Source organism: Pandoraea cepalis (assembly GCF_902459665.1).
In the GTDB taxonomy this organism is placed as follows: domain Bacteria; phylum Pseudomonadota; class Gammaproteobacteria; order Burkholderiales; family Burkholderiaceae; genus Pandoraea; species Pandoraea cepalis.
Map to the genome: position 1 here is coordinate 54,808 of NZ_CABPSL010000002.1, position 55,855 is coordinate 110,662.

The 55,855-nt window shown below is 64.0% G+C and carries 53 protein-coding genes and 1 tRNA gene (2 of these 54 running past the window's edge); 28 read left to right on the forward strand and 26 right to left on the reverse strand.

All coding sequences use genetic code 11. The features are described 5' to 3' along the window. Both PCE31106_RS04690 and PCE31106_RS04695 read left to right on the forward strand, forming a co-directional pair. Window positions 1-1,196, forward strand: partial view of a M20 family metallopeptidase gene (locus PCE31106_RS04690; RefSeq protein ID WP_150562556.1) — the 3' portion only. 73 nt of this gene lie to the left of the window's left edge; 1,196 of the gene's 1,269 nt are visible here — the last part of the coding sequence; its start codon lies off the left edge, out of view; its stop codon occupies window positions 1,194-1,196. After that, complete coding sequence (locus PCE31106_RS04695) at window positions 1,193-1,837, forward strand: trimeric intracellular cation channel family protein (protein ID WP_017232534.1); 645 nt, start codon at window positions 1,193-1,195, stop codon at window positions 1,835-1,837. The genes PCE31106_RS04690 and PCE31106_RS04695 overlap by 4 nt, the downstream gene beginning before the upstream one ends. Before the next feature lie 90 nt (window positions 1,838-1,927). Here PCE31106_RS04695 and PCE31106_RS04700 read toward each other — a convergent pair whose 3' ends face one another. From PCE31106_RS04700 to PCE31106_RS04710, 3 genes are all read right to left on the reverse strand, one after another. Further along, a complete protein-coding gene (locus tag PCE31106_RS04700; protein ID WP_017232535.1) occupies window positions 1,928-2,674 on the reverse strand; it encodes a FadR/GntR family transcriptional regulator in 747 nt (248 codons plus the stop codon). 237 nt (window positions 2,675-2,911) lie between these two features. Next, window positions 2,912-4,087 (reverse strand): porin, encoded by a 1,176-nt coding sequence (locus PCE31106_RS04705; protein WP_254440915.1) that lies wholly within the window; start codon window positions 4,085-4,087, stop codon window positions 2,912-2,914. A 66-nt stretch (window positions 4,088-4,153) separates the two neighbouring features. Then, window positions 4,154-5,437, reverse strand: a complete 1,284-nt coding sequence (locus tag PCE31106_RS04710) for a glucarate dehydratase family protein (RefSeq protein ID WP_150562558.1) — start codon at window positions 5,435-5,437, stop codon at window positions 4,154-4,156. A gap of 311 nt (window positions 5,438-5,748) precedes the next feature. On the opposite strand from PCE31106_RS04710, the gene PCE31106_RS04715 reads away from it, so the two are divergent. The 7 genes from PCE31106_RS04715 (at window position 5,749) to PCE31106_RS04745 (ending at window position 12,206) form a co-directional block, all read left to right on the forward strand. After that, a complete protein-coding gene (locus PCE31106_RS04715; protein WP_017232538.1) occupies window positions 5,749-6,924 on the forward strand; it encodes an ABC transporter substrate-binding protein in 1,176 nt (391 codons plus the stop codon). A 21-nt stretch (window positions 6,925-6,945) separates the two neighbouring features. Continuing rightward, entirely contained in the window at window positions 6,946-8,028 is a 1,083-nt protein-coding gene (locus PCE31106_RS04720) for an ABC transporter ATP-binding protein (RefSeq protein ID WP_017232539.1), read from the forward strand. Further along, a complete protein-coding gene (locus PCE31106_RS04725) occupies window positions 8,025-8,909 on the forward strand; it encodes an ABC transporter permease (RefSeq protein ID WP_150562559.1) in 885 nt (294 codons plus the stop codon). The genes PCE31106_RS04720 and PCE31106_RS04725 overlap by 4 nt, the downstream gene beginning before the upstream one ends. A gap of 110 nt (window positions 8,910-9,019) precedes the next feature. After that, a complete protein-coding gene (locus PCE31106_RS04730) occupies window positions 9,020-9,862 on the forward strand; it encodes an ABC transporter permease (RefSeq protein ID WP_254440928.1) in 843 nt (280 codons plus the stop codon). 216 nt (window positions 9,863-10,078) lie between these two features. Further along, entirely contained in the window at window positions 10,079-10,471 is a 393-nt protein-coding gene (locus PCE31106_RS04735; protein WP_017232542.1) for a COG4315 family predicted lipoprotein, read from the forward strand. A gap of 176 nt (window positions 10,472-10,647) precedes the next feature. Then, a complete protein-coding gene (locus PCE31106_RS04740; RefSeq protein WP_150562561.1) occupies window positions 10,648-11,211 on the forward strand; it encodes an RNA polymerase sigma factor in 564 nt (187 codons plus the stop codon). Further along, window positions 11,211-12,206 (forward strand): anti-sigma factor, encoded by a 996-nt coding sequence (locus PCE31106_RS04745; protein ID WP_174974961.1) that lies wholly within the window; start codon window positions 11,211-11,213, stop codon window positions 12,204-12,206. Before PCE31106_RS04740 ends, PCE31106_RS04745 begins: the two co-directional genes overlap by 1 nt. 102 nt (window positions 12,207-12,308) lie before the next feature. Here the strand turns inward: PCE31106_RS04745 and PCE31106_RS04750 are convergent, their stop codons facing one another. Further along, window positions 12,309-13,883, reverse strand: a complete 1,575-nt coding sequence (locus PCE31106_RS04750) for an aldehyde dehydrogenase (NADP(+)) (protein WP_150562562.1) — start codon at window positions 13,881-13,883, stop codon at window positions 12,309-12,311. An 11-nt stretch (window positions 13,884-13,894) separates the two neighbouring features. Then, window positions 13,895-14,806, reverse strand: coding sequence for a 5-dehydro-4-deoxyglucarate dehydratase (gene kdgD / locus PCE31106_RS04755; protein ID WP_017232956.1), 912 nt, complete (start codon window positions 14,804-14,806; stop codon window positions 13,895-13,897). Window positions 14,807-15,192: 386 nt separating this feature from the next. Between kdgD and garD the strand changes: the two genes are divergently transcribed. Then, window positions 15,193-16,800: a galactarate dehydratase gene (garD, locus tag PCE31106_RS04760; protein ID WP_150562726.1), complete on the forward strand. Its 1,608-nt coding sequence runs from the start codon at window positions 15,193-15,195 to the stop codon at window positions 16,798-16,800. Window positions 16,801-16,814: 14 nt separating this feature from the next. Here the strand turns inward: garD and PCE31106_RS04765 are convergent, their stop codons facing one another. After that, entirely contained in the window at window positions 16,815-17,291 is a 477-nt protein-coding gene (locus PCE31106_RS04765) for a nitrate reductase associated protein (RefSeq protein ID WP_017232958.1), read from the reverse strand. Window positions 17,292-17,843: 552 nt separating this feature from the next. On the opposite strand from PCE31106_RS04765, the gene PCE31106_RS04770 reads away from it, so the two are divergent. The 3 genes from PCE31106_RS04770 to PCE31106_RS04780 all read left to right on the forward strand — a co-directional run bounded on the left by PCE31106_RS04770 (window position 17,844) and on the right by PCE31106_RS04780 (window position 20,050). Further along, entirely contained in the window at window positions 17,844-18,077 is a 234-nt protein-coding gene (locus PCE31106_RS04770; RefSeq protein WP_157211399.1) for a hypothetical protein, read from the forward strand. After that, entirely contained in the window at window positions 18,074-19,054 is a 981-nt protein-coding gene (locus PCE31106_RS04775) for a hypothetical protein (protein WP_150562563.1), read from the forward strand. Before PCE31106_RS04770 ends, PCE31106_RS04775 begins: the two co-directional genes overlap by 4 nt. A 102-nt stretch (window positions 19,055-19,156) precedes the next feature. Then, entirely contained in the window at window positions 19,157-20,050 is an 894-nt protein-coding gene (locus tag PCE31106_RS04780; protein WP_150562564.1) for a DMT family transporter, read from the forward strand. Between the two features lie 47 nt (window positions 20,051-20,097). Here PCE31106_RS04780 and PCE31106_RS04785 read toward each other — a convergent pair whose 3' ends face one another. From PCE31106_RS04785 to PCE31106_RS04800, 4 genes are all read right to left on the reverse strand, one after another. Beyond that, complete coding sequence (locus tag PCE31106_RS04785; protein WP_150562565.1) at window positions 20,098-20,925, reverse strand: DUF4088 family protein; 828 nt, start codon at window positions 20,923-20,925, stop codon at window positions 20,098-20,100. A 432-nt stretch (window positions 20,926-21,357) separates the two neighbouring features. Beyond that, window positions 21,358-22,341 (reverse strand): L-histidine N(alpha)-methyltransferase, encoded by a 984-nt coding sequence (gene egtD / locus PCE31106_RS04790; RefSeq protein ID WP_150562566.1) that lies wholly within the window; start codon window positions 22,339-22,341, stop codon window positions 21,358-21,360. Then, window positions 22,341-23,564, reverse strand: a complete 1,224-nt coding sequence (gene egtB / locus PCE31106_RS04795; protein ID WP_150562567.1) for an ergothioneine biosynthesis protein EgtB — start codon at window positions 23,562-23,564, stop codon at window positions 22,341-22,343. The genes egtD and egtB overlap by 1 nt, the downstream gene beginning before the upstream one ends. 86 nt (window positions 23,565-23,650) lie before the next feature. Then, window positions 23,651-23,854, reverse strand: coding sequence for a hypothetical protein (locus PCE31106_RS04800; protein ID WP_017232965.1), 204 nt, complete (start codon window positions 23,852-23,854; stop codon window positions 23,651-23,653). A 90-nt stretch (window positions 23,855-23,944) separates the two neighbouring features. Here PCE31106_RS04800 and PCE31106_RS04805 point away from each other — a divergent pair. Further along, window positions 23,945-24,029: transfer RNA gene (locus PCE31106_RS04805), tRNA-Leu, on the forward strand. A 268-nt stretch (window positions 24,030-24,297) separates the two neighbouring features. On the opposite strand, the gene PCE31106_RS04810 is transcribed toward PCE31106_RS04805, so the two are convergent. Continuing rightward, window positions 24,298-24,909, reverse strand: a complete 612-nt coding sequence (locus PCE31106_RS04810; RefSeq protein WP_150562568.1) for a DUF2239 family protein — start codon at window positions 24,907-24,909, stop codon at window positions 24,298-24,300. Window positions 24,910-25,205: 296 nt separating this feature from the next. On the opposite strand from PCE31106_RS04810, the gene PCE31106_RS04815 reads away from it, so the two are divergent. Continuing rightward, on the forward strand, window positions 25,206-26,072 hold the full coding sequence (locus PCE31106_RS04815; RefSeq protein ID WP_026131768.1) for a crotonase/enoyl-CoA hydratase family protein: 867 nt from the start codon (window positions 25,206-25,208) through the stop codon (window positions 26,070-26,072). A gap of 40 nt (window positions 26,073-26,112) precedes the next feature. On the opposite strand, the gene pdeR is transcribed toward PCE31106_RS04815, so the two are convergent. Beyond that, a complete protein-coding gene (pdeR, locus tag PCE31106_RS04820; RefSeq protein WP_150562569.1) occupies window positions 26,113-28,116 on the reverse strand; it encodes a cyclic di-GMP phosphodiesterase in 2,004 nt (667 codons plus the stop codon). A gap of 513 nt (window positions 28,117-28,629) precedes the next feature. On the opposite strand from pdeR, the gene katG reads away from it, so the two are divergent. Further along, the gene (gene katG / locus PCE31106_RS04825) at window positions 28,630-30,804 is read left to right on the forward strand and encodes a catalase/peroxidase HPI (protein ID WP_150562570.1); all 2,175 of its coding nucleotides are present in this window, start codon (window positions 28,630-28,632) and stop codon (window positions 30,802-30,804) included. Between the two features lie 48 nt (window positions 30,805-30,852). On the opposite strand, the gene PCE31106_RS04830 is transcribed toward katG, so the two are convergent. Further along, window positions 30,853-32,037: a chromate transporter gene (locus PCE31106_RS04830; protein ID WP_150562571.1), complete on the reverse strand. Its 1,185-nt coding sequence runs from the start codon at window positions 32,035-32,037 to the stop codon at window positions 30,853-30,855. Continuing rightward, window positions 32,034-33,014: a chromate resistance protein ChrB domain-containing protein gene (locus tag PCE31106_RS04835; protein ID WP_150562572.1), complete on the reverse strand. Its 981-nt coding sequence runs from the start codon at window positions 33,012-33,014 to the stop codon at window positions 32,034-32,036. Before PCE31106_RS04835 ends, PCE31106_RS04830 begins: the two co-directional genes overlap by 4 nt. A 130-nt stretch (window positions 33,015-33,144) precedes the next feature. Between PCE31106_RS04835 and PCE31106_RS04840 the strand changes: the two genes are divergently transcribed. Both PCE31106_RS04840 and PCE31106_RS04845 read left to right on the forward strand, forming a co-directional pair. After that, window positions 33,145-34,206, forward strand: a complete 1,062-nt coding sequence (locus PCE31106_RS04840; RefSeq protein ID WP_026131770.1) for a DMT family transporter — start codon at window positions 33,145-33,147, stop codon at window positions 34,204-34,206. 120 nt (window positions 34,207-34,326) lie between these two features. Beyond that, on the forward strand, window positions 34,327-35,100 hold the full coding sequence (locus tag PCE31106_RS04845) for a hypothetical protein (protein WP_150562727.1): 774 nt from the start codon (window positions 34,327-34,329) through the stop codon (window positions 35,098-35,100). 35 nt (window positions 35,101-35,135) lie between these two features. On the opposite strand, the gene PCE31106_RS04850 is transcribed toward PCE31106_RS04845, so the two are convergent. The 6 genes from PCE31106_RS04850 to PCE31106_RS04875 form a co-directional block, all read right to left on the reverse strand. Further along, the gene (locus PCE31106_RS04850) at window positions 35,136-35,528 is read right to left on the reverse strand and encodes a hypothetical protein (protein WP_150562573.1); all 393 of its coding nucleotides are present in this window, start codon (window positions 35,526-35,528) and stop codon (window positions 35,136-35,138) included. A gap of 72 nt (window positions 35,529-35,600) precedes the next feature. Further along, complete coding sequence (locus PCE31106_RS04855) at window positions 35,601-36,269, reverse strand: RraA family protein (protein WP_150562574.1); 669 nt, start codon at window positions 36,267-36,269, stop codon at window positions 35,601-35,603. Then, on the reverse strand, window positions 36,266-37,306 hold the full coding sequence (locus PCE31106_RS04860) for an amidohydrolase family protein (protein ID WP_150562575.1): 1,041 nt from the start codon (window positions 37,304-37,306) through the stop codon (window positions 36,266-36,268). Before PCE31106_RS04860 ends, PCE31106_RS04855 begins: the two co-directional genes overlap by 4 nt. 30 nt (window positions 37,307-37,336) lie before the next feature. Next, a complete protein-coding gene (locus PCE31106_RS04865; RefSeq protein ID WP_017232981.1) occupies window positions 37,337-38,659 on the reverse strand; it encodes an MFS transporter in 1,323 nt (440 codons plus the stop codon). Window positions 38,660-38,829: 170 nt separating this feature from the next. Next, window positions 38,830-39,750, reverse strand: coding sequence for a LysR family transcriptional regulator (locus tag PCE31106_RS04870; RefSeq protein WP_150562576.1), 921 nt, complete (start codon window positions 39,748-39,750; stop codon window positions 38,830-38,832). A gap of 58 nt (window positions 39,751-39,808) precedes the next feature. Further along, window positions 39,809-40,792 (reverse strand): LacI family DNA-binding transcriptional regulator, encoded by a 984-nt coding sequence (locus PCE31106_RS04875; RefSeq protein WP_367649255.1) that lies wholly within the window; start codon window positions 40,790-40,792, stop codon window positions 39,809-39,811. A 177-nt stretch (window positions 40,793-40,969) separates the two neighbouring features. On the opposite strand from PCE31106_RS04875, the gene PCE31106_RS04880 reads away from it, so the two are divergent. From PCE31106_RS04880 to PCE31106_RS04895, 4 genes are all read left to right on the forward strand, one after another. Continuing rightward, window positions 40,970-42,436: an MFS transporter gene (locus PCE31106_RS04880; RefSeq protein ID WP_437343789.1), complete on the forward strand. Its 1,467-nt coding sequence runs from the start codon at window positions 40,970-40,972 to the stop codon at window positions 42,434-42,436. Window positions 42,437-42,538: 102 nt separating this feature from the next. Continuing rightward, window positions 42,539-43,558 carry an SMP-30/gluconolactonase/LRE family protein gene (locus PCE31106_RS04885; protein ID WP_437343795.1) on the forward strand — a complete coding sequence of 340 codons (1,020 nt, stop codon included), beginning with the start codon at window positions 42,539-42,541 and terminating at the stop codon, window positions 43,556-43,558. A 46-nt stretch (window positions 43,559-43,604) separates the two neighbouring features. Continuing rightward, window positions 43,605-44,954: a glucarate dehydratase gene (gene gudD / locus PCE31106_RS04890; protein ID WP_150562579.1), complete on the forward strand. Its 1,350-nt coding sequence runs from the start codon at window positions 43,605-43,607 to the stop codon at window positions 44,952-44,954. Window positions 44,955-45,027: 73 nt separating this feature from the next. Further along, window positions 45,028-46,515, forward strand: coding sequence for a SulP family inorganic anion transporter (locus tag PCE31106_RS04895; protein WP_150562580.1), 1,488 nt, complete (start codon window positions 45,028-45,030; stop codon window positions 46,513-46,515). Between the two features lie 30 nt (window positions 46,516-46,545). Here the strand turns inward: PCE31106_RS04895 and PCE31106_RS24460 are convergent, their stop codons facing one another. The 5 genes from PCE31106_RS24460 to PCE31106_RS04920 form a co-directional block, all read right to left on the reverse strand. Next, window positions 46,546-47,013 carry a c-type cytochrome gene (locus PCE31106_RS24460; protein ID WP_302476043.1) on the reverse strand — a complete coding sequence of 156 codons (468 nt, stop codon included), beginning with the start codon at window positions 47,011-47,013 and terminating at the stop codon, window positions 46,546-46,548. A 159-nt stretch (window positions 47,014-47,172) separates the two neighbouring features. After that, on the reverse strand, window positions 47,173-47,970 hold the full coding sequence (locus PCE31106_RS04905; protein WP_017232989.1) for a transporter substrate-binding domain-containing protein: 798 nt from the start codon (window positions 47,968-47,970) through the stop codon (window positions 47,173-47,175). A gap of 43 nt (window positions 47,971-48,013) precedes the next feature. After that, a complete protein-coding gene (locus tag PCE31106_RS04910) occupies window positions 48,014-48,742 on the reverse strand; it encodes an amino acid ABC transporter ATP-binding protein (RefSeq protein ID WP_150562581.1) in 729 nt (242 codons plus the stop codon). Beyond that, window positions 48,726-49,379, reverse strand: coding sequence for an amino acid ABC transporter permease (locus PCE31106_RS04915; RefSeq protein ID WP_017232991.1), 654 nt, complete (start codon window positions 49,377-49,379; stop codon window positions 48,726-48,728). The genes PCE31106_RS04910 and PCE31106_RS04915 overlap by 17 nt, the downstream gene beginning before the upstream one ends. After that, window positions 49,376-50,191, reverse strand: coding sequence for an amino acid ABC transporter permease (locus PCE31106_RS04920; protein ID WP_150562582.1), 816 nt, complete (start codon window positions 50,189-50,191; stop codon window positions 49,376-49,378). Before PCE31106_RS04920 ends, PCE31106_RS04915 begins: the two co-directional genes overlap by 4 nt. A 425-nt stretch (window positions 50,192-50,616) precedes the next feature. Between PCE31106_RS04920 and PCE31106_RS04925 the strand changes: the two genes are divergently transcribed. From PCE31106_RS04925 to ubiA, 6 genes are all read left to right on the forward strand, one after another. Next, window positions 50,617-51,078 carry an Lrp/AsnC family transcriptional regulator gene (locus tag PCE31106_RS04925; protein WP_017235837.1) on the forward strand — a complete coding sequence of 154 codons (462 nt, stop codon included), beginning with the start codon at window positions 50,617-50,619 and terminating at the stop codon, window positions 51,076-51,078. Window positions 51,079-51,267: 189 nt separating this feature from the next. Continuing rightward, window positions 51,268-51,891 (forward strand): iron transporter, encoded by a 624-nt coding sequence (locus PCE31106_RS04930; protein WP_017235836.1) that lies wholly within the window; start codon window positions 51,268-51,270, stop codon window positions 51,889-51,891. Window positions 51,892-51,991: 100 nt separating this feature from the next. Next, window positions 51,992-52,315, forward strand: coding sequence for a cupredoxin domain-containing protein (locus PCE31106_RS04935; protein ID WP_051060359.1), 324 nt, complete (start codon window positions 51,992-51,994; stop codon window positions 52,313-52,315). 58 nt (window positions 52,316-52,373) lie between these two features. Next, window positions 52,374-53,210, forward strand: coding sequence for an FTR1 family iron permease (locus PCE31106_RS04940; protein ID WP_150562583.1), 837 nt, complete (start codon window positions 52,374-52,376; stop codon window positions 53,208-53,210). 196 nt (window positions 53,211-53,406) lie between these two features. Next, window positions 53,407-54,750 (forward strand): 4Fe-4S binding protein, encoded by a 1,344-nt coding sequence (locus tag PCE31106_RS04945; protein WP_150562730.1) that lies wholly within the window; start codon window positions 53,407-53,409, stop codon window positions 54,748-54,750. A 76-nt stretch (window positions 54,751-54,826) separates the two neighbouring features. Next, window positions 54,827-55,699: a 4-hydroxybenzoate octaprenyltransferase gene (gene ubiA / locus PCE31106_RS04950; RefSeq protein WP_017235832.1), complete on the forward strand. Its 873-nt coding sequence runs from the start codon at window positions 54,827-54,829 to the stop codon at window positions 55,697-55,699. A 113-nt stretch (window positions 55,700-55,812) separates the two neighbouring features. Here the strand turns inward: ubiA and proC are convergent, their stop codons facing one another. Continuing rightward, window positions 55,813-55,855, reverse strand: partial view of a pyrroline-5-carboxylate reductase gene (gene proC, locus PCE31106_RS04955; RefSeq protein WP_017235831.1) — the end only. Its footprint extends 770 nt past the window's final position; the window shows 43 of its 813 coding nt (coding positions 771-813); its start codon lies beyond the right edge, outside the window — the gene reads right to left on this strand; its stop codon occupies window positions 55,813-55,815.

Below are 55,855 nucleotides of genomic sequence, written 5' to 3' on the forward strand. Positions count from 1 at the left end.
ACCTTCACCAGCATCCGGAACTGTCGATGCAGGAAGTCCGCACCGCACGGATCGTGGCGGACTACGTCGAGAAGCTCGGCTATGAAGTCGCGCGCAACGTGGGCGTGACCGGAGTGGTGGCCGTGCTGCGCAACGGCGCCGGGCCGACGGTGATGCTGCGTGCCGACATGGACGCGTTGCCGATGGCCGAAGCCACCGGACTGCCCTATGCCAGCACGGTGAGCGCGAAGGATGAAGACGGCGTCGAGGTCGGTGTCGCACACTCGTGCGGTCACGATATGCACGTGACCTGGCTGATGGGCGTCGCGCGACTGATGGCCGAACATCGCGACGCCTGGCACGGCACCCTGATGGCCGTTTTCCAGCCCGGAGAAGAAGTCGCCCGCGGCGCGCGCAGCATGATGGACGATGGGATGACGCAGCGCTTTCCGAAGCCCGACGTGATTCTCGGCCAGCACGTGATGGTCGGCGCGGCGGGCACGGTGGGCTATCGAAGCGGCACGATTCTCTCCGCCGGCGACAGCCTCAAGGTCAAGCTGTTCGGCCGTGGCTCGCATGGGTCGCAGCCCCAGACGTCGATCGATCCGGTCATCATGGCGGCGTCCACGACGCTGCGCCTGCAGACGATCGTGTCGCGCGAAATTTCGCCACGCGACAGTGCGGTGTTGACCGTCGGCGCCCTGCAGGCGGGAACGAAAGAAAACATCATCCCCGACGACGCCACGCTCAAGCTCAATGTGCGCACATTCGACGAAGATGTGCGCGAGTACATGCTCGGTGCGATCCGTCGTATCTGCTGTGCGGAGTGCGCCGCCTCGAACGCCCCGCACGATCCGGAGTTCACAACGCTGTCGAGCTACCCGCTTACGGTCAACGATGCCGCGACCCACGCGCGCCTGCTTGCCGCCTTCGAAGCCCATTTCGGCGAGCGCGTTTATGAAACGCAGCCCGCAGCGGCCAGCGAGGACTTCAGCGTGTTCGGCCGTGAATGGAAGGTGCCGTATGCCTTCTGGTTCGTCGGCGGCACCGATCCCGAGGTGTTCCGGCGCGCCGTGGCGGCGAAGCGGATCAACGAGATTCCGAGCAATCATTCGCCGAAATTCGCACCAGTGATCGAGCCAACGCTGCGCACCGGGTTGGAGGCCATGCTGTGCGCCGCCGGCGTGTGGCTCGCCCAACACGACGCAGCGGCATGAATTCCCACACGGTCTATCTCGTTCTCGACCTGATCGGCACCTTCGCCTTCGCGCTCAGCGGCGCGGTCGCGGCGCGTCAACGGCGACTCGACCTCTTCGGCATTGCGGCGGTTTCGTTCATGGTGGCTTGCGGCGGCGGCATCATCCGCGATGTCTGTATCGGCGCGATTCCGCCCACCGGACTCTCGAACTGGCGCTATCTAGCGGTGTCGTTGCTGGCATCCGTCGTGGTAATTGCCGCCTACGCGCCGGTTCGCCGGATGCACCAGCCAGTGCTCTTCTTCGACGCGATCGGGCTCGGCCTGTTTGCGGTCTCGGGCGCGCAGAAGGCACTGGCCTTCACTCACAGCGCCGAACTGGCGATTCTGCTGGGGATCGTGAGCGCGGTCGGTGGCGGCGTCATGCGCGACGTGCTGCTATCGCGCGTGCCATCCATTCTGGACCGGGAAATTTATGCCTCGGCGGCGCTTGTCGGCGCGGGCGTGCAAGTCGGTTTCTTCTATGCGGGATGGACGGACTGGTGGACGCCGTGGTTTGCCACGTTTGCCTGCGTCGCACTGCGTCTCGCGTCACTTCGTTTCGGCTGGGGGCTGCCGGTATTCGGCAAGCCGCGCGTGATCGACGGCCCCGACGGAAAGTAGCGGGGCTACCGGCAGGCAGGACCGCGAAACACAACCGGCCGTCGAACGTCGACTGTCAAAGGCGCCGTGCCCGCGTGCCGGGCTGCGGCATTACGCTTGCGGACCGGCCGATTCCTGCGCGCGACGCAGACGCTCGCGGCTGTTGGTGAGGTGCGTGCGCATGGCCGCGCGCGCCGCTTCCGGATCGTGTCGCGCAATGGCGTTGTAGATGTCTTCGTGCTCGCGATTCACGCGATTGAGATACGACACCTGGTCGTCGTCGGCGAGCTCGGCGGAATTCACGCGCGTACGTGGAATGATCGTGTTGCCGAGCTGCTCGAGAATGTCGTGGAAATAGCGGTTGCCGGTAGCGTTGGCCACTTGCAGATGGAACGCGACGTCGGCCGTCACCGCATTGCCCGTGCGTTGGCGCACGTGCATCTCGAAGTCGTCCAGCGCCTGACGCATCAGCTTGAGCTGTGTGTCGGTACGGCGATTCGCCGCCAGCCCGGCCGCTTCCGTTTCCAGTGAAATTCGCAGCTCCAGAATCGCCATCACGTCGAGCATTGTGAGGATGCGGTTGGTGTCGACCTGCAATGAATTCTCGCGCGGCGCTTCGAGCACGAAGGTGCCGATGCCGTGGCGCGTTTCCACCAGTTGCGCGGCTTGCAGTCGCGAGATCGCTTCGCGGACCACGGTGCGGCTCACGCCCAGGCTTTCCATGATGGCCGACTCGGTCGGCAGCTTGTCGCCCGGGCGGAACGTCCCGCTGCGGATCTGCTCGGACAAGGCGCTCACCACCTCTTCCGTGAGGCTGCGAGACTTGCGGCGAGGACGTGCGGGCAACGGGCTGGTCATGGACATGGCGTTGGTTGGAGTAATGGGTGACGACAGAACGCCCCCAGTTTACCTTATCGTCGGTCGCATACATACGACAACCGATAAGAATCGACCGCCAACGCCACCCCCTAATCGGTATCAGGCATTGGCGGCCGAAAGTACCACCTCGTGCGACTTCTCGCGACCACTCATGACTGCCTGGGCCGGCACGCGCACGGCGCCAGCCCGGACAGCTTTCCTACGGACGAACCCGCGTCAGAAATCGACGCGGATCCCCAGCATGCCGACCACCTGCGAACTCGTCGCCGACGGCGTGCTGTTCTGCGAGTCGCCAACCGCCGGGCCGGCATTGATGATGCTCGCCGCATTGGCCGAGAGCGACTTGCCGTTGGCGTGCTGCCAGGCTTCGAGCGCGTACAGCGAGGTGCGCTTCGAGAGCGAATACACTTGCGCAAGCGAGACCTGATGATAGGTGGCGGCATCGGTGATGCCGTTCGCCTTCGAGGCCGCCGTGTAGCTGTACGCCGCCGCCAGACGCCACTGCGGCGACACGACCCACGACGCATGCACGCCCGCGGTATTGAAGATGGCGGTGTCATGGAAGAGCGACGCCGCGCCCGGCTTGTACTGCACGTTGCTGTAAGTCGCGCCCAGCGTCACGCTGCCGATCGTGTAAATACCGGCCACGGCGATGTGTTGCAGCACATCGGCAGTGACATAGCCCTGGTTGAGGGAGGACGTGCCCGGCGTGCCGGTCGACGCACCATTCCACGTCGCCCCGCTGCCGCCCACGTTGTTCAGGCGCAGGTAGCCGGCGGCCAGCGAGAGCGGGCCACCGTCGTAGCGCAGCGCGCCGGAGTAAGTGTTGCCCTTGCTGAACGCACCGGCCTGTCCGCCAAAGCCGTATTGCAGGCTGGCCGTCACGCCCCACATCACCGGCGACGTGTAGGTCACCGAGTTGTTGATGCGGATGGTGGTGTCGAGACCGTCGATATCGCCCGGGTGTGCGCCGGTCGCGCCCGTCACGTAGGTCGTCGGGCCGATGGTGCCGACCATCAGGTAGTACGGCGTGTACTGACGGCCGAGGGTAACCGTGCCGAGCCGATCGTTCTTCAGGCCGACGAAGGCTTGACGATTGAACATCGAACCGGACGCGCCGAGTGTGCCATTGTTGAGGTCGAACCCGTTTTCCAACTGAAACAAGGCCTTGGTGCCACCGCCCAGATCCTCGGTGCCGCGCAGGCCCCAGCGACTCCCCGCCAGATTGCCGCTGCGCAGATAGGTGTTCGACTTGCCGTTCTGGTTGCTGCTGTACGTCATGGCATCGTCGACGATGCCATACAGCGTTACGCTCGACTGCGCAAACGCCGGGACGGCGCCAGCGGCGAGCCCGGCCAATACAAGCCCGGCAAACAATTTCGAATGTCTCACGACTTCTCCTTTTGTGGTGTGTTTTCTTGGACTTCGCTTGAAACGTTGTTGCATGCTCACGGGGGACTAAAAGCGGGGGGCTCTGCCGCTCCAGTCGGGTTGGTATTTGCGCATCTGGATGGCGTCGTTGCGAGTGCGCACGCCGCAACGCAGAAACTGCTCGTGCAACTTGGCCAACTGGTCCTGATCGATCTCGAGACCCAGCCCAGGGGCCCGCGTCACGGCGACTGCGCCATTGCGAATGGCGATCTTGCCGCCGCGCACGACTTCCTCATCCGGCGCTTGCCACGGGTAATGCGTATCGCAGGCGTACGACAGGCGCGGCACGCTGGCGGCCAGATGCGTCATGGCCATCAAGCTGATGCCGAGGTGGGAGTTGGAATGCATCGACAGTCCGAGATCGAACGTCTCGCACATGCGCGCGAGCAGTTGGGTGTCGCGCAATCCGCCCCAGTAGTGATGGTCGGAAAGGATGATCTGCGCACCATTCAGTCGCACGTTCTCGCGGAACTGCCGCAGGTCGGTCACGACCATGTTCGTGGCGAGCGGCATGCCCGTGGCGCGATGCAGTTCCGCCATGCCTTCCAGCGTGGGCGTCGGATCTTCGTAGTACTCGAGATCGCCGGCGAGTTCGCGGCCCATTGCGATCGCAGTGGCGAGCGACCAGTTGCCATTCGGATCGATGCGCAACGGCTTGTCCGGAAAGGCGCGCTTGAGCGCCTTGATGCACTTCACCTCTTCCGACGGTTCGAGCACCCCGGCCTTGAGCTTGATGCTGCCGAAGCCGTGGGCGTCGATCATCGTGCGTGCCTGGGCAACGAGTTGTTCGGCGTTGAGCGTTTCCCCCCAAGGGTCGAGCGGATAACCGGTCGCCGGCATGTCGATGTGCTGCGCGTACTTGAAGAACAGATACGCGCTGTAAGGCACCTCGGGGCGGACTGCGCCGCCGAGCAGTTCGACCAGCGGAATACCCAGATGACGCGCCTGCAGATCGAGGAAAGGCACCTCGAACGCGGCGTAGATCTTCTCGGCGTCCTTGCGCGGATCGGTGCCCGGCGCGAGTTCGTATTCCACGCGCTCACCGCGCACGCCCTGACGCACTACCGCCGCGACGCGCGCGCGCAAGCCGTTGGTGTCGAACGGATCCATGCCGATCAGGTGCGCTCGGGTGCTGTCAAGCAACGCCAGGACCGGCGCGTCGCCGTACGTTTCGCCGAGGCCCACGTGACCGTTATCGGTCTCGATCTCGATGATCGAACGCAGCGCATACGGCTCGTGAATGCCGGCCGCGTTAAGCAACGGTGGGTCGCGAAAAGCGATGGGGGTGATCGTGATGCGGTGAATTTTCACAGCGACTCATCCTCCGGCTCCAGGAGGAGCAGGGCAAGGGACGGAAACGCAAATTGCGTTTTGTGGACTACTTTTACGTCATCGTATGACTGGCCGTAATTTAGGTGACGGATGGGACGTCTCTCTATCGGTGAAATCCCTGATGTGTATCGAAATATCCCACTAAAATCCCCGGAATTTCGACAAATAATCAATCGAATAGGAATCTCTTAGGGAAATCTCTGAGATGTTCTGACGTGTCTCCTGATTGCAAATTCACCTTTCAAGTCATATGATGACTTACGAGAAATTCAACACGAAGAGGAGACAGCATGACCTTCAGCCGCAGAGGATTCTGGCAACGCACGCTTGGCGCACTGGCATGTGCGACCGTATTGGGAAGCATCGCGAGTACCGCAACCGCTGCGCCGGTCGCGCTGAACATTGTCGACGTGGCGGGTAACCTCGCCCTCACGCAGAAGGGCTTCGAGGCCTTCCGCGACAAGTACCCGGATCTTGTTTCCAAGATCACGTTTACCAACGCGCCCGCTCCACAACTGCCCGGCAAGATCAAGGCCATGCAAGCGGCGGGGCGTTCCGACATCGACATCGTGCTCACCGGTACCGATGCGCTTGCCGCCGGTATTCAGCAAAACCTCTGGCAGCGTCTGCTGCCTGACGACAGCGCCAAGCTGCCGGGCGTACTCGACAAGTACTCGCCTAACGTGCGCGCGATGCAGGAACTCTCAAAGGGCTACGGTATTACCGTGACGTATAGCCCGGGAGGACCACTCATTGAATACAACCCGGCCAAGGTCAGTCATCCGCCGAAGACAGCCGCCGAGCTGCTCTCGTGGTGCAAGGCCAATCCGGGAAAGCTGATTTATGCACGTCCGGCCAACTCGGGCCCGGGCCGCGCATTCCTCATGGGGTTGCCGTATCTGCTGGGCGACAAGGACCCGCACGATCCGATCAAGGGCTGGGACAAGACGTGGGCGTTCCTGAAGGAACTCGACTCGTGCATTCCCTATTACCCGGGCGGCACGTCGGCGGTGATGAAGGAACTGGGTGAGGGCAGTCGCGACATGACCGTGACCATGACGGGTTGGGACATCAACCCGCGCGCCTTGGGCATCGTGCCGGCAAGCTTCAAGGTGCAGGCCTTCGACAAGTTCACGTGGGTCAATGATGCGCATTACATCGTCGTGCCCAAGGGCGTTGCCAAAGAGAAGATGGAAGTCATTCTCAAGCTGATCAACTTCATGCTCGAGCCTGCGCAACAGGCGCTCGCCTACGACGACGGCTACTTCTACCCGGGCCCCGCCGTGAAGGATGTGCCGTTGTCCGCCGCGCCGGCGAAGAGCCAGGAAGTGATTGCGAAGTATGGCCGTGCGGAATACGCGAAGCTCATCGCCGACTTCCCGCATGCCGTGCCGCTCGATGCGACCGCAATGGTCGCCGCATTCCAGAAATGGGATGCCGAGATCGGCGCGCGCAAATCGAAGTGACCGGAGTGATCGGAGTCGTCCATGAAGCACAACTTTCAACACCTGCGCCTCGACAACGTTGCGCGCGCTTTCACCAACGCGGAAGGTCAGTCCGTGGCCGCCTTGAACGGCCTGGACCTGACCATCGAGCGCGGCGAATTCATCGCGCTGCTGGGGCCGTCGGGATGCGGTAAATCCACCGCGCTCAACTGTATTGCCGGACTGACGCCGCTGACCGGCGGCGCCATCTGGCTGGACGACGAGCGTATTGACGTGCTGCCAAGCGAGAAGCGCGGCTTCGGCATGGTCTTTCAGAACTACGCGCTGTTTCCGCACATGAGCGTGCTCGATAACGTGGGCTTCGGCCTGCGCATGCGCGGCATGCCGCGTGCGGAGATCGAGAAGCGGGCCCGTGCGGCCTTGCAACTCGTGCAGCTCGTGGGGCACGAGCGCAAGCTGCCGGGCCAGCTCTCCGGCGGGCAGCAGCAGCGCGTGGCCATCGCTCGCGCCATCGTGATCGAGCCGCCCGTCGTGCTGATGGACGAGCCGCTCTCGAACCTCGATGCGAAGTTGCGCATCGAGATGCGCGCCGAGATTCGCCGCATTCACGGCGAACTCGACCGCGCCACGATCTACGTGACGCACGATCAGGACGAAGCGCTCTCGATGGCCGATCGCATCGTGGTGATGAAGGAAGGCGTCGTGCAGCAGATCGGTGTGCCGCGCGATGTTTATTGCCGTCCGCGCAATCTGCATGTGGCGCGCTTCATGGGCTATCGCAACGTGTTCGACGTGTCGATCACGTCGGCGCAGGGCGATCGCGCCCGTGTGTCGAGCGGTGGTGCGTCGTTCGACGGCGTGCTCATGGAGTCGCCCGGCAGCGAGGGCAAGGTCAGCGTGGCGATTCGTCCCGACGATTTCGAGCGTGCACAGGCCGCCAATGACAACGCGTTCGATACGGTCGTGGAGACCGTCGAATACGGTGGCCGAGATTCGTTGTTGCGGGTGGCGTCGCCCTTTGGTCCGTTGTATGCGCGCCTGCCCGGCGACTATGCCGTGGGTGAGCGCGTGCCACTTTGCGTGCCGGTCGAGCGCACGCTCGTCTACGCCGGAGAGCGCGCATGAGTGCCGCCGCGTCCTCCCCGTCGCTCACGCCGGCCGCGCGCTTCGACGGCCGTGGCTGGCTCGTGGCCCCGGCGCTCGTGTGCCTGCTCGCGATGTTCGTGTACCCGTTCGCCTACGGCCTGTTCCTGTCCTTCCAGCCGATGGAGGGCGGCGTCTTCGCGAACTACGTGAAGTTCTTCACCGACCCGACGCTGTGGCCGACGGTGCTCATCACGCTTAAGCTCGCCGTGCCGGCCACGTTGATCAACGTCGGCGCGTCGATTCCGGCGGCGTTCGCGCTGCGCAAGAGCACGCGTGCGTCGAAGTTCGTGACGATGCTGCTCGTTGTGCCCGTCACGCTCGGCACGGTGCTGATCGCCGACGGCATGCTGACGTACTATGGACCGAACGGCTGGTTCCCGCAGGCATTGCATGCGCTGCATCTCTACAGCGACGAAGTCCGCCTGACGCACAACTATTGGGGCGTGTTGATCTCGCTGGTGATTTCCGGTTTCCCGTTCGCGTTCCTGCTGATTCTGTCGTACGTAACGGGTATCGATCCGACGCTCGCGCGTGCGGCCGGCACGCTTGGCGCCGGGCCGTGGCAACAGTTCCGGCTGATCTATTTGCCGCTGCTGGTGCCGGGATTGACGATGGCGGCGTGCCTGTCGTTCGTGCAGGCGTTCTCGGTGTTCCCGTCGGCGGTGCTGCTCGGAGTGCCGGCCGGGGCCACACGCGTGGTGTCGATCGCAGCGTATGAAGCCGCGTTCGAGAGCTACGACTACTCGCTGGCGTCGTGCGTGGCGATCGTGATGGGCTTCGTGCAGTTGCTGATCGTGGCAGGGATGCTCGGCGCGCGCCGGGCCTTCTATAGCGGTCCGACCACGGGAGGCAAGGGATGAGCGCCACCAACAAGCATTTGGCCGGAACCCTGGCCGCGCAAAACGGAGATTTCATGACCACGCCTTCGCCCGTGAGTTCGCTGGCGGCTGCCCCCACGACCCGACGCAAGATGCGCCGTGAAGGACCGGGCTCGCGTCTGTGGCGTGTGCTGGTGTGGGGCGCGATGATCTTCTTCCTCGTGAACGTGGGGTTGATGATCGCCACCGTCACGATGAACTCGCTGGCCACCCGCTGGTTTGGCACGCCGCTGCCGCAAGGCTTCACGCTGCATTGGTACGCACAGGCATGGCGCGATTTCCAGCTTGCCGATGTGTTGTGGGTCACCATGGAGGTCGTGGGTGCGGTCGTGCTGCTGTCGATTGCGCTGGGCGTGCCTGCGGCGTATGCGCTGGCGCGTGCGCAGTTCCCCGGCAAGAAGCTCGCGATGCTGGTGTTCCTGCTGCCGTTGATGGTGCCGCCGGTCACCTACGGCATCCCGATGGCGACGGTGCTCTACAAAGTCGGGCTGGGGGGCACGCTCGCGGGGGTGATTCTCGCGAACCTCGTGCCGTCGCTGCCGTTCGTGATTCTCGTGATGACGCCGTTCATCGAGCAGATCGATCCGAATCTCGAAGCCGCCGCGCGCATCTTCGGGGCCGACACGCTGAAGTATTTCCGCTACGTGTTGCTGCCGCTGCTGGTGCCGGGGATTCTCGCGGCCGGGTTGCTGGTGCTCGTACGCACCATCGGCATGTTCGAGCTGACGTTCTTCACGGCGGGTCCCGACACGCAGACGCTCGTCGTCGCGCTGTACTACGCGGTGTTCTCGACCGGTGTGCGGGCGCCGCAGTCGATCGACGCCATGGCCATGATCTACATGGCGATCACGCTGTTGTGGGTGCTCATCGCGCTGCAATTCGTGAGTCCGACGCAGCTCGTGAGCCGCGTCAAGGAAGCGCCGAAGGGCGAGTAGGTCGCAGGGGTGCCGCCGTCGCCTTGGGAGGGTCCGGGGGGATGTGCGGCACTTGCCGCTTCCGCTGCCATGGCATTGCCGTCCCCCGCTGTTCTCTCCTTCGCTCCGCGCTGCATTGCGGCGCACAAAAAAATCGCTGACATCGGACGGAATAAAGCGTCGCGACCGGACGTTCTGAGAGTGTCGTCCCCGACATTTCATTCAGGAGCCAATGTCATGAACCAACGTCAATCGATGTCCTCCGTTCTCACCGCACTCGTGGCGGCCGCCGGCCTGTTCGCCGCTGCCGCTGCCCATGCCGAAGCCCCGCTCAAGGCGATGGGCGGCATGATGGTCGATAGCCAGAACCGTACCGTCTACACGTTCGACAAAGATGTGGCCGGCAGCGGCAAGAGCACCTGTAACGGCCCGTGCGCCGATGCCTGGCCGCCCGTGATGGCCGCGCCCGGAGCGAAGGCCGAGGGCGATTACACCGTCGTGACGCGCGACGACGGCACGATGCAATGGGCTTACAAGGGCAAGCCGATGTATCGCTTCTCGAAGGACACCGCCCAGGGCGACATGAAGGGCAACGGCTTCAAGGACGTGTGGCACGTGGTCAAGCCCTGAGCGGGAGCGCACGCAGATCCGACGGGGAGTGCAGGGTGTTGGCGGTCTGGCCGGCCACGCGACGTAGTGCAAAGTCGCGGCGGCTCAGTATAATTTCGCGGCAAGCGTCGGCGGTCGTCGCCGGCGCTGCTTCGGACTGGCTTGACGCCAGGCACCCTCCGCCAGGACATTTGCCGATGACCGGTCAGGATTTGCCCAGCTTGCTCCCTGGCTTGCTGCCGCGCCTCTGGGCGTTCGCCCTGCGCATTACGGGCGATCGCCACGATGCCGAGGATCTCGTGCAACGTGCCTGCCTGCACGCGCTTGAGCGCGTGCATCAGTGGCAGCCGGGCACCTCGGCGTTGAGCTGGATGTACCGCATCGTGCACACCACGTGGATCAACGAGATCCGTGCGCGTCGTGTCCGCTCGCGCGGCAGCCTGGCCTGGGACGATGCCGACGTCGAGGCGATTCCCGATCTTCAGGCGTCCACGCCCGAAGACCTGGCCAGTTACCACCAGGTGTTCGGCGCCGTCGACCGTCTGCCCGAAGCGCAGCGGCTCGTGGTGCTGCTCGTCGCCGTCGAAGGGCTGAGCTACCAGGAGGCCGCGCTGGTGCTCGACGTGCCCATCGGTACGGTCATGAGCCGCTTGTCTCGCGCACGCCGAACCGTCGGCGACCAGTTCCGTCCATCCAGGGGGCAACCCCGCCGTGCCGACAACGTCGGCCCTGACGCCGGCGCACGTGAGGAGGATGCGTGATGAACGAAGACGATATCCGCCTGCTCGCGTACGTCGACGACACACTTCCCGCTGCCGAGCGGGCCGAGGTCGAAGCGGCCATCGGCGCGTCGCCCGAATTGGCCGACGCGGTCGAGGCGTTGCGCGCGTCGCGCCTGCCGTATCGGGAGACGTTCGCCGCACAAGTGATCCCGCCCGTGCCTGCCAGCCTGAGCGCCCATCTCGATGCATTGCTGCGTGCGCATGCGCAGCGGCAGACGCCGACGCCGCAAGACGGTGCCGATGCCACGAAGCCGTTGAGCTCGGCGTCGCCCGTCGCGTCCGTATCCGTCGATGCATCCCTTGGTCCGCCCGCGGCGAACGATGCGCCCGCCGCCCGCCGCGTGCGCGCGGGGTGGCTGCTCGCTGCATTTGCCGCTGGCGTAGCGGTCACCGCCATCACCTTGCCGTGGTTGCCGGGCGCGCTGAACCGCTTGGGCGCGGGGGGCGGGGGACTCATGACGGCTTCGGTAACGGCGCCGCCGAAGTCGCCGCAAGGCACGACGTGGGTGCGCGCGGCCGCCGAATACCAGCAGCTCTATGTGCGCGACACGATCGCGTCCGTACGGGTGGACGATGGCGACATCGCACGCACCGTCAGCGATATTCGGCACGACGACAAGCTCGATATCAGCGTTCCCGACCTGCGTGCACAGGGGCTGACGTTCAAGGGCGTGCAACGCCTGCGCTGGCAGGATCGAACGCTGGTGCAGATGGTGTACCTGCCGGAGACGGGCGACCCCGTCGCCCTGTGCGTGGTGCGCGACCCGCGTCCGGATCAGGACGTGGCGGAGCAGAAGATCGACCGGATGGGCGTGGTGACGTGGCGCAAGGGACAGATCGGCTACGCGCTGATCGGTGCGCCGGGTTCGATCAATCTGAAGGCGGTGGCGAAGGGGCTGGCGCAGGGACAGGTCACGCCACTGTATGGTCTGGTGACGCCGCCGGCGCTTGCGCGAGGGGATGTGGCGTCGTAGCCGCGACCGCTGCCCTGTATCCAAGACAAAACGCCCTCGGATCGAAATCCGAAGGCGTTTGTCGTTGCGGCAATGTCGTTCGCTACGTGTTGAGCCTGCGTGTCATGCCTGCGACATCTCACCGTCGCGAAGTCGCCACAGGCCGAGCGGATTGGCTTCCTGCAGGGCTTCGGGCAACAGCGTGTCGGGCAGATCCTGATAGCAGACCGGACGCAGGAACCGATCGATGGCCGTGGCGCCCACCGACGTGAACATGGCGTTCGACGTCGCCGGGAACGGACCGCCGTGGACCATCGCATGACACACCTCGACGCCGGTCGGGAAGCCGTTGGCGAGAATGCGTCCGGCGCGACGCTCCAGACTCGGCAGCAAGCGGCGCGCTGCCTCGGTATCGCCGGCGTCGAGTTGCAGCGTCGCTGTGAGCTGTCCTTCCAGACGCTCGGTGATCGCGATCATCTCTTCGACGGTATCGCAGGCAATCACGACCGATGCCGGGCCGAAGACTTCCTCATGCAGTGCCGGCGTAGCGAGGAATTCGGCGGCACTCGTGCGGAAGAGCGCGGCCTGGCCCTGGCATGCCCCCCCCGCCTGACCGCGCGCGAGCAGCGTCACGTTCGGTTCGTCGACCAGTCGCGTCACACCCTTGTCGTACGCCTGATGAATGCCCGGCGTCAGCATCGTGCCGGCGGCTTTCGCACCGAGCGCTTCAGTAGCCGTGCGGCAGAAGCGCTCGAGCGCGTCGCCCGCGATGCCCAGCACCATCCCCGGGTTGGTGCAGAACTGACCGACGCCCATCGTGAGCGAGTCGACGAAACCCTTGGCGATCGCTTCGCCGCGCGCGTTCAGCGCCTCAGGCAGCAAATACACCGGATTGATACTGCTCATTTCGGCATAGACCGGAATCGGTACGGCACGCGACTGCGCAATGCGCTGCAGCGCGAGGCCGCCGGTGCGCGAACCGGTAAAGCCCACGGCGGCAATCGCCGGATGCGCGACGAGCGCCTCGCCCACGGCGCGTTCGCCCACGAGCAGCGATAACACCCCTTCCGGCAGGCCAAGTGCCTGCACCGCTGAGCGGATGGCGCGCGCCACGAGTTCCGACGTTCCCAGGTGTGCCGAATGTGCCTTGACGATCACCGGGCAACCCGCGGCAAACGCTGATGCCGTGTCGCCGCCCGCCACCGAAAACGCCAGCGGGAAGTTGCTCGCGCCGAACACGGCCACGGGACCGAGACCGATCTTGGCCAGACGCAAGTCGCTGCGCGGCAGCGGCTCGCGCGCCGGCTGCGCCGGGTCGACGGTGGCGTCGAGGAAGTGGCCGTCACGCACCACGCGGGCGAACATGCGCAGTTGGCCAACAGTGCGCCCACGCTCGCCTTGCAGGCGGGCGGCAGGCAGTCCGGTCTCGGCGTGAGCACGCTCGATGAGCGCGTCGCCCAGATCGAGAATGGCCTGTGCGACGGCCTCCAGGAACTCGGCCCGCTTGGCGAGCGGCAACGCGCGGAACGGGTCGAACGCGGCGCGAGCCAGCGCGCAAGCGCGTTCGACGTCTTGCGCGTTGCCCGCGCCGAACGCCGGCGTCAGCCGCTCGCCGCGCGACGGGTCGAACGCTTCGAGCGTTCCCGCGCTGCCCCGCACGTCGGCGTGGCCGATCAACATCTCACCGGTAATTTGCATGCGTGGGCTCCTTAGCCTTCAACCTTCTTGATCAGCGCGTCGAGCATCTCGAGTTCGTTCGGCAGCAGGTCGGTCAGCGGCGCGCGCACCGGGCCGGCATCGCGACCGACGAGCTTCGCGCCCGCCTTGACGATACTCACGGCGTAGCCCGCGCGGCGGTTGCGGATTTCCAGGTACGGCAGGAAGAACGTGTCGAGCAGGCGGCCGATCGTGGCCTCATCGTTCTCGCACACGGCGTGATAGAACGCCATGGCCGTCTTCGGAATGAAGTTGAAGACCGCCGACGAGTACACCGGCACGCCCAGCGCGCGGTAGGCGGCGGCATAGACTTCGGCCGTCGGCAGGCCACCCAGATAGGAGAAGCGGTCGCCCATGCGGCGACGGATCTGCACCATGCGTTCGATATCGCCCACGCCGTCCTTGAAGCCGATCAGGTTCGGGCACGTCTCGGCGAGACGCTCGAGTTGGTCGGCGCCGAGCTTCGAATTGGCACGGTTGTAGACGATCACGCCGATGTTGACCGAACGGCAGACCTGTTCGACGTGAGCGGCGATCCCGTCCAGGCTCGCTTCGGTCAGGTAGTGGGGCATGAGCAGCACGCCCTTGGCGCCAAGACGCTCGGCTTCCTGAGCGTATTCGATAGCCAGACGCGTCGGGCCGCCGGCGCCTGCCAGAATCGGCACTTTGCCTGCGCAGGTGTCGACGGCCGTCTTGATCACGGCGCTGTAATCGCGCGGGGTAAGCGAGAAGAATTCGCCTGTGCCGCCCGCCGCGAAGAGCGCCGTCGCACCGAACGGCGCCAGCCACTCAAGTCGGGCCGCGTAACCACGCGCATTGAAGTCGCCGTTCGCGTCGAAGTCGGTGACGGGGAAAGACAACAAGCCGTCGGAGACGATCTGCTTGAGTTCTTGAGGTGCGGTCATGTCAAGAGTTCCTGTCGGCCACGGGGCCGGTTTCGATAAGGAAGAAAGAAGCTCAACCAGCGCTCGGCGCTGAGTTATATGTCATCGTATAACATGTAACGAAATCGAACAAGAGGCTGTTGGAAAGAATGGCAGTGGGATTAACCCGTACAAAGCATGGAAGGGGGATTTCCCCGATTTATCCGGCAGACTTGAGGGGTACGCACAGCGCAAATCTAGATGTATGATGACACATGAGTGGCTGCATGCGCGACGACGTCGAAATTCGACGCCGTTATGCGCGCTGGCCGAGAGAGTCTCTAGCGTCGATGGTGTATCGCATGTGTGAACCCGTGCAGGCGCCGCATCTCATCGGAAAACAGGAAGGAGTGAGCAACATGGCATCAATGACGGACGCGGGGCGCACGGACGCCGCGGGTGAAGCCGGGTCTGGGACGAAGGACGTGCCGCGCTATATCCGGATGCAACCGGACGACAATGTCGCCATTGTCGTGAACGACGGCGGTTTGCCCGCCGGTCGCCGGTTTGCCGACGGGCTCACGCTCGTGGACGCCGTGCCCCAGGGGCATAAGGTCGCGCTGAGCGATCTGGCCGAAGGCGCGCCGGTGATTCGCTACGGTGTGGTGATCGGCTATGCGGCGCGCGCGCTGCCCGCGGGCAGCTGGGTCAACGAGCGCAATCTGGTCATGCCCGAGGCACCTTCGCTGGATCGCCTGCCGATCAGCACGCGGGTGCCCGCGTCACTGCCGCCGCTCGAGGGCTTCACGTTCCAGGGCTATCGCAACGCCGACGGCTCGGTCGGTACCCGCAACATTCTGGCGATCACGACCACGGTGCAGTGCGTGGCCGGCGTGGTCGAATTTGCCGTCAAGCGGATCAAGGAGACGTTGCTGCCTCAGTATCCGAACGTCGACGACGTTGTCGGGCTGGAACACACCTACGGCTGCGGCGTGGCCATCGATGCGCCGGACGCCGACGTGCCGATCCGCACGCTGCGCAACATCTCCACGAACCCGAATTTCGGCGGCGAAGTGATGGTCGTGAGTCTCGGTTGCGAGAAGCTTCAGCCCGAGCGCCTCTTGCCGGCGGGCAGTATTCCGATCGGCAGCGCCAATGCGGATGGCAAGCCCGATACCGTCTGTCTGCAAGACGACGCGCACGTTGGCTTCCTGTCGATGATCGATTCGATCCTGGCAACGGCGCGCACCCATCTGGAGCGGCTCAATGCGCGCCAGCGCGAGACGGTGCCGGCGTCGGAGCTGGTGGTGGGCGTGCAGTGCGGCGGCAGCGACGCGTTCTCCGGGGTGACGGCGAACCCGGCGGTGGGCTTCGCCACGGATTTGCTCGTGCGAGCGGGCGCGACGGTCATGTTTTCCGAAGTCACCGAGGTGCGCGACGGGATCGATCAACTCACCTCACGCGCGGCGACCCCGGAAGTGGCCGACGCGATGATTCGCGAGATGGCCTGGTACGACGCCTATCTCGAGCGCGGCCGTGTCGACCGCAGCGCCAACACCACGCCGGGTAACAAGCGCGGCGGGTTGTCGAACATCGTGGAAAAGGCGATGGGGTCGATCGTGAAGTCCGGCACGGGGCCGATTCACGGCGTGATCGCGCCGGGGGCCAAGCTCGATCGCTCGCGCCAGCGCGGGCTGATTTACGCCGCCACGCCAGCGAGCGATTTCATCTGCGGCACGCTGCAACTCGCGGCGGGAATCAACATGCACGTCTTCACGACCGGACGCGGCACGCCTTACGGGCTGGCCGAGGTGCCCGTCGTCAAGGTGGCGACGCGCTCCGATCTGGCCCGTCGATGGCATGACCTGATGGATGTCGACGCCGGGCGCATCGCCACGGGCGAAGCCACCATCGAAGACGTCGGCTGGCAGCTCTTTCACCTGATGCTCGCCGTGGCGAGCGGCGAGAAGACCTGGGCGGAACGCTGGGGCCTGCACAACGCGCTCGTCCTCTTCAACCCGGCGCCCGTGACCTGACCCGGGGGCGCACTTCAGAGATCGGCTGGCGTTTGCGCCAGCCCGAACTCGAGCATGGCCGGGACAAAGCAATGATTGAGCGTGTCGCGCCGCGAGAGCTTCGCGAGCACATAGCGACGGAACGGCGTGAGCGTGGCCCAGTCGCCCACCGCGGGCGGCAGCAGATCGGCCAGTTCGCACTGCTTGAGCAGTCCCGGCGGCAACGCGTTCGTATCCTGCCAGGCGGTCGGCGCAGGGTCGACGCTGCGCGCTACCGCTTGCCCGAGATACTGGCTCGCCATCTCGTCGAGACGCGCGGCAAAGTCCTCGTCGCCGGGCCTGCATGAGGCCAGCGCCTCGCGCGCAGCTTCGGGCAAGCGTTGCCAGTCGGCCAACGATAGATGTTGACCGTTGCGATCCAGATTGAAGCGAATCGCCATCGTGATGAATGTCAGGTTCTCGCAGGCTTCGATCTCGAAAACGAAGATCGGCAGACGCTGATAAAGATGCATGAGAGTCACTCCCCGGGGCGCAGCATCGAAAACAATCATGGTACTTCAAGAGGGCGCACTCTCGTGCGCTGCGCTGTGTCGCCCGCGTCGCTACGAGGAAGGCGTGCCGGCGGAACGTCGTATTCCGACATCAATCCCCTAGGTTCTTGGGAAAAGTCTTGAATTTGAGTGTTTGAGCGACGTTGTCCGCATTTGCCGTTCACGATGGCGACCGACGTCGAATCGTCGTCATCCCTCGGGGCGCGGACGGTCGTTCACGCCGCCCCCGCGGGGAGGCCGGAGGGCTATGGAGCGACGTGGTTTGCGCACTTCTAGAGCCTCCGTTCTTTTTCGTATCCCTAAGGGATTCCTATGGTAGATGTTTGGCCCGCAGGCGCCTGCGTTCATGCCCGGCATGGCATGCGCGGCTTGCGCGGCAGTCTTGCACGAGGCGCGGGCGTCCGCGCCATCCGATTTTTGAAAGGAGCCGACATGCCGTCCAATGCGCCGCCGTCACCGTTTCCTTTTCTTCCCGTCGTCCTGGAGTCGCCCGTCGGGGCGCAAGGTCGCGCGATGTCTTCGCCCGACGGGACCGCCTGCATGCCTGAGCCGGCGTCACGTCGGCTGGCGCGCGGCGCGCCGGACACGCCGCGTGGCAAAGGGCGAACCCCGCCTCGCCGTCGTTTGGGCGCCGTGCAGAACGTGCCGGGCCTGTCGCTGGGCGATGGGGGCGCGACGCTCCGCGTGGAGGTCGTCAGGCGTATCGATCCCGCGGGGGTGGCGCTGCTGGGGGCGATCGTCCGATGAGTGCCCCGATCGCGTCACCGGTCGCCACGCCTCTGCCCGCCGCGCCGGTCGCGTTGGCGGCGTACGACACGGCGGTATGGGTCATCGCGTCGCCGCATGCGCGATGGACGGTCGAGGCGCAGGCCGTCGTCGTGTCGTCGCACGAGGTGTCGTGCACGTTGCACGGCGCGCTTGCCGAAACCGCGATGTGGCTGGATCGTATGCGGCACGGTGTGCTGCTCGCCGAGGCGCCGTTGCCGGGCACCTGGCTCGCGATGCTGGTCGACGAAGCGCTGGTGCAGGTGTTGCCCGCCACGCAGGGCAGTATCGTGCCGGCGTTCGGGCGCATTTGCGACGATTGGGTGCGCGGCATTTTCGCCGCGCCATTCTGGACCCGCTTCCTGGCAGGCGAATCGAGCGACGTCCAGGTGCTGGCGTTTCTCGCGCAGCACTACCATCGCGCGGCGGGGGCGGATGTGCACAATCGCATGGCGGTCGAGCGCTGCACCGACGCGGCGCTGCGACCGATGCTGTTGCGCCAGTATCGCGAGCAGCGCGGACAGGCGACGATGCTTGCCGCCGGCCTCCTTCGCTGTGGCCCGGCGGCCCGCACCTTCCTCGACAGCGGTGCGTTCGATGCGACGCACGCGCTCATCGACTTCATCATTGGCGCGGCGGGCGACATGCCCGTCTACGTGGGGTGTTGCGCGCTCAGTCAGGCGCCGGCAGCAGTGCGTGCGGCCAGCGAGATCGAGGCGCAGTTCGACGCGCTCGCGCAGCGGTATCCGTCGGCTGCCGAAGGGTTCGCGGCCGTCGGAGCGCACGCGCGGCAAGACGCGAGTGTCTGCGGCGGGACCTCGTTGCTCGCGCAATGGGTGGAGGAGGCGGGCGAGCCCGATGCGGCGTCGCGCTTGCGCATGCTGCGCGGGGCGCACGGTGTGGCGGCGGCCTATCGGGTCATGTTCGACACGTTGCATCGTCTGGACGACGATATCTGAGGTCGGCGCGCGGGCCATGCCCCCGAATGGGGCATGCGACTCGTATAATGGCGTCCGAACGGCGGGGGGCGGTGGTGCCTGCGAGCCGTCTGCCCCCTGACCATGACAACCCAACTCGCCTACCTTGCCGCGCTCGGTGCCGCCCTTTGCTGGGCCTTCAGCGGCATGATCGCCATTACGCCCGTGCGCCGGGCCGGTTCCTTCCCATTCAATTACGCCCGCATGCTGCTCGTCTTCGCGATGCTGCTCATCGCGGTGGCGGTGCAGCGTGGCTGGCCGTCGCTTACGCTGGAACAGTGGCTGCGACTCACGGCGTCGGGGCTGATCGGCATTCTCGTGGGCGACACGATTCTCTATACGTCGCTCGGCCGTCTCGGGCCCCGCCGCAACTCCATCATCTTCGCGACGAACGCCCCGATGACCGCCGTGCTCGGCTATGTTTGGCTCGGCGAGGCACTGGGCTGGCGTGCGGTGATCGGGGTGGCGCTGGTCACGACGGGCGTGGCACTCGCCGTCGCGTTCGGTGGCCGGCGCGAGGATGCTCATCACTGGGAGTCCGTGCGTGGCGATGTGCGCGTGGGCGTCGCCATCGGCCTGGTGGCGGCGCTGTGTCACTCCGTGGGAACGCTCATCGCCAAACCGGTCATGGCCGCCGGCGTCGATCCGGTGAGCGCGTCGGCGGTGCGTGTGGGGGTGTCGGCGCTCGGACTGACGATACTCGCCGCGCGGCGCGGGCGTGACCTCTTCTCGGCCTTCACGCCGGGCACGCTCGCGCTCACGGCGGCGTCGGGCTTCGTCGGCGTGGCCGTCGGCATGACGCTGCTGCTCTACGGCATGGGGCACGGCAACACCGGCGTCATTGCGACGCTCTCGGCGACCACGCCCGTCGTGGTGTTGCCGCTGATGTGGATTCGCACCCGGCAGCGTCCGGCGGCAGGCGCCTGGTGGGGGGCGTTGATCGCGAGCGCGGGCGTCGCGTTGATCTTCAACCGGTGAGCGGAGACGGGCGGCAACACGGGGGCCGCTCAGGTGCCGCCTCGCGCTCAGCGCGTGAGGGGCGGTTGCAGGGGGTCGGAATGCTGACGCGATGCGTCGGTCGTCATGCCGGACGGCGGTGCTTGCGGCGCAACGGCCGGGCGAGGCAGGTCCGGCGTCAACAAACGCCGCAGCCAGGCCGCAAGCCGCTCGAAGATGCCTGGATCGTCGTTGAACAACTCGGGGCGCAGGACTCGCAGGTAGTCGAGAATCTGTTCGGCCTCCTGAGCACCAACCGACCCGTAGATCACTGCCAGATCGAGGAGTGCACGCAGTTCGCCGAGTCGCTCGCGCGCTTGCAGTGAGCGGGCCGTTTCCACGCTGCGCTTGGCGTCGAACACGCGCTCGCGCAGCACGGAGGCGGCGCGCCACGCGGGCGTCTGCAACGACGCTTCCAAGGCGCGGAGGTCTTGGGCAGAGCTGACGATCTGTCCCGCGAGCGATTCCACGATGCGTTCCTCGCCCTTCGCTTCGCGCACGATACCTTCGGCCCAGCGGCTCGCCTGACGCGACATGTCCTCGCGCGTCCATTCGGGGCGAGAGACGAAATAAAAACCGTGTTGACGCGCCTGGTTCAGGATGATCGAGACGACGTCCGGGAACTGCTTGTCGAACGTGCGCTTGGCCCACGCGTAATGCCCCCCGGCGAGCAATTGTGCGACGGCGGCTTCGGTGAGCGGAACGGTGCTGTCGAGCAGGCGGGCGCGCAGGAAGTCGTCGAAGGGCGGTGGCGTGAAGTGACGGTCGACGGCGGCGGAGATGCGCACGAACGCGTCGAAGTCTTTCTTCAGATCCGCCAGCGCGATGTCGGAGAGGGTTAGCGAAATGCGGCTCATCGTGACCGACCCCAAGGCGCCGTCGCGACGACGCAAAGCCGACGCGCGAGCGAGTGCGCGTTAGCCAGTCGAGTGTCTGTGCCAGTGCCGCGAGCCGCAGGTGTTACTGCCGAAGCTCGTGCCACGTGCATCCCCATTGCGCGTGAAGTCATGTGCAGCGATACGTGTCAACGGTGCGCCGCGGTCATGGCCGCGCGCTGTGAAGATGGCCCTTGAGGGGACACAGGCGGACGTCCCGGCGTGTCGGATCCCATGGCGTTTATGGCGGCAATGCTAGCCTAATCCTGGCCAGCGATCCCCGCGTCTCCACCGTCTCCCCAGGAAATTCACATTTCGCATGGCGGACAGCAGGCGTCTGCATGCATCAACGGCATGGTGACGTCAAAACTTTAGCGATAAGGGCCGGATTTTTTGCGCGGCGTCGTGCGCGGGTCAGCTTCCCGCCGCGGGGCGCAGCAGATAGACGGCGAAGCGCGCGCGGGCATCGAGCCAGACGCGCTCGACATCCCACCCCGCGGAGCTCGCCAGGGCGCGGAACTCCGTCTGACCGTACTTGTACGAGTTCTCGGTGTGAATGGACTCGCCTGTCATGAAGTCGAAGCGATGGCCCAGCACGCTCGCGCGGAAAGGGCGCTGGGCGACGAGATGCATTTCGATCCGACTGGCGGCGGCGTTGAAGCGGGCTTCGTGACGGAACGCGTCGAGCGGCAGGTCGCCGTCGAGTTCGCGGTTGATGCGCGTGAGCACGTTCAGATTGAACTGCGCGGTGACGCCGCGCGCGTCGTCGTAGGCGGGCAGCAGCACGGCGGCGTCCTTGCAGGCATCCACGCCGACGACCATCCGGCGGCGCGGGCCGAGCATCTTGCCGACGTGGGCAAGAAAGGCGGCGGCCTGTCCGGGCGCGAAATTGCCGATCGTCGAGCCGGGAAAGAAGCCCAGGCGCGGCCCTTGCGTGGTCTGCAACTGCGGCGGCAGGCGAAACGGCCGGGTGAAGTCGGCGCGCACCGGCAACATGGGGATGCCCGGGCAGCGGCGGGCCAGCGTGGCGACGGCGTCGTCGAGGAAGTCGTCGGCGATGTCGACGGGCACATAGGCGCGCGGTGTGACCAGCGCGTCGAGCAGCAGCGGCGTCTTGCGACTCGAGCCGCTGCCGAACTCGACGACGACGGCGTCCGGGCCAATGACGTCGGCAATCGCGGCGGCGCATTCGCCGAGCAGCACCGTTTCGGTGCGTGTCTGGTAATACTCGTCGAGGCCGGTGATCGCTTCGAATAGTTCGCTGCCGAGCCGGTCGTAAAGCCAGATGCTGGGCAGCGACTTGGGCGTGTGGCCGAGACCGGCGAGCACGTCCGCCGCGAACGCATTTTCCGGCAGCGACGGACAAACGAACGGCGTGGCTTGGGGGGCTTGCGACATCAACGATCCTCCGCGAGCCTCAGGCCGCAGAACTGCCAGCGCTGATGCGGGTAAAAGAAGTTGCGATACGTGGCGCGCGCATGTCCCGGCGGCGTGGCGAGCGAGCCGCCGCGCAGCACGAATTGTCCGCACATGAATTTGCCGTTGTATTCGCCGACGGCCCCCGCCGCCGGTCGGAATCCCGGATAGGCGACGTAAGGGCTGGCCGTCCATTGCCATACCGGGCCGAAGCGTTGCGCCATGGCGGGTTGCGAAGCGGGCGACACGGTTGCCGCGACCTCCCACTCGTGTTCGGTCGGCAGACGCTTGCCGGCCCATCGCGCGAAGGCGTCGGCTTCGAAATAGCTTACGTGCCGCACGGGCGCGTCGTCGTCGATCGGTTGCATGCCGGCGAGCGTCATCGACTGCCATTCGCCGTTGTGCAACTCCCAGTACAGCGGATGTCCCCACCCTTCGCGTTGCACCGTCGCCCAACCGTCGGACAACCAGAGTCCCGCCCTGCGATAGCCGCCGTCGTCGATAAACGCGCGCCACTCCCCGTTCGTCACCACGCGCGAGGCGATCGCGAAGGGGCGGAGCAAGATGTCGTGGGCAGGGGTTTCGCAGTCGAACGCAAAGGGTCCGCTCGATTCGCTCTCGTGCCCGACGCGATGCTGGCCGCCGCTGTGGGCAATCCATTGCAGCGGCCCGGCGATGTCGCCGGCGCAGGCCGGTTGGCGATGCGCGGGACGCAACGGATTTTGCGCGAACAGATGCAGCAAGTCGGTGTGCATCAGCTCCTGGTGCTGTTCCTCGTGATGCAGGCCGAGGGTGACGAGCGCGTGAACGTCGGGCGGGAGATCGGCATGCAGCAGGCGCTCGTGCATGGCGGCGTCGACATGGCGCCGATAGCGCAGCACGTCATCGAGCGTGGGGCGAGAGAGCAAGCCGCGTTGCGGGCGCGGATGGCGCGGGCCGGCGGCTTCGTAATATGAATTGAAGAGATAGGCGAAGCGCGGATCGTAGGGGCGGTAGCGGCTGCCCGACGGGGCGCCGGACTCGCTCAGCAAGAAGGTTTCGAAGAACCATGTGGTGTGCGCGAGATGCCACTTGATGGGGCTGGCGTCGGGCATCGACTGCACGGTGGCGTCGGCGTCGGAGAGGTCTTGCGCAAAGGCGACCGAGGCGGCGCGCACGGCATCGTAGCGCGCCACGGCTTGCGACGTACAACAGGGGAGGGCCATGGGGACACGCCGTGTTGTGAAACGTGCTGCCTATTGTAGACCCGTTGCTTGCCCCTCGTGTGTCACCGGGCATCGCGTCGGCGAGGTCACGACTGCCCGTTGCCGGTGGGGCCGTGGAGTTCGTGTTCGAGACGCACGACTTCCTGCGCGACGAGTGCGATGGCGTTGCGAATTTCCATGAGCGCGGTGTAGAGCGCTTGCGCGTTCTGGGGAGATTGCAGGGCGAGGTCGCGGGCGGCGGCTTCGATGGCGTCCAGCGACAGGGCGATGCGGTCGAGATTCTCCAGCATGGGCGATCTCCGATGGCGCGCGCAGCGCGTGCGTAGCCCTATGATACCCAACTGACGTATCTCGGTGGGGATGTTAGAATGCGTGCCCTTGCCGGGGTGATGAAATTGGTAAACATAGCGGACTTAAAATCCGCCGCCTTCGGGCTTACCGGTTCAAGTCCGGTCCCCGGCACCAGTCATGCATCCGTTTCGCTGAAAGCGCAGACCGCGTTGGACGTTTCCGCAATCGTCCGGGGTCTGCCACAGGCGGGCGCCCCTCGAAGTCACTCCCATTGTCTTTTGCCGTGGCCTACCGTCGCGGCACGACACCCAGCTCCTCGTTTCCGGCCCATCGTTCCCGTCACCCGCCGCGTGACGAGGTCGCGGTCACGCGTAAGCGCTGCGATGGCGCCGGCATTCAGCGGCGTGAATTTCATCCGTGCCATCTCTGTGACCAGCGTCGCTCACGATTCGTCGCCAAAGCCCAGCGCAAACGCATGATGGCGCACGTCGGCCGGCCAGCCGGCGACCCGTTCGCCAAAACGCACACGATCGTCTGCAAACAGCGCTCGCGCCGCTTCCTCGAAGCCGGGTAGATCGCCGGCTAACGCCGACATGAAATGATAGGCGCGTTCGTGCGAGGCGCGGCGATCGTCACGTTGGGCGTGAGCGCGGCGCGCGTCTTCAACCAGCTTTCGGAGGGCGACCGATGCACCGCCCGGCTGCGCCGCGAGCCAATCCCAATGGCGTGGCAACAGCGTGACCTCACGCGCGACGACGCCGAGCTTCGGACGTCCTCGGCCGCGTGTTTCGCTCTGCGGCGCCGCGCCGTCGGTGTCGTTGCCGTAGGGCGCATCGGATACCGCCTGCGTGAAGCGCGCGGTGATTTCGTCGTCGGTCCCGCGTGTGTCGATGTCGATCGCGCGCCCCGTCGTGTTGTCGAAAATCAGCACCGGCGTCCGGGGCGCCTTTTCCACGGCACGCTTTACCGAAAGCGCGACGGCAGCGAGCGAGCCGGAGGCAATGCACCGTTGACCCGCGAAGGCGATGTGGGAGGGAAGCGTCGAAGGTGTCATGGTATCTAGCCGGATAGTGAGAAGCGCAATTTATACCCGGATAAAAATAATGTCAATATTATCCGGGTATAAATATAACGGCGACCGTCCGGAGGGTGTCCAGAGGCTGACCGTTGTCCATCCGAGCCTGCGCAACGCGGGCTGACTTTTTTAGGTATCGAAAATTTAAAGAATCCGCATTTCTGATAGTTGTGCGCGCGCAAGAATAGCGGTGCCGTGCGGCCACTTCGGCAACGTTTCCGAATGGCTTGTCGCGACGGCATTCAACCGCAAACCACAGCTACACAGGAAAAAACATGCAACTCCAAAACCACCCGTCATGCAGGCCTTTCTACGAAGCCGGGGACATGTCGCAAATGGCCGCATTTTATGAGGAAGGCCGAAACATCATGTGGATGATGCTCCGTGCCGCCCCCCGCCCGTGTTTCAATCAGGGGCTTCTCACTGAGATCATGCACCTTGCCCGTACGGCGCGGGAATCCGGGCTGCGCATCGATTTTTGGGTCACGGGATCGCTGGTGCCCGAGCTTTTCAACGTTGGCGGAGATCTTAGCTTCTTTGTCGATGCGATCCGCTCCGGCAAGCGTGACATGCTGATGGCGTATGCGCGGTCGTGCATCGATTGCATCTGGGAGATGTACAACGGCTACGGCACCGGCGCGATCTCGATCGCGATGGTCGAAGGCAGCGCGCTTGGCGGCGGACTCGAGGCGGCGCTCGCGCATCACTTCGTGCTTGCGCAGAAAGGCGTGAAGCTCGGTTTTCCGGAGATCGCGTTCAATCTGTTCCCCGGCATGGGCGGATATTCGCTCGTCGCACGCCGAGCCGGCATGCGCGTGGCGGAGGAACTGATCAGTACCGGAGAGTCGCATGTGGCCGAGTGGTTCACGGAAAAGGGGCTTGTCGACCAGCTATTCGAGCCCGGCGACGCGTTCCTCGCGACACGCACGTTTATCGACGTGATCCGGCCTAAGCTGAATGGGATTCGCGCGCTGATCCGAGCGCGTCAACGCGTGCTGCCCCTGGATCGCTCGGAGCTGATGGACATTACCGAGGACTGGGTTCGGTCGACGTTTACGATCGAGACGAAGGATCTCGCCTATATGGAGCGACTGGTGATGATGCAGAACCGCCGCGTTTCCAAGCTCCGCACGGTATCTTGAGGCACAACGGCGGTAAAGTGATGTAGCGAATCGAGAAGGCTCAGGCGATAAGCCTGAGCTTTCTTTTTTCGATGATCCAAGCCTCGAGATCGTGTGCTGGCATCGGCTTCGCGTAGAGGTAGCCTTGCGCACGTTCGATCCCGGCCTGCCGCAGGAATGCCGCCTGGGCGTCGGTCTCGACCCCTTCCGCCACCACCGAAAACCCCAGCGCCTTGGCCAACGTGAATACTGACGACACGAGCGCCTGGGCATTCGTGTCGCTGTCGACGCTGGTCACGAAACTGCGGTCGAGCTTGATCACATCGAATGGCAGGCGCGCGAGCTGCGCAAGTGACGAATAGCCGGTGCCGAAATCGTCGAGATAAATCCGTGCGCCGAGCTTTCGGAACTGCTCCATCAGACTGAGCACCCGGTCCTCGTCCTCGATGAAGCAGCTCTCGGTCAACTCGACGTCGAGCAGGCCTGGCTTCAGACCGACGCTGTCGCAGATCTCGCCGAAGTGATTTGCGACATTCAGGTCGCTCAATTGACGCGCGGACACATTGATCGATACGCGCATGTTCAGGCCCTTCGCTTGCCACTGAACGGCCTGTTTCGCTGCCGCTTCCATCACCCAGCGTCCGAGTGATCCGATCAGGCCGAATTCCTCGGCATGGCGAATGAATTCGACAGGCCCCACCAGTCCGCGCTCCGGCGATTGCCAGCGGATCAATGCCTCGACACTTTGTATGTCGCCCGTCGCGATGTCGACGAGCGGCTGATAGTGCAATACGAACTGCTTTTCCTCGAGCGCCTTGCGAAGATTGGTATCGAGCCACATGGCCTTCGCGACCTTCTGGTTCATTTCCTGCGTGAACACCCGATACGTCCGCTTTCCGGCTTCCTTCGCAACGTACATTGCCGTATCGGCGTTGCGGATGAGGGTTTCCATGGTGTCGCCATGTTGCGGATGCAGCGTGATGCCGATCGAGCAACTGGTATAGACCTCCATCACGTCCAGGCGAACCGACGTCTCGAACCGGTCGATGATCGTCTTCGCGGTGTCTTCGAGCATGGCGAGCGTTGCGTGCTCGAACAGCACCAGGAATTCGTCGCCACCGAGACGCGCGAGCGTCGCACATTCGGGCAGGCAGTTCCTGACGATCGCGGACACTTGGGTCAGTAGACGGTCGCCGGTCACATGTCCATAGTGATCGTTGACGTGCTTGAAGTTGTCGAGATCGAGAAACAGGATGCCGACCTGCCGTGGGGTGTCATCCGGGCCGCCAGCTAGCGCGGCGCGGATCATCTCGGTGACGGCATGGCGGTTCGGCAGCCCGGTCAGCACGTCGGTATTCGCAAGCTCGGTCAGGCGCTGCTGTGCGTTGCGCTCCTCGGTGATATCGACGCCCGAGCAAATCAGGAACCGCTCGTCGAGCCCGCTGCCGCTCTGCACGAACTTATTGCGAAACTGATACAGGCGCGGGCCGTTGACCGTATTGATGAAGCGCTCGACAGCGAATGGCTTGTCGTTTTCGAAGAAACCCGTGATGTTCGTGCTCGACTTCTTGCCTTGCTCTTCGGTCATGAACAGATCGAAGGCGCTCCTGCCAATGACGTCTTCCTCGCGTTTGCCCAGTACTTCTTCGGCGAGCCGATTGAAGCGCTGCAGGATGCCGTGCCGGTTGAGGACCACGACGAGCGAATTGACTTCGGAGACGACCTGCTCGGCAAAGGCAAGACCGTGCGCGAGGTCGCGCGCGACGGAGCGAGTATCCGAGTAAGCGGAGGCGGTGCCGGCCCAGGTGGTCGCATCGAGCTTTTTGCCAACCATGTGCAGGCGAAGCGGATGGCCAAACAGGGCGATCTCGAGTTCGAAGGACGAGGTGACGCCAGTCAGGCTGCGAATCGTGGCGGCCTGCGCGGCATCGAGCGCGATGCCGATGTTCGTCAAGCCGCGAACCGCGGAAAGCTCGAGCGCGTTGCTGTCGATGCCCAGGCGCCAGTATGGGCTCTGTGTGCCGAGGTGGACTTCGAGGACTTCACTGTCGTTTTCGTCATGCATGGACGAGACCCGCCTTTAAACCGCATAAGTTAGACGGCGCTCCATGACGGATGCCCATCGACGCGCCTCGCCATACGTTGCGCCATTCGCGGCAAAGCGCGATGCGCATCTGTTCTCGCCGGCTGGCGTCCCGGCTTGCGCCGACCGGGCGGTCGCATGGGGTGCATTGAACGATTACGTGTCGGTCATCTTATCAAAAGATGACTATGGGTTTCAATGTTCATACTGAACAAGTGACGTTCGCGTGCGGTCGGTGCGCTTCCCCCCTCATCGTCGGCAATAAACGGACATTATCGAACCCGAACGGCAAGCTGGTGGAAGTCGTATTTCAAACGCGCGTCAGCGAGTACTGCTTTGCTTTACCCATTGTCACGGCCCCACGTGGTGCATGACGCCTTCCCGCAGCCCCCGGAACCGCTGCCGCGCTGACCTTCGCCGAATCTGGTACTTTTTGGTATCTGCGCCCGGATGCAGATCCGATCGTCTGATTTCATGCAACGTATGGAGCGAGAAATGGAAAGCAAAAGCGCGAGTGCTTCTGGCAAGTGCCCTGTGATGCATGGCAGCGCCACGTCGGCGGGGATGTCCAGCATGGATTGGTGGCCCAAGGCGCTGAACCTTGACATCCTGCATCAGCACGACAGCAAGACCAACCCGATGGGGGCGTCGTTTCACTATCGGGACGCCGTCAAGACGCTCGACGTCGATGCGCTCAAAAAAGATCTCATGGCCCTGATGACCGACAGTCAGGACTGGTGGCCGGCGGACTGGGGGCACTACGGCGGCCTGATGATCCGCATGGCCTGGCACTCGGCGGGCACCTATCGCATCGCCGACGGGCGAGGCGGCGGCGGCACCGGCAACCAGCGATTCGCGCCGCTCAATTCCTGGCCGGACAATGCCAATCTCGACAAAGCCCGCCGTTTGCTGTGGCCGATCAAGAAGAAGTACGGCAACAAGCTGAGTTGGGCGGACCTGATCATTCTCGCCGGCACGCTGGCTTACGAATCGATGGGGTTGAAGACCTTCGGCTTCGGCTTCGGACGTGAAGATATCTGGCATCCGGAAAAGGATATCTACTGGGGATCCGAAAAGGCGTGGCTCGCGCCCACCGACAACCCGAACAGCCGCTACTCCGGCGAACGTGATCTGGAAAACCCGCTGGCGGCAGTCATGATGGGGTTGATCTATGTGAACCCGGAGGGCGTCGATGGCAAGCCCGATCCGCTGAAGACCGCCCGTGACGTGCGCGAGACCTTCGCGCGCATGGCGATGAACGACGAGGAAACGGTCGCCCTGACCGCTGGGGGCCACACCGTTGGCAAGACGCATGGCAATGGCAACGCCGCCAATCTCGGCCCGGCGCCTGAAGGTGCGGATGTCGACGCGCAGGGGCTGGGCTGGATCAACGCGGTCAGCCGTGGTGTGGGGCGCGACACGGTCACCAGTGGCATCGAAGGGGCCTGGACCACGCACCCGACGACGTGGGACGGCGGCTATTTCGATATGCTTCTCGGCCATGAGTGGGCGTTGCAGAAGTCGCCCGCCGGCGCCTGGCAGTGGGAGCCGGTCGACATCAAGGAAGACGCCATGCCTGTTGATGTCGAAGATCCGTCGATCCGCCACAAGCCGATCATGACCGACGCCGACATGGCCATGAAGATGGATCCGGCATACCGGAAAATCGCGGAACGGTTCCACCAGGATCAGGCGTATTTCTCGGAAGTCTTCGCCCGCGCATGGTTCAAGCTGACGCACCGCGATATGGGGCCGAAGTCGCGCTACCTCGGCCCGGATGTGCCCAAGGAGGACTTGATCTGGCAAGACCCGGTTCCCGCGGGCCGCAAGGACTACGACGTGGCTGCGGTGAAGGCAAAAATCGTCGCCAGCGGCCTCGGCATCGCCGATCTGGTGGCGACGGCGTGGGACAGCGCGCGCACCTTCCGAGGTTCCGACAAGCGCGGCGGCGCCAACGGCGCACGCATCCGTCTGGCACCGCAGAAGGATTGGGAAGGCAACGAGCCGGTGCGTCTGGCCAGCGTGTTGGCCGTGCTGGAGAAGATCGCGGTCGAGACGGGGGCCAGCGTGGCCGATGTGATCGTGCTGGCCGGTAACGTCGGTGTGGAGCAGGCGGCAAAGGCGGCGGGTGTTCACGTCACCGTGCCTTTTGCACCGGGGCGTGGCGATGCCACGCAAGCGCAAACCGATGTGGCGTCGTTCGACGTCCTGGAGCCTGTGGCGGATGGATTCCGCAATTGGCTGAAGCAGGCATATGTGGTGAGCCCGGAGGAACTGCTGCTCGATCGCGCCCAGTTGATGCGGCTGACGGCGTGCGAAATGACGGCCTTGATGGGCGGCATGCGCGTACTGGGCACCAACCACGCGGGCACCCGGCATGGCGTGCTTACGAACCGCGTTGGCGCATTGACGAATGATTTCTTCGTCAATCTGACCGACATGGCGAACCTCTGGAAGCCCGCGGGCAACAATCTGTACGAAATCCGCGATCGCAAGTCCGGCGAAGTGAAATGGACGGCCACGCGTGTCGATCTGGTCTTCGGCTCGAACTCGGTGCTGCGGGCCTATGCGGAGGTCTACGCACAGGACGACAATAAAGAGAAGTTTGTGCAGGACTTCGTCGCCGCCTGGACGAAGGTCATGAACGCCGATCGGTTCGACCTGGCGTAATTCCCGATGGGGCGTCCCCCGCAGCCCGGGCACGGCTGCGGGGGGCGTTCAGACACCGTGCGAGCGGATGAGCGGATAAATCAGCACGCCAACGATCGCCGCCGCCAAGACAACCACCGGCTCCGGCAGACGTTTGAAGCGCCATAACAAGGCGATGGTCACGACCGCCATCAGCAGCGTGGGCCAGTCGACGATCGAGCGGCGTGCGATGACAAGGACCGATCCCGTGATCGCGCCTACGGCTGCTGCTGTGATGCCGTCGACGAAGGCCCGTATCGCGGGCAGCTTGCCGTACTTCTTGAAGTACGGCGCCGGCAGCACAGTAAAGAGATAGCAGGGGAGAAACGTGCCGAGCGCGGCAACGCACGCCCCCGTCAATCCAGCCACGAGATAACCGATAAAGCCGACAGTAATGACAACGGGCCCCGGTGTGATCATCGCCACCGCGACGGCGTCGACGAACTGCTTGTCGTTGAGCCAGTGGTGCTCGGTGACCACCCCGCCATATAGAAACGGCACGATGGCGAGTCCCGAGCCGAACACGAAGGCGCCGGCCTTTATGAAGAACAGACCGAGTTGGCCAAGCAGAGGCCAATCGAGACCGCTGATTACGCCGCTTGCCGGCGGCAACTGCGCCAACGCAACTGCGTTGATGCCGCCTTTGCCCAGCCATTTGGGCGGTGCCTTAACCAGCCAGTTGATGACACCTCCCGCAATGAACAGCCACGCGATCTCCGATTCGGTGACCACCGTGACGGCAGCCAGCGTCAGGTAGATCGCGAGTAGGAGCCGGTGTCTGCCCACCGTCTTTGTGGTGAGCTTGTACGCGCTCATGGCAATGATGCCCACGACGGCCGCGCCGACGCCGTAGAAAACCGCCTGCATCCAGGCAAGACCGCCAAAGTGCGCGTAAGCCCATCCGAGCATAACCACCATCGCAAACGACGGCAGGACGAAGGCGATGCCAGCGAGCGTCGCGCCAACCACACGATAGTGGACGTAGCCAAGATAGATGCCGAGCTGCGCGGCGAGCGGGCCGGGCATCATCTGCGCCAGTGCCAAGCCCTCGCGGTAGTCCGCGTCGGTAATCCAGCCGCGCCGTTCGACAAGATCGCGATGCATGTACCCGACCAGTGCCACGGGACCGCCGAAACCGAAGGTGCCAAGCCGCAGCATATAAAGCACCATCTGACCCAGCGTGTAGCCTGGTGCGGAGGCGGTTGTCGTGCTCATGGGCGGCTCCTGCTTTCCTTGTGCTTCGTGCTGGCGGCAAAGTGCGCGTAGAGCGCGTCGAGAACCGGCATCATCGCGTCGAGCAACTGATCATCGTCGGGCGCAGCCTCGCGCGTGCCGGCCAACACGGCTTCGAAGCCGCTGGCCTCTGGCACGGACTCGCCGCCGACATCCAGTGAATGAACCAGTTGCCCAAGGCGCAGCAGCGCCGCGTCGTGATCGAGACCGAACGTCGCGAGCAAAACCTCGAAAGTCACCCGGTCGTCGACGTGCGTGAATGCGGCGCCATCGAAATCGAAGCCGAGCGCGTCTGCGGGACACGCCTTGGGCGACTCGAGCCACACGAACCGAGCCTCGAGATCGATAAACCGACCAATCAGCCATGCGCTCGCTACCCGGTCTACCCACAGGCGACGACGTGTCGCCCAGATTCGCCGCTGATAGTCCTCGCGCTTGAGGAGGGCGATGGGCTGGTGGGCCGCGTGCGGCTCACCCGGCGACAGGACCGTCTCGACATGAGAAACGAAGTCCCCCCACGCGGCTGCCGCGCGTGCGGCAGCCTCGGTGGGGAAGTAATCGATTGCGGCAACGCTCTCATAGTCCTTTTGCAGCCGCCGTTGCAACCGGGCCAGCTCGGCAGGCGACTGCGCAGACACCGCCTTGCGTGCCTCGGCGAGCGATTGGACGACATTGTCGTAGTCGTCGGATCGGTCGAACAGCCCGCGGAAGTACGCCTCCTGCGCCGCGTCGAGGCTTGGGGTGCGCAGCAGATGCGCGGTGCCGCCGCTGTCGCTGATGGATTCGGCAAGCTCGCGCAGCATGCCTTCACGCTCGGCGTTGTAGGGCAGCAGATAAACGCCGTCCCGCAGAACGGCACAGCCCCGGGCTTTCAATGCGCGCCAGTACCGCATGCGCGCGGTGGCATTTTCCGTCGGCAGTGACAGCACTAGCAGCGACCAGGTGGAAATTCGTTTCATGTAGATAACATTACGTCAACGTAACATATTCTACAAGTTTACTTTTCGTATGATCGGCCAGGTTTTGTCCGCCGAGCCGGCTGGGGGCCAGTACACTTCCCCCCAATAGACGATGCGAGGTTTGACGACCGTGAAATTCCGATACAGCGCGGTATTCACCGCTTTGGCTGCCGCGGCGCTTTTCGGCGCCGCGACGCCGCTCGCCAAAGCGATGCTCGGCGCCGTCAGTCCATTCATGCTGGCCGGGCTGTTTTATCTGGGGAGCGGCTTGGGGCTGGGTGTCGGGATCGCGTGGCGCGCGTTGAGCGGGCGTGGGCGTCATGCCGGCAGCGACCATCGTATCCAGCGGGGCGAGCTGCCGTGGCTGATCGGCGCGATTGCGATGGGGGGTGTCGCCGGCCCGGCGTTGCTGATGCTGGGGCTGTCGAGCACCCCGGCGGCAACGAGTTCGCTGCTGTTGAACCTCGAGGGCGTGCTGACGGCCGTCATTGCCTGGGTGGTTTTCCGGGAAAACGTGGACCTCCAGGTTTTTCTCGGCATGGTGGCGATCGTCGCGGGCGGCGTGCTTCTCTCATGGCACCCTGGCGGGGTGGGTTTGCCGGTGGGCGCGCTGTTGATCGTCTGTGCGTGTATGTGCTGGGCTATCGACAACAACCTCACGCGCAAGGTCTCGGCAAACGACGCAATGGTGATTGCGTGTCTGAAAGGATTGGCGGCGGGTCCGGTAAATCTTGGCATTGCGTTCGCGGCGGGTGCTTCGCTGCCGTCGCCAGGGACAGTGGCCGCGGCCATGGCGACAGGGCTTGCCGGTTACGGAATCAGTCTCGTGCTGTTCGTGGTCGCGCTGCGCAATCTCGGAACCGCGCGTACTGGTGCTTACTTTTCGGTGGCGCCGCTGTTCGGCGTCATACTTTCTCTGATCATCTGGCCCGCATGGCCTGATCTGACTTTTTCGTTGGCTGCCGGACTCATGGCGGTCGGTATCTGGCTGCATGTGCGTGAGCGGCACGAACATGCGCATACGCACGAGCGGCTCGAGCATACGCATCGCCACCGCCATGACGAACATCATCAGCACGAACACGACTTTCCTTATGCCGGCGATGCGCCGCACACGCACGCGCACGCACATCTACCCATCACGCATTCGCATGCGCATTTTCCCGACATCCATCACCGGCATCGGCACTAGCCGGTGGGGTCGGTCCGAAGTCGGGGCAACATGCAGCGACACCTCGGGATCGCGCCATGGATGTGGTTGAAGCAGCCGTCCGGCGCGCGGTGCATTCCGGTCCCTTTCATTCCATTGACGATGCGCCGAAACGCTCCACAACCTCACACCTCAAACCACCTCACTTCGTACTTTTGGAGTGGCGACGCCATCCGCAGCCGGTGCGTGAGCGACGTTGTGTTGTCGGGCACTGTCGACGTGCCTGAGCTGCCAACGCGCCTGCTCGCCGATTGGACGAGGGAGTTATCGCTGCGCATGACGCTGGGTGCCGGGGATGTCGATGTGATGCCGCTGGCACGCGCGCGGGCGCGCTGGCCGAACTATTCGCACTATGTGCAGGCCGCGTCCGATTGGACGGGCACGCTTGGCTTGCCCGGGTCGCTCGCGTCGAAGGACGTCGCGCTCATGGCGTGCCGTGGTGCGAGGTATCACCACGACGGAGAACAGTACGGCGGCGCGGCCTTTTGCAATTTGTTCCTGAGCGAAGACAAGGGGCAGGACGTTCATTTCCCCGGATTGGACCTTCGCATTCCTTTGACCCGGGGGACGGTGCTGATATTCGATACCTGCCAGCCGCATGGGGTGATTCAACGCGGCAGCCACGTCTTCGATGCGGGCGACTTCCCGGTAGATCAAGATGGCACGCAGGTATTCCTGACCTGGGAGCTTCCGATCGAGGATCCCGATGTCGCACGCGCCCTCCACGTCGCCTTCGACGTCGACCCATCGGGCCCGACGACGGTGAATGACGAGCAAGTGCGGCGCAATGGCGACAGGGTCGAGGTCTGCCCGGAATCAGGTCAGTGGCGCTGCGCGGACGCATCGGGTCACGCGTTGAACGACGGCGTTCGATGATGCCAACGGCGTGGGCTGCTGCGCGCCAGCGCTGCCTACAGCGGGACGTCTTCGATCAAAGCCAGACGCACTGCGCGAATCCGTCGATCGACGAAATAACCACCGCCTTCCGTGTAGCGCAGATACAGCCGAGCGCACGACGTGCATTCCCACACGCTGCAGCGGTTGTATGGGAAGTAGCGCGGGGCGATCGGCGCATCGTCCGCCCAGTACGTCGTCTTGCCCGGCAGGTATTCGGCAACGGTCGGTTCCGGAGCGTCTTCCGCGAGCAAGGTGCCGATCTCCCGCAATAGGGTTTCGTCGAGGGAAACCGGCTGGGATTGCCAGCCGTCGAGCGGCGTTTTCGTGCACGCACACGGACCGGGCGTCTTGGCTTGCGCGCGTCGTGCAAGATCGATCAGGGTGGCGGTGTCCAGAGGGGCGGGCATGGTGGGTATAGTCGTGTCGATGAGGCGGCAAACGCGCCATCATGCGCGCGTTCGCCTGGGTTCGGCAAGCTGTCAGCCGTTCATCATTCGGTCACGCTGGCCAGCGACCCACGAGCGGTCGAAGCAACCTTGCGCAATCGATTTCAGCGCCGCCGCTTCCTTGGCCGCCTGCTTGCGAGCGCCCTCGATGACCGCTTCAACATCCGCAGGCGCGATCGCGAGCACGCCGTCCTCGTCGCCGACGACGATGTCGCCCGGATGTACCACCATCCCGCCGACGGTCACGGGCACGTTGATCTCGCCCGGTCCGTTCTTGTATGGGCCACGATGCGTCACACCGCGTGCGTAAACCGGAAAATCGCGCTGGCGCAGAGCGCCGACATCGCGGATCGCGCCGTCGATCACGAGACCTTGCACGCCAAGGCTTTCCGCGAAGCTCGCCATGATGTCGCCCATCAGCGCCTGTGTGAGCTCCCCGGCGCCGTCGATCACGAGTACGTCGCCGGGCCGGCAGTAGTCAAACGCGCGATGGATCGCGAGATTATCGCCACCGCGCGTGCGCACGGTAACCGCCGTGCCAGCCATCGGCTTCGGTCGATGAAACGGCCGCAGGCGGGTCGTGCCGCTCACGCGGGCCATGTTGTCGCTCAATAGCGATACGGCGAGTTCTCGCAAGGCGACGAGCGTCGCGGGGCTCGTCTGGGCCGCCGATTCATATTCGCGCCATCCGGCCATATTCATATCGTTGCTCCTTCGGTTGATCGTTGTCGTTCGAGCTGCGCGGATAGGCGCCCGTACACTGCACGCGCATTGCCTTCGAAAATACGCCGGCGGTCCGCGTCGCTGAGCCATTCGATGGCATCGATATAGCGGCGCGTGTCGTCGAAGTAATGGCCGGTTTCCGGATCGATCCCCTGCACCGCGCCGATCGTTTCCGACGCGAACAGAATGTTCTTCGCCGGAATCACCTTGGCGAGCAGTTCGGCGCCCGGCTGATGGTAGACGCATGTATCGAAGAAGACATTGTTCAGCAGGTGCTCGGTGAGCAGCGGCCGATTCATCTCCTGCGCGAGCCCGCGATAACGTCCCCAGTGATACGGCACCGCGCCGCCGCCGTGTGGAATGATGAACTTGAGCGTCGGGAAATCGGCAAACAGGTCGGCGCTCAGCAACTGCATGAACGCCGAGGTGTCGCCGTTGATGTAATGGGCGCCGGTTGCATGGAAGTTGGGATTGCACGAGGACGAAACGTGAATCATCGCCGGCACGTCGAGTTCAACCAGTGCTTCGTAGAGCGGGTACCACGAGCGGTGGCTCAACGGCGGCCCAGACCAGTGTCCACCTGACGGATCGGGATTCAGATTGCAACCGATAAAGCCCAAGTCCTCTACGCATCGCCGCAACTCGGCGATGCAGTTTTCCGGTGCTACGCCCGGCGCCTGCGGCAGCTGGCAGACGCCGACGAAGTTGCGCGGGAAAAGCTCGCACACGCGATGTACGAGGTCGTTGCAGGCCTCCGACCAGACCGCGTTGGCTTGCGCTGAAGCCAGGTGGTGGCCCATGCCGGCAGCGCGCGGGGAGAAGATCGTAAGATCGGTGCCGCGCTCGCGCTGGATACGCAACTGACCGCGTTCGATGCTCTCGCGAATTTCGTCGTCGGAAATGTTGGGGCGAGGGGGCGGCGCAACGCCGTCCTTCAGCGCTGCGATCTGCTGCGCGCGCCATGTTTCGTGTTGCGGGGGTGAGGTCGTATAGTGACCGTGACAATCAATGATCATGCGTGACTTCCGTAACGTTGTGTGCGGGATTCAGGTGCGGGCGGCGGAATCCGCCGTGGACAGCGAAGTGTCTTCGTCGTCGGCCGGCTTCACTCGCATCACGAGCGCGATGACTGTCGCCATGACGAGGAACGCCGCGATCGTCAGCAGCGCGAACTTGAAGTTGCCCGTCGCGTTGCGCACGAGCCCGATGCTCCACGGCCCAACCAGCCCACCGAACTGCGCGATCGTGTTGATGAGCGCGATAGTCGCAGCGCCCGCCGCGCCGGTCCTGAACGAGGATGCGAGGCTCCAGAACAGCGGGTTGCCGGCGTAGATGAAAAGGCCCGTTATGCACAGCAGTACGTAGGCGATAACGGGATTCGGCGCATAAGCACTGCCGGCGATGGCGACGGCGCTCATGCCATAGACGAAGGCCAGATGTTTTTTGCGGTCCCCGGTGCGATCCGAACTGCGGCTGATGACGAACGTGCCCAGCACGCCCAGCAGCGGCGGCACGGCCGAGAGAAAGCCGACCTCGATGTTGCTCAGATGGCCAAGACTCTTGACGATCTGAGGCAGCCAAAGAAAGAGGCCGTAGATGCCGACCAAGGCGCAGCCGAACAGACAGGCAAGGCTCCATACGCGAATGTCGCTCGCTACGCGCAGCAGCGGGAAATGGGCGTTGCCACCGACGGCTTCGCGTTCGGCCGCCAGCGTCGTTTCGAGCCATTGCTTCTCGTCATCGGCGAGCCAGTCGGCATCGGCCGGGCGCTCGGTCATGATGCGCAGGGTGACAAGTCCCAGCAGCATCGCCGGAATGCCTTCGAGGATGAACATCCACTGCCATCCTTGCAGGCCCAGAACGCCGTTGGCATACGTCATCAGCGCGGTTGAGATGGGGCCGCCCAGCACGGCGGAAAACGATCCCGCTATGATGTAGCCACCCACCGCGCGGGCCCGGTAGCGCAACGGAAACCATTTGGTTAGGTACACAGCCACGCCAGGCAGGAAGCCCGCTTCCATCACGCCGAGCAAAAAGCGCAACGCGTAGAAGCTCTTATCGTCAAAGACGAAGGCCGTTGCGGCCGCCACCGCACCCCACGTGAGCAAGATGCGCGCGATCCAGCGGCGCGCGCCCACGCGATGCAGCAGCAGGTTGCTCGGCACCTCCAGGAGCATGTAGCCGACGAAGAAAATGCTGCCTGCGAAGCCGAACACGGCGGGCGAAAAGCCGAGCGCCTTGTTCATGTCGAGCGCCGCGAAGCCGATGTTGATGCGATCGAGGTAGTTGAAGAACATCATCGCGAAGAGCATAGGCATGAGCCGCCCGTACACCTTTCGCATGGTTGCCGCTTCGTTGAATGGGGTCATGCCGTCTCCACGTTCTTTATGTCGGATCGCGAGGGCTCTGTGGCCCTGCGTTACAAACGGCCTTTGCCGTCAGCGTGCCCGCACCTGTGCCGCGCCTGATAAGGCGGGCCGGTTCGGATCACGAAAACCGATGATAAGAAGCGCGGTGTTCGGCGTCCAAGACGCGTTGCTTATGTTTCTATAAGCTTTTTTTTATAGTATGCGTCCTTGAGTGGCGCGGGAAGGCAGCCGAGGAAGGCGCGCAGATGCGCCGAGTCATCGTCAGCGCGGAATGTTGCAGCCAGCGTTGACCATTGCGACGCGCCTGGGTTCGCGAGATGGCGGAAAACGACGTCCTTGCGGCCATGCCGTGCCACGGACTCGCCGACAAACGTCACGCCGAGTCCCGCCGCGACGAGCGCGATGGCGGTCTGGATTTCGTAGGCTTGATGAGCGACGAATGGCGTCACGCCCGCATCGCGATACAAGGACTGCACAGTGTGCTTGAACTGCGCGTTCTGGTGCTTCGGATACAGGATGAGCGGTGTGTCTTCGAGTTCGGAAATGCAAACCTTCTTCTTCCCCGCCAGCGGATGATCCGGTGAAAGCACTGCCACGATGTGTTCACGCAGCAGCGGATACGTCACGCAGCCGGGGATGTCGAGCGGTTGACGTCCGATGCCGACGTGAATGCGCATGTCGCGCAACGCATCGGCCTGCTCGTCGGTCAACATCTCGAAGAGCTTCAGTTCGATCTGTGGGTAAGCCCGATGGAATGCCTTCAGTGCGGGCGGCAGGATGCTGTACATCGCAGATCGCGTGAAGCCGATGGACAGCCAGCCACGTCGTCCTACGCCAATTTCCTGGGCGCCGAGGCTCGCCTGCTCCCATGAGCCGAGAATCTGGCGTGCCTCGGTGCAGAGATAGTGGCCCGCTTCGGTGAGTCGAAGCGGCCGCCTTGCGCGGTCGACGAGTTGCGTGCCAAGCCGCTCTTCCAGCAGTCGTATCTGCTGACTCAGTGCGGGTTGCGCGATATGCAAACGCTCCGCCGCGCGGCTGAAGTTCAGCTCCTCGGCAAGAATGACGAAGCACTGCAAGGACCTGAAATTCATGTCAACTTTCCTAACGTCCGGTGAGTCGCGCGCATCAGGCGATGGGGTCGTGCGCTGCTCACGTGCTCTCTCGATCGATGATCGTGAACCCTGTATCGACACGCAGCGTTTCGTTGAAGGGCGGGTTCCCATCCAGTCGCTGCAGCAGGGCCTCGGCGGCAAGGCGTCCGATCATCGCCCCGTCGATGCGGACCGTCGACAAGGACGGATGGACGTGGGCGGCGGTGCTCAGATCGCCGAAGCCCATCACCGCCACTTGCTGCGGAACGCCAATGCCGCGACTCGCCGCCTCGGCGAGAATGCCCTGCGCCAGCATGTCGGTGCTGCAAACAATCACGTCGGGCAATCCTTTGTCGAGCAAGCGTACAAAGCCTTCGCGCCCCGCTTGCAGTGTTGCCGGCGCGGGCAGGACTTCCAACGGCACATCGTCCATTCCGTGCGCCTTCAATGCCTCCACGATACTGATACTGCGGCGCATTCCGCGCGGATCGTCGGCTGACATCAGGGCGAACCGCCGGTACGATTTCTTCAGCAGATGGTCGACCACCGCGCGGCCGACGGCTTCGTGCGAGAAACCGACCAGCATGTCGATGGGGTCGTCGGCCAGGTCCCACACTTCCACGATCGGCACGTTCGTCTTGAGCAACCGCTCGCGCGTGACGCTGGAGTGGTCGGTGCCGGTGAGGACGATTGCATCCGGTCGCCGGCCGAGCAAGGTGTGCACGAGTTGCTCTTCCCGTTCGCGACGGTAGTCCGTTAGCCCCAGCAGCGTTTCATAGCCCGACGCGGCCAGCGTTGACATCATCGTCTGCACCAGTTCCGTGAAGATCGATGTCGCAATCGTCGGCAACAGCAACGCCACGAGGTGGCTCCGGTTCGTGGCAAGCGCGCCCGCCAGCAGGTTGGGCACGTAGCCGGTCACGCGAACGGCGTCGAGCACCCGTTGCCGCGTTGTTTCGCGCACGAGTTCCGGTCGCTTCAGCGTGCGTGACACCGTCATCGCCGTAACGCCGGCCAGGCGTGCAACGTCTTCCAACGTCACGTTGTCGTTCGTCTGAGGCGGCCGACTGGCGGACGGCCTGTAGTGCTCTTCCATCGTGGCTCCCTGTGTTCATCCATTCTATCGATAAGAGAACGCGATTAGAGGGTTCAATGACATACGACGTCGTATGTATAAATCCCGGGAAAACCCGGATTTTCGGACTGTTTGCGCTAACATATGCTTCCAACACATAAGACATCACACAACATTTCGGAGGCGATGATGGAAAATGGCGTAAGGCGGGCAGCCCTGGCTCGGGATGAGGCGCTGGGCACGGCGGCCGTGACGGCAGGCGGCGTCGATGGCCGTTATGCGGGGCAAAGCAAGGCGCGCTACCTGGTCGTTTTCATGCTTTTCCTGATCACGACGGTCAACTACGCCGATCGCGGAACGCTCTCTATTACGGGCACGGCCATACAGCACCAACTGGGTATTTCGCCGGTCGCGATGGGCTACCTGTTCTCGTCGTTCGCATGGGCCTATGTCGCCGCGCAGATTCCCGGTGGCTGGCTGCTCGATCGCTTCGGCACCAAGCGGGTCTATGCCTGCAGTATCTTCTTTTGGTCACTGGTGACGGCGCTGCAGGGTCTGGTCGCGGGCTTGCCGGTGGCGATGGCGGTCATCACGCTGTTCGCGTTGCGCTTTCTCGTGGGGGCGGCCGAGGCGCCGGCATTCCCGGGCAATTCGCGCATGACCGCCACGTGGTTTCCCACGGCCGAGCGGGGCACGGCGTCGGCCATCTTCAATTCGTCGCAGTATTTCGCCGCCGTGCTGTTCACGCCGCTCATGGGCTGGATCACGCATGCGTACGGTTGGCAGTACGTGTTCTATGTGATGGGCGCGCTGGGCATCGTGCTCACCGGCGTCTGGCTGAAGACCATCTACGCGCCGCGCCAACACCCGCTCGCGAACGACGCGGAAGTCCGCTTCATTGCCGATCACGGTGCGATGATCGACCTCGAAGACAAACAAGTCGTCGCGCAGCGTCGCGCCGCGACGGCGGGTTCGAACGACGGAATGCAGGGGCGCAAGATTTTCAGGCAACTGCTCAAGAGCCGCATGATGCTTGGCGTGTTCATCGCGCAATACTGCATCACGACGCTCACCTATTTCTTCCTGACGTGGTTCCCGATCTACCTCGTGCAGGAGCGCCATATGTCGATCCTGAAGGCGGGCTTCGTGTCGTCGATCCCGGCGATTGCCGGCTTCCTCGGCGGCTTGCTCGGCGGCGTGGTGTCGGACCGGATGATGAAGCATGGCTTCTCGACGTCGACCGCGCGCAAGGTGCCCATCGTCGTCGGGCTGCTGCTGTCGACCTGCATGATCGCCTGCAACTATGTGGACAACCAATGGGTCGTGGTCGGCATCATGGCGGCGGCGTTCTTCGGCAAGGGCATCGGCGCGCTGGGCTGGGCCGTTGTGTCGGATACGGCGCCGAAGCAAGCCAGTGGGCTGTGCGCGGGCCTCTTCAATACGTTCGGTAACACGGCAGGTATCACGACGCCGATCGTGATCGGATATCTCGTGCAAGACACGGGTTCGTTCGCGGCGGCACTGGTCTTCGTGAGCGCCAATGCGCTGATTGCGATCGTGTGCTACCTGTTCGTCGTGGGCAAGATCGAGCGCTTCGAGCTGGCGGCGTAACGCATACCTGGCTACCGGTCCCATCGCAAGGAGATTCGATTGAATACCGCCCGCGGATTGCACGAGCAAGGTTCGCCCCTCGAGGCCGCATCGTCGAGCGCCATGGCGACGGCGGATGCCTTCGCCGGTGCGCAGCCGCTCGGCGGGTCGCCCGATGCCCATCGGGTGGCATTCCAGCCGAGCACGCGCTACCCGGACGTCGCCATCGAAATTCTCGATCCGAGCTTCGCGAAATACCGGCTCTACAGCAGCGCGGTCGAGCAGTTGGGGACCGGAATGCGCTGGGCCGAAGGCCCCGTGTACTTCCCCGCGGCACGCTACCTCGTCTTGAGCGACATTCCCAACAATCGCATGATGCGCTATGACGAAGTGACGGGGCATTGGGGTGTCTTTCGCCAGCCGTCGAATCAGAGCAACGGGAACACCCGAGACCGCCAAGGGCGACTCGTCACGTGCGAGCATCTCACGCGGCGCGTCACGCGCACGGAGCACAGCGGCAAGATCACGGTGCTCGCGAACGGCTATCAGGGCAAGCGCCTGAACTCGCCGAACGATGTCGTCTGCCAGTCGAACGGCGCCCTCTGGTTTACCGATCCGCCCTTCGGCATCGCCGGGCATTGGGAAGGCGAGAAGGCGACGCCCGAGCTGCCGCCATCGGTCTATCGTCTTTCGCCGGACGGTGAGTTGCAGGCGATGATCACCGACCTCGCCGGGCCGAACGGCCTGGCGTTCTCACCAGACGAGTCGAAGCTCTATGTGATCGATAGCCGGGCCACGCCGAGCCGCGTGCTGTGGCAATACGATGTCGGCGCAAACGGCGTCACGTTGTCGAACAAGTCGAAGCTTTTCGATGCCAACGGCGCCGGGGCGCTCGACGGCTTCGCGGTCGATACGGATGGCAACCTGTGGTGCGGCTGGGGCTCGGACGGACGCACCGGTGTCAGTTCCGCCGACCTCGACGGGGTGAAGGTCTTCAACGCGAACGGCCGGCCGATCGGCTTTATCCGATTGCCGGAACGCTGCGCGAACCTGACGTTCGGCGGTCCGAAGAACAACCGGCTGTATATGGCAAGTTCGCATTCGCTTTATTCGCTTTATGTGGAAGCCGAGGGCGCCGTCTGATCGTCACGACGCTCGCCTGTTTCCCTCAACTACTGGTACTTCGTTTATGTCCACGACTCTCACTCGCGCCAACGCCACGCCTACCGTCACCGAACTGCGCGTCATTCCCGTTGCCGGGCGCGACAGCATGCTGATGAATCTTTCGGGCGCACACGGCCCGTTCTTCACGCGCAATATCGTGATCCTGACCGACAGCGCGGGGAACACGGGCGTAGGGGAAGTGCCGGGCGGCGAGACCATCCGCAAGACGATCGACGATGCGCGTGCCTACGTCGTCGGTCAATCGATCGGCAACCTGCAAGCGATTCTGAATCGCGTGCGTACCGCGTTCGCCGATCGCGACGCGGGCGGTCGCGGTCTGCAGACCTTCGACCTGCGCACTACGATCCACGCCGTCACGGCGCTCGAAGCGGCGCTGCTCGACCTGCTCGGCCAGCACCTTGGCGTGCCGGTCGCCGCCTTGCTCGGCGAAGGCCAGCAACGCGACGAGGTGGAGATGCTCGGCTACCTGTTCTATGTCGGCGATCGTAACAAGACCGATCTACCGTATGCCTCGGGCGCGCAAGGGCGCGACGACTGGGAGCGTCTGCGCACGGAAGTCGCACTGACGCCGGAAGCGGTTGTGCGTCTCGCGCAAGCCGCGAAGGCGCGTTATGGCTTCAATGATTTCAAGCTCAAGGGCGGCGTGCTCTCAGGCGACGCGGAAATGGAAGCGGCCACCGCGCTTGCGGAGTGCTTCCCGGAAGCACGCGTGACGCTCGACCCGAACGGCGCCTGGTCGCTTGCCGAAGCGATCCGCCTGTGCCGTGACAAGCACGACGTTCTTGCCTACGCGGAAGACCCGTGCGGCGCGGAGAATGGCTATTCTGGCCGCGAAGTGATGGCCGAGTTCCGTCGTGCGACCGGACTGCCGACCGCGACCAACATGATCGCGACCGACTGGCGTCAGATGGGCCACGCGATTCAACTGCAATCCGTTGACATTCCGCTGGCCGACCCGCACTTCTGGACGATGCAGGGCTCGGTGCGTGTTGCGCAGATGTGCAACGACTGGGGCCTCACGTGGGGCTCGCACTCGAACAATCACTTCGACGTGTCGCTGGCCATGTTCACGCACGTTGCCGCCGCCGCGCCCGGCAAGATCACCGCGATCGACACGCACTGGATCTGGCAGGACGGCCAGCGCCTCACGCGCGATCCGTTGCAGATCGTCGGTGGCAAAGTGAAAGTGCCGGAAGTGCCGGGCCTCGGCGTAGAACTCGATATGGACGAAGTCGAGAAGGCGCACGCGCTGTATCAGCAGCATGGCCTCGGTGCGCGCGACGACGGGGTCGCGATGCAGTACCTGATTCCGAACTGGACGTTCGACAACAAGCGTCCGTGCCTCGTGCGCTGAGGCACTTCGCTCGAGCATCGGTGGAAAACATCGGAGGCTGGTAAAATGCGCGTCCCATGCGGAACGTTATTTTATGAAGTCTCAAACACTTCGGGAGCAGTGGCTCCCGAATCTCCCCGGCAACGTGCTTGCCGGTCTGACCACGGCGTTCGCGCTAGTGCCCGAGTGCATCGCTTTCGCGCTGGTCGCTCAAGTCAATCCGCTCATGGGCCTCTACGGGGCCTTCATCGTCTGCGCGCTCACCGCCATCTTCGGCGGTCGTCCCGGCATGATCTCGGGGGCGGCCGGATCGATGGCGGTGGTCATCGTCGCACTGGTCATCCAACACGGCGTGCAATATCTGCTGGCGACCGTCGTTCTGGGCGGCGTGCTCATGATGCTCTTCGGCCTGTTGCGTCTCGGCAAGCTGATTCGCATGGTGCCGCACCCGGTGATGATCGGTTTCGTGAATGGGCTCGCGATTGTCATTGCCATGGCGCAACTGGCACATTTCAAGCGCGCCACGCCGCAAGGCGACGTCTGGCTGCAAGGCACACCGCTGGCCATCATGTGCGCGCTGGTTGCGCTCACGATGCTGATCGTGTATGGGCTGCCACGCCTCACGAAGGCCGCGCCGCCCGCGCTCGTCGCCATCGTTGGCGTTGGGCTCTTCAGCCAAGGACTGCATCTGCCCACGCGTACGCTCGGCGACATGGCGCACATTGCCGGGGCACTCCCGTCGCTCCATCTGCCGCAAGTGCCCTTCGATCTGGAGACGTTGCGGATCGTCTTCCCCTACGCATCGCTCATGGCGATGGTCGGTTTGCTGGAGACGCTGCTCACCTTCAATCTCACCGACGAGATCACGCAAACGCGCGGCCGTCCGAATCGAGAATGCCTCGCGCTCGGCGTGTCGAATGTCGTATCCGGAATGTTTGGGGGCATGGGCGGTTGCGCCATGATCGGCCAGACCATGATTAACCTGAGTTCAGGCGGACGCAGCCGCGTCTCGGGGGCGACGGCTGGCATCATGATCCTGCTGTTCGTGCTTTGCCTGTCACCGCTCATCGAGCGCATTCCGCTGGCGGCGCTCGTCGGTGTGATGTTCGTCGTCGCCCAGCAGACGTTCGCCTGGGGCTCACTTCGCGTACTCGGCAAAGTGCCTCGAAACGACGCCCTCGTGATCGTCGCGGTGACGGTCATCACCGTGTTCACGGATCTGGCCGTCGCGGTGATGTGTGGCATTGTTATCGCCGCACTCAACTTCGCCTGGCAGCATGCCCGCGACATTCGTGCCGACGTGCAAGAGAACGGCGACGACGCCCGTACCTATGTGCTTCATGGCACGCTGTTCTTTGCGTCGACCGCCAATTTCCAGGACCTGTTCCAGCCGTTGTCCGATGTCCGCCGGATCGTTGTGGATTGCCGGTCTCTGCATGTGGCGGATCACTCGGCCATCGTGGCGTTCGAGACGCTCAGGGAGCGTTATCGGACGTCGGGTCGAAACGTTCGCTTCGTCAACCTTTCGTTGCGCAATCAACGCCTGCTGGAACGAGCAGGTGTGAGCCTCGTCGAGGCCTGAGGCACGCTTGCGGGCGATGGCCGTCGCGCGTTACTTGAACGTGTGCAGGTAGGCCAGCAAGTCGGCCACCTTGCGCTCGTTTCCGATGCCCCAGAAGCGCATCTTCGTTCCCGGCACGGTCTTGCCCGGATTGGCAATGAAGGTGGCGAGTGTCTTGTCGTCCCAGACAATGCCGGACTGCTTCATCGCCGTAGAGTAATCGTAGTCCGGCACGCTGCCCGCGCGGCGGTTGAAGAGGCGGTTGAGTTGCGGGCCGAAGCCCGACGTCGCCATGGGGCCGACCGCATGGCACGACGCACAGCGTGCCGCGAACATTGCCTTGCCGGCTTCCACGTCGCCAGCGGCCATGGCGGGCGACGCGAGCGCGCTCAGCGCGCCGAGCAGCGCGAGCGTTGGCGCAACCCGGCGTCGGCGGGCGGCAAGCGGGAGTGGCGGGAGTGGCGCGAGTCGTACGACACGCGGGACAGCGAAGATCGGGAAAGCGGAGCGGGCAGTCATCGGAGGGCGTGCAGCCGGGGAACGGGTCGAAGGCAATCCGCTAACTTACCGCGTTCCCTCCGGCGCGACCAGCGATTCCCGTGCGAAGGCGGTGCGACATCGTGTCGCGGCCGTCGACGCCAGGGCATCGACGGCCATTCGCCGCAGGCGGCAGCGGTCTTACGCCGCGCCCTTGATCACGCTCTCCGGCAGATCGCGACCGTGGTACTTCTTGTAGATCGCGTTGAGCTTGCCGTTCTTCAGATTGGTCTTCACCCAATGGTTGATCCAATCCTTGAGCGCCGGCTGATTCTTGTTGAGCGCGATGCCCAGATTGAATTCCGTCTGCGCAAACTTCAGTTCGAGGTTCTTCTCCGGGGCGCGCTTTTGCATCTCGCCGAGATTCGACGGCGTGCTCGAGAAGATGTCGACCTGACCGGTCACCATCGACGTGATGAGTGTCGCGTCGTCTTCGTAGCGCACGATCTGCGCACCCTTGGCGTTCTGTGTGGTGAGCGTGTCGTTGACGGTCGCGCGCGTGAGACCGATGCGCTTGCCGTTCAGGTCGTCATAGCCCTTGATGACCATGCTCTTGGGGCCGCCGACGATGATCGAGATGACCGCGTACGGCATCGAAAAATCGATCACCTTCTCACGCTCCGGCGAGATCGCGAGATCGGCCACCACGATATCGGCGCGGTTCGACTGCAGCGTGGGGATGCGTGCGGCGTTCGTCACGGACACAATGTCGAGCTTCACCCCCAGATCCTGTGCCAGCAGCTTGGCCGTTTCGACGTCCGAGCCCACCGGTTGCAGGTTCGCGTCGGCATACGAGTACAGCGGCGTGCCCATGGCGATGGCGACGCGGATCTTGCCTGCCTTCTTGATGTCGTCGAGCTGGTCGGCGAGGGCAGCATGCGCCACGGCGCCGAGCAGAGCGGCGGCGCAAGCCTGGGTGAGGAACGTCTTGAGTTTCATGCGGGTGTCTCCTTGGAATAATGGATTGTCTTGCGTGGCCGGACTACAGGCCGTTGGCGAGGAACGCACGCAGTTCTGGCGTTTGCGGGTTGTCGAGCATTTCGCCCGGACCGACTTCCCACACCTTGCCCTGATGCATGTAGATGATCTGGTCGGCGACGCGCTTGGCGAATGCCATTTCGTGCGTGACGAGCACCATCGTCATGCCGTTCGCCGCGAGGTCTTCCATGACGCGCAGCACCTCGCCCGTAAGCTGCGGGTCGAGCGCCGACGTCACTTCGTCGAACAGCATGACCTTCGGCGACATGGCGAGCGAGCGCGCAATGGCCACGCGCTGCTGCTGGCCGCCCGAGAGTTGCTCGGGATAGCTCTCGGCCTTGTCCGACAGTCCCACCTGATCGAGCACGCGCTTGGCCACGTCTTGCGCTTCGCTGCGCGCCATGCGCTTGACGTGCCGCAGCGCGAGCATGATGTTCTCGCGCACGTTCAGGTGCGGAAACAGGTTGTAGCTCTGGAAGACGATGCCGACTTCGCGGCGCAATTGATGCAGGTCGATGTGCGGATCTTCCACGCGAATGCCGCACACTTCGATGGAGCCTTCGTCGATGGTCTCCAGCCGATCGATGCAGCGCAGGGCCGTACTCTTGCCCGAGCCGCTGGCGCCGATGACCGCCACCATCTGGCCGCGTTCAACTTCGAATGACACGCCCTTGAGCACCGGGTTGTCGCCAAAGCGCTTGTGAATCTGGTTGACCTTAACGATTGCCGACATTGAGCTTGTCCTCCAGTGATGCGCTCCAGCGCGAGAGCGGGTAGCACAGCACGAAATAAAACACCCCGACCAACGAGAACACGAGGAAGGGTTGGAAAATCGAGTTGTTGATGATCTGTCCGGCGCGCGTCAGCTCCACGAAGCCGATCACCGACGCGAGCGACGTCATCTTGATGATCTGCACCAGGAAGCCGATGGTCGGCGGCAGCGACAGGCGCACCGCCTGCGGAATGATGACCAGACGCAGCGTCTGCCAGCGCGAGAGCGACAGGCACTCCGCGGCCTCCCACTGCGCCCGCGGCATCGCTTCGACGCAGCCGCGCCAGATGTCGCCCAGATAGGCGCTGGTGTACACCATCAATGCCAGCGCGGCCGCCACGATGGCGGGTAACTCGAAGCCATACACCGACAGACCGAAGTAGACGATGAACAGCAGGATCAGCAGCGGAATGCCCTGAATCGCCTCGATGAACACTTGCGCAGGCAAGCGCAGCCATCGGCGCGGCGAGATGCGTCCGAGCATCACGACAAAGCCGCCCGCGCTGCCGAGGACGAATGCGATGAGCGAGAGCACGAGTGTCCAGCCGATGGACTGCACCAGATAGTTGAAATAGGTCCAGGAAAAATTGCCCATCATGAGGCGCTCCGTTGCGCGGCGTTGGTACCGGATGTGCTTGAAGCGCCCGGCGTGCCGGCGTTGCCCGGGGCGTTCAGGCCGGCGGCGCGCGACGCGGCCGCCCGACGGCGTGCGGCCTGAGCGGTCTGCGCGGCGGCGCGTCGCACGATGCGGCGGCGCTTGAAGAAGTACTCGCCGGCGGCCCACGCCACGAGCTTGACCAGCAGCGAGAGGCACAGATAGAGGGCGGCCACGACGATATAGGTTTCGAGCGAGCGGAACGTGTCCGACTGCACGGTATTCGCCACGGCCGTCAGTTCCTCGGCGGAAATCTGCGACGCCATGGCCGAGGCCTGCATCATCAAAATGAACTGGGTGGTGAGCGCCGGATAGACCTTTTCGATGGACGGTTGCAGCATGACGTGCCACGCGATGCGCCATTTCGGCAGCCCCAGGCACTCGGCGGCCTCGATCTGACCGCGCGGCACCGATTCGAGCCCCGCGCGAATGATCTCCGCCGCGTACGCGCCGATGTTGATCACCATCGCAATGACCGACGCGGCGAACGTCGGCATGTGCACGCCTACGCTGGCCAGGCCGAAATACAGTAGAAAGATCTGGACGAGGAACGGTGTGTTGCGCACCGCTTCGATATAGATGCCGCACAGGCGGGCGAGCCAGCGGTGGCGGCTGCGCTTGGCAAAGGCCACGAGCGTGCCGACGACGGTGCCGAGGACAACCGAAATCACCGTCATCTTCAGCGTGAGCCACGCGCCATCCAGGAATACTGGCCAGTAGGGGAGCAGTGGGGCGAAATTCAACGAGAAATGCATGGCAAGCGCCTGTCTCCGGTGACGTTCGGGGCCGACGCGCCAGGCAGTCCATTGCGGTCACGGCACCCGCAATCACTGTGGTGGGTCTTTCTTGTACGTCGTCATATAAGTGATGCGATTTTGCGCATCGCGATACGGCGTTGTCAATAGCGGAGGATTGGGGGGATACCCTTGGCTTTCGCCTTGTCGGGGAAAGGGTTGAAGGGGATTCTGGCCGGTGGGGCAAGCAACCGCACGCCGCGTGAGGCGGCCTCAACGGCGGGTTGATGAGGACGGATTTTGTCTGCGTGTCATCGTATCTCTTGACGTCGGGGGGGGGGGCGTCGGACGGTTGGGCAGTCGGGAAGCGCCGAGCGCGGCGGCGCGGTTCCTGGTTCTATAATCGCGCTTTGCCATTCCAACCGTGACATTCAAGGCGAAATTCGATGACGCTGTCTGCGACCGCCCTCGACGAACTCGACCGTAACCTGCTCGCCCTGCTGCGGGTCAATGCGCGCGAGAGCACGGCCAATCTGGCGCGCCGTCTCGGCGTGGCGCGCACGACCGTGGTGGCCCGCCTGGCGAGGCTAGAGCAGGCGGGCGTGATCGCCGGCTATACGGTACGACTCGGGCAGGACGCCGCCGGAGGCGGGTTGCAGGCCTGTGTCGGCATCAGCGTGCAACCGCGCTCCGGGCGCGACGTGTTGCGGCGCCTGAACAAGATGCCCGAGATTCACCTGCTGTGCACCGTCAGCGGCGAGTTCGATTACGTGGCATGGCTGCACGCGGCGTCGGCAGACCAGCTCGACGCGCTGCTCGACACCATCGGCGAGATCGACGGCGTCACCCGGACGACAACGTCGGTCGTGCTCGCCCGCAAGATCGACCGGGGGGGCGTGTTGCCCTGAGCATCGCCCAGTAATTTTTCGTAAACGTCGGCCAAGAATCGCGCCGCGCGCCCGCCGACGCTCGCGCCGTGCTCGGATTTCCCGTTCATCCCCGTGTTGCCTTGACTTCATGGTTTGTCTGACGAATGCGTTAGTGCTAAAATTACTGAGAATTGTTTGCATTAACTTCTTTGTCAATCTGGAGTGTGTATGCGCGTGAAATCCCTCGTGGCCGCGGCGCTGTTCGTCGGTGCAGCCACCCTGGCGAATGCCGCCGAATTTCCCATTGGTAAGCCGCTGAATGTGGCGGGCATGGAGATCAACACGGTGTATCTCCAGCCGATCTCGATGGAACCGGCCGGCATGATGCGCGACGCCGCCAAGTCGGACATCCACCTCGAAGCGGATATTCATGCGATTGCCAAGAACCCGAACGGTTACGCCGAAGGCGACTGGATTCCGGGGCTGGAAATCACGTACAAGCTGCAAAAGATGAAGAGCGACGGCAAGACCCCCGAGGGCGCGTCCATCGAAGGGTTGATGATGCCGATGGTCGCGAGCGATGGTCCGCACTACGGCGATAACGTCAAGCTGGCCGGTGTCGGCAAGTACAAGCTGACGATGGTCGTCAACGCACCGGGCACGCTGCAGGCGTTCGGCTGCAAGATGGGCGGCATGCCCGCCGCCGACGCCCATGCGGCGCACGGGGGCATGGGCCCGTGGTGCTTTGGCCGCCACGTCGACAAGGAAACCGGCGTGGGTCCGTGGTTCAAGCCGGTGACCAAGGAAGTGGATTTCACTTTCTCGGGAATTGGCAAGAAGGGCGGGTACTAAGTCGCCCGCATGAATTTGACTCGGCGTTGGCCTGCGGGCCGGCGCTGTTTTCGTTTGGAGCGGAAGAATGAATCAGCGCATCGCGCGCCTGCTGGCCACGATGACAGCCGTGGTGGCGACTTTGTTCGTGCTGGCGGGGCCGTCGCTCGCGCGCGCGGACGACTTGCCAACCTTCAGGCTGGAAATGAACAACGGCAAGCTCAACCCGGCGCGCATCGAGGTACCGGCCGGCAAGCGCATCAAGATTGAAGTGCACAACACCGGCACGAACGCTGTCGAGTTCGAGAGTCTGCAACTTCGCAAGGAGAAGGTGTTGGCACCGGGTGCGCAGTCGTTCGTGGTGATCGCGCCGCTGCAGCCGGGCGAGTACAAGTTTTTCGACGATTTTCACCAGCAGGCACAAGGCGTGATCGTTGCCAAGTAAGCGGGCGGAAGTCGTTCTGGATAGTCGGTAAGACACGCATCACGAGAGGAATCAAACGATGGGTCAGGTCATGTTCATCGTCTGGCGCGAAAGCGTCGAGGCATTGCTGGTTGTCGGCATTCTCCATGCCTGGCTGGCCAACCCGGAGCACGGTGCCAAGCGCGGCCTGCCTTATCTGTGGGGCGGTGTGGCGCTCGGGATTGCGGCGGCCGTGGCGCTGGGCGCCGCTCTCGTTGGTTTTACCGAGGTGCTCTCGGGCGACGCGCAGGACTACTTCCAGACGGCCATGGTGCTGGTCGCCTGCGTGCTGATCGTGCAGATGGTCTTCTGGATGAAGCGCCACGGGCGAACGCTCAAACGCGACATGGAATCGTCGCTGCGCAAGAACCAGGATCAGGGCACCTGGTGGGGCGTGCTCGTGCTGGTGGCGCTGGCCATTGCCCGCGAAGGCAGCGAGACGACCATCTTCCTGTACGGCATCGGCTTCGGTCAGCAAGGCAGCGTGCCGCCATCGATGTGGCTCGCGGTGCTGATCGGTTTCGCCCTGGCACTCGCCACGTTCTGGCTGCTGCAACTGGGCGGAAAGATCTTCTCGTGGCGCCTGTTCTTTCGCGTGACCGAAATCATGCTGCTGTTCCTCGCCGCCGGGCTGCTGGAGTCCGGGCTCGATCGCCTGATCTCGCTCGAGCTGGTGCCGACGCTGGTCGATCAACTGTGGGATACCTCCGCACTGCTCGATGACACCAGCCCGTTCGGCAGTCTCGTCGCCACGTTGACCGGCTATCGCGCGCATCCGTCCGGCATGAATCTGTTGGTGTACGGCATCTATTGGCTGTTCGTCTGGGCGTTGCTCAAGCGGGCAGACGGGCCGCTCAAGCAGGTCAAGCCCGCTTGAGCGGGCCGCAGGCATCGGGGGCGCAAATCTCGCCGGTGCACGACAACGGCCTGTCCGGACAGGCCGATGCCGGCGTCACAAGCGCCCCGGCATTCGCAAGATCCGCCAGCCTGACAAGGTTGTTTCCCCGACGTACGAGTTGAGCATGAGCATCGCCATACCTGTCCCGAACCGACTGGCCCGCGCAGGGCTTTGGATGCAACGCCATGGCAAGCTGATTCGTGGCGTGCAGTGGGGCATCGTGCTCGTGTACGCGTTCCTCATCGGGGTGCCGGTCATGTTGCCGCTGCCCGACGAGACGGCGCACATCCTCAATAACCTCACCGTCTTCGCGCAGTTCACTTTCTGGGGCATCTGGTGGCCGTTCGTGCTCATCAGCATGGTCTTGATGGGCCGCGTATGGTGCGGGGTGCTGTGCCCGGAAGGCACGCTCTCGGAATTCGCGAGCCGTCACGGACGCGGTCGCGCCATTCCACGCTGGATGCGCTGGGGCGGCTGGCCGTTCGTGGCCTTTGCGGGCACCACGCTCTACGGCCAGATGGTCAGCGTCTACCAATATCCGAAGGCCGTGTTGCTGGTACTTGGCGGTTCCACCATCGGCGCGATGGTGATCGGCTATTTCTACGGCCGCGACAAACGGGTGTGGTGCAAGTACCTGTGCCCGGTCAACGGCGTGTTCTCGCTGCTCGCGCGTCTGGCACCGTTCCACTTCAAGGTCAACGAAGAAGCGTGGCGTCGCTCGTATCACACCAACGGCCACAAGATCATCCCGGTCAATTGCGCGCCGCTCGTGCCGCTGCGCAACATGAAGGGCGGCGCGCAATGCCATATGTGCGGGCGCTGCGCCGGGCATCGCGACGCCATCGCGCTCACGGGCCGCTCGCCGAGCGACGAGATCGTGAAGTTCGGCGCGACGGAGAACAACAGTGTGTGGGACAGCGTGCTCGTCATGTATGGCCTGCTTGGCGTGGCCATCGGCGCCTTCCACTGGACGGTGAATCCGTGGTTCGTGGCGACCAAGACGATGCTCGCCACATGGCTCATCGACCGCGACATCATGTGGCCGTTCGCGACGAACGCGCCGTGGTTCGTCTTTACCAACTACCCGGCGCAGAGCGACGTCTTCTCGTGGCTCGACGGCGGCATGGTCGTCACGTACATCCTCGGCAACGGTCTGTTGCTGGGCTTGGCGTTCACGACGATCTTCGCGCTGGCGAACCGGGCGATGGGGCCGTGGCAGACCTCGCGATTCAATCACCTGGTGCAGTCGTTGATTCCGATTGCCGGGGCCGGGGTGTTCATCGGTCTGTCGGCCACGACGATCAGCCTGCTGCGCGCCGAGCATCTGCCGGTGTACTGGGCGAACGATGTGCGCGCTGCGATCCTCGCCGCGACCACGTTGTGGAGCCTGTGGCTTGGCTGGCGCGTGACCGGGCGGCATGCGCGCTCGCTGGGGCGGCGTCTGGCCGGGATGGCGGGTGTCGTGGCGGCGCTGGCGCTGGTCAACTGGCTCTGGCTGTTGATGTTCTGGATCTGGTGACGCCCGGGGCGCGTCGATTGTCGCGCCTCAGGCCGGTGGCCTACAATGGCGCCACCGGTCTTTCTGTGTAACGCTCATGTTGCTCGCTCAACGTCTCCCGCTGTATTTCCGCCTCGTTCGTCTCGATAAGCCGATCGGCACCGTGCTGCTGCTGTGGCCAACGCTTGCGGCGCTGTGGATCGCGTCGAATGGGCATCCCGACCTCTGGCTGCTCGCGATCTTTACGCTCGGCACCTTCCTGATGCGCTCGGCGGGTTGCGCCATCAACGATTACGCCGACCGCGACTTCGACAGGTACGTCAAACGCACGAAGGAGCGGCCGATCACGTCGGGACGCATTCGTGCCTGGGAAGCGGTGGCCGTGGCGGCCACGCTCGCGCTGGCGAGCTTTTTGCTGATCCTGCCGCTCAACGCGCTGACCAAGTGGCTCTCGATTCCGGCCCTGTTCGTGGCGGGCACCTATCCGTTCACCAAGCGCTTTCTGGCGATTCCGCAGGCGTATCTCGGCGTGGCCTTCGGTTTCGGCATTCCGATGGCCTTCGCCGCAGTGCAGGATCAGGTACCGGTCATCGCATGGGTGCTGCTGCTCTCGAATGTGTTCTGGTCGGTCGCCTACGACACCGAATACGCAATGGTCGATCGCGACGACGACTTGAAGATCGGCATCAAGACCTCGGCGATCACGTTCGGACGCTTCGACGTATTGGCGATCATGCTCTGCTATGCGGGGGCGCTCGGCATCCAGGCGGGGGTGGGCGTGTATCTCGGCTTCGGCTGGCCGTTCTGGCTCGGCATGGCGGTGGCGGTGAGCTTCGCGATCTATCACTACTTCCTGATTCGCGCACGCGAGCGCATGCCTTGTTTTGCCGCCTTCCGTCACAACAACTGGCTCGGTGCCGCCGTGTTCGCAGGCATCGCGGGCCACTACTTGTTGGCCGCGCGGGCATAGGTTGGCGTGTCGATGGGAAGGTCGGCGCGAACGACGACCGGTGAAATGAAAAACGGACCGCATGCGGTCCGTTTTTCGTTCCGGCAGACCGGCGAATCCGTCGGCCGTTCCGCTCAGGCGTCGCCCAACTCGTCGCCAAGTTCCTTGGCGCGGGTA

What these genes read in the sequence shown, in the direction of transcription:
- PCE31106_RS04810 (WP_150562568.1), bottom strand. Translation starts at nt 24,909, where the DNA reads ATGACACCTTCGACGCTTCCCTCCCACATCGCCTTCGCGGGTCAACGG.
- PCE31106_RS04815 (WP_026131768.1), top strand. Translation starts at nt 25,206, where the DNA reads ATGCAACTCCAAAACCACCCGTCATGCAGGCCTTTCTACGAAGCCGGG.
- PCE31106_RS04910 (WP_150562581.1), bottom strand. Translation starts at nt 48,742, where the DNA reads ATGTCGGCAATCGTTAAGGTCAACCAGATTCACAAGCGCTTTGGCGAC.
- PCE31106_RS04715 (WP_017232538.1), top strand. Translation starts at nt 5,749, where the DNA reads ATGACCTTCAGCCGCAGAGGATTCTGGCAACGCACGCTTGGCGCACTG.
- PCE31106_RS04925 (WP_017235837.1), top strand. Translation starts at nt 50,617, where the DNA reads ATGACGCTGTCTGCGACCGCCCTCGACGAACTCGACCGTAACCTGCTC.
- egtB (WP_150562567.1), bottom strand. Translation starts at nt 23,564, where the DNA reads ATGGCCCTCCCCTGTTGTACGTCGCAAGCCGTGGCGCGCTACGATGCC.
- PCE31106_RS04940 (WP_150562583.1), top strand. Translation starts at nt 52,374, where the DNA reads ATGGGTCAGGTCATGTTCATCGTCTGGCGCGAAAGCGTCGAGGCATTG.
- PCE31106_RS04845 (WP_150562727.1), top strand. Translation starts at nt 34,327, where the DNA reads ATGCGCCGAAACGCTCCACAACCTCACACCTCAAACCACCTCACTTCG.
- PCE31106_RS04765 (WP_017232958.1), bottom strand. Translation starts at nt 17,291, where the DNA reads ATGCATCTTTATCAGCGTCTGCCGATCTTCGTTTTCGAGATCGAAGCC.
- PCE31106_RS04740 (WP_150562561.1), top strand. Translation starts at nt 10,648, where the DNA reads ATGACCGGTCAGGATTTGCCCAGCTTGCTCCCTGGCTTGCTGCCGCGC.
- PCE31106_RS04850 (WP_150562573.1), bottom strand. Translation starts at nt 35,528, where the DNA reads ATGCCCGCCCCTCTGGACACCGCCACCCTGATCGATCTTGCACGACGC.
- PCE31106_RS04920 (WP_150562582.1), bottom strand. Translation starts at nt 50,191, where the DNA reads ATGCATTTCTCGTTGAATTTCGCCCCACTGCTCCCCTACTGGCCAGTA.
- PCE31106_RS04745 (WP_174974961.1), top strand. Translation starts at nt 11,211, where the DNA reads ATGAACGAAGACGATATCCGCCTGCTCGCGTACGTCGACGACACACTT.
- PCE31106_RS04695 (WP_017232534.1), top strand. Translation starts at nt 1,193, where the DNA reads ATGAATTCCCACACGGTCTATCTCGTTCTCGACCTGATCGGCACCTTC.
- PCE31106_RS04830 (WP_150562571.1), bottom strand. Translation starts at nt 32,037, where the DNA reads ATGAGCACGACAACCGCCTCCGCACCAGGCTACACGCTGGGTCAGATG.
- gudD (WP_150562579.1), top strand. Translation starts at nt 43,605, where the DNA reads ATGTCCACGACTCTCACTCGCGCCAACGCCACGCCTACCGTCACCGAA.
- garD (WP_150562726.1), top strand. Translation starts at nt 15,193, where the DNA reads ATGACGGACGCGGGGCGCACGGACGCCGCGGGTGAAGCCGGGTCTGGG.
- PCE31106_RS04775 (WP_150562563.1), top strand. Translation starts at nt 18,074, where the DNA reads ATGAGTGCCCCGATCGCGTCACCGGTCGCCACGCCTCTGCCCGCCGCG.
- PCE31106_RS04860 (WP_150562575.1), bottom strand. Translation starts at nt 37,306, where the DNA reads ATGATCATTGATTGTCACGGTCACTATACGACCTCACCCCCGCAACAC.
- PCE31106_RS04930 (WP_017235836.1), top strand. Translation starts at nt 51,268, where the DNA reads ATGCGCGTGAAATCCCTCGTGGCCGCGGCGCTGTTCGTCGGTGCAGCC.
- PCE31106_RS04735 (WP_017232542.1), top strand. Translation starts at nt 10,079, where the DNA reads ATGAACCAACGTCAATCGATGTCCTCCGTTCTCACCGCACTCGTGGCG.
- PCE31106_RS04835 (WP_150562572.1), bottom strand. Translation starts at nt 33,014, where the DNA reads ATGAAACGAATTTCCACCTGGTCGCTGCTAGTGCTGTCACTGCCGACG.
- PCE31106_RS04935 (WP_051060359.1), top strand. Translation starts at nt 51,992, where the DNA reads ATGACAGCCGTGGTGGCGACTTTGTTCGTGCTGGCGGGGCCGTCGCTC.
- PCE31106_RS04855 (WP_150562574.1), bottom strand. Translation starts at nt 36,269, where the DNA reads ATGAATATGGCCGGATGGCGCGAATATGAATCGGCGGCCCAGACGAGC.
- PCE31106_RS04785 (WP_150562565.1), bottom strand. Translation starts at nt 20,925, where the DNA reads ATGAGCCGCATTTCGCTAACCCTCTCCGACATCGCGCTGGCGGATCTG.
- PCE31106_RS04895 (WP_150562580.1), top strand. Translation starts at nt 45,028, where the DNA reads ATGAAGTCTCAAACACTTCGGGAGCAGTGGCTCCCGAATCTCCCCGGC.
- PCE31106_RS04720 (WP_017232539.1), top strand. Translation starts at nt 6,946, where the DNA reads ATGAAGCACAACTTTCAACACCTGCGCCTCGACAACGTTGCGCGCGCT.
- PCE31106_RS04800 (WP_017232965.1), bottom strand. Translation starts at nt 23,854, where the DNA reads ATGCTGGAGAATCTCGACCGCATCGCCCTGTCGCTGGACGCCATCGAA.
- PCE31106_RS04865 (WP_017232981.1), bottom strand. Translation starts at nt 38,659, where the DNA reads ATGACCCCATTCAACGAAGCGGCAACCATGCGAAAGGTGTACGGGCGG.
- PCE31106_RS04700 (WP_017232535.1), bottom strand. Translation starts at nt 2,674, where the DNA reads ATGACCAGCCCGTTGCCCGCACGTCCTCGCCGCAAGTCTCGCAGCCTC.
- PCE31106_RS04725 (WP_150562559.1), top strand. Translation starts at nt 8,025, where the DNA reads ATGAGTGCCGCCGCGTCCTCCCCGTCGCTCACGCCGGCCGCGCGCTTC.
- PCE31106_RS04945 (WP_150562730.1), top strand. Translation starts at nt 53,407, where the DNA reads ATGCAACGCCATGGCAAGCTGATTCGTGGCGTGCAGTGGGGCATCGTG.
- PCE31106_RS04770 (WP_157211399.1), top strand. Translation starts at nt 17,844, where the DNA reads ATGTCTTCGCCCGACGGGACCGCCTGCATGCCTGAGCCGGCGTCACGT.
- pdeR (WP_150562569.1), bottom strand. Translation starts at nt 28,116, where the DNA reads ATGCATGACGAAAACGACAGTGAAGTCCTCGAAGTCCACCTCGGCACA.
- PCE31106_RS04780 (WP_150562564.1), top strand. Translation starts at nt 19,157, where the DNA reads ATGACAACCCAACTCGCCTACCTTGCCGCGCTCGGTGCCGCCCTTTGC.
- PCE31106_RS24460 (WP_302476043.1), bottom strand. Translation starts at nt 47,013, where the DNA reads ATGACTGCCCGCTCCGCTTTCCCGATCTTCGCTGTCCCGCGTGTCGTA.
- egtD (WP_150562566.1), bottom strand. Translation starts at nt 22,341, where the DNA reads ATGTCGCAAGCCCCCCAAGCCACGCCGTTCGTTTGTCCGTCGCTGCCG.
- PCE31106_RS04915 (WP_017232991.1), bottom strand. Translation starts at nt 49,379, where the DNA reads ATGATGGGCAATTTTTCCTGGACCTATTTCAACTATCTGGTGCAGTCC.
- ubiA (WP_017235832.1), top strand. Translation starts at nt 54,827, where the DNA reads ATGTTGCTCGCTCAACGTCTCCCGCTGTATTTCCGCCTCGTTCGTCTC.
- katG (WP_150562570.1), top strand. Translation starts at nt 28,630, where the DNA reads ATGGAAAGCAAAAGCGCGAGTGCTTCTGGCAAGTGCCCTGTGATGCAT.
- kdgD (WP_017232956.1), bottom strand. Translation starts at nt 14,806, where the DNA reads ATGACCGCACCTCAAGAACTCAAGCAGATCGTCTCCGACGGCTTGTTG.
- PCE31106_RS04905 (WP_017232989.1), bottom strand. Translation starts at nt 47,970, where the DNA reads ATGAAACTCAAGACGTTCCTCACCCAGGCTTGCGCCGCCGCTCTGCTC.
- PCE31106_RS04870 (WP_150562576.1), bottom strand. Translation starts at nt 39,750, where the DNA reads ATGAATTTCAGGTCCTTGCAGTGCTTCGTCATTCTTGCCGAGGAGCTG.
- PCE31106_RS04880 (WP_437343789.1), top strand. Translation starts at nt 40,970, where the DNA reads ATGCTTCCAACACATAAGACATCACACAACATTTCGGAGGCGATGATG.
- PCE31106_RS04885 (WP_437343795.1), top strand. Translation starts at nt 42,539, where the DNA reads ATGGCGACGGCGGATGCCTTCGCCGGTGCGCAGCCGCTCGGCGGGTCG.
- PCE31106_RS04750 (WP_150562562.1), bottom strand. Translation starts at nt 13,883, where the DNA reads ATGCAAATTACCGGTGAGATGTTGATCGGCCACGCCGACGTGCGGGGC.
- PCE31106_RS04730 (WP_254440928.1), top strand. Translation starts at nt 9,020, where the DNA reads ATGCGCCGTGAAGGACCGGGCTCGCGTCTGTGGCGTGTGCTGGTGTGG.